Consider the following 56,686-nt stretch of genomic DNA (forward strand, 5'->3'; position numbering starts at 1 on the left):
GGTGACGACAACGCGGCGGGTCATACAGCACCACCGGATGCGTTGGGGTTCATGGCGTTATCTCCCTTCGATCGTGGGGTCAAGCATCGAAGGCGTACCTCGAACCTGACTCGAGCGCCGGAGTCGAGCTGTTCTCTAGCGGGTGCGCGCAGGCTGGGTCGCACCTTCCCCGAGCACAGGAGACAAGCGTGATGAAGTCAGCACACGGCCTGGACAGTGCCGCGGACTGGGTGCTCTGCCCGGCCTGTCTGATTCCGCTGTACGGCAAGCGATTCGCCCGTGACCTCGGTGTCTGCGGTGAATGCGGCAGGCATGCCCCGATCACCGCCGAGCAGCGCCTCACCCAGCTCGCCGACGAGGGCCGGTTCGAGCCGCTCGCCGTCGTCCGCACCGACGACGATCCGCTGACCTTCACCGATACCAAGCCCTATCCGGACCGGCTCGCCGCCGCACGGGCTCGCACCGGCATGCACGATGCCGTGCTGTGCGCGCTCGCGGCGATCGAGGGCAATCCGGTGATCATCGCGGCAATGGATTTCCGGTTCCTCGGTGGCAGTTTGGGTACCGCGGTGGGTGAAATGATCACCCGAGCTGCGGAAACCGCGCTCGCCGAACGGATTCCGCTGCTCATCGTCACCGCCTCGGGTGGTGCACGGATGCAAGAGGGACCGCTGTCGCTGATGCAGATGGCGAAAACCAGTGCGGCGCTGGAACAGCTGGACCGCGCCGGCATCCTCACCATCACGCTGATCACCGACCCGACCTATGGTGGGGTGGCCGCATCGTTCGCCACGCTGTCGGACGTGCTGATCGCCGAACCGGGGGCCCGCCTGGGCTTCGCTGGTCGCCGAGTGATCGAGCAGACGATCCGGCAGGAGCTTCCCCCGAAGTTCCAGACCGCCGAATTCCTGTTGGAGCGAGGCCTGATCGATATGATCGTGCCACGCTCCGGATTGCGACAGGCACTCGGTTCGCTACTGCGAGTGGCCGGTCCGGTCGATCCGACCAGCGATGCGGTGACCGAACTGGACGCGGGGACCATTACCGACCCGGCTCGGGTTCCCGAAAGCGATCCCTGGGTACAGGTTCGGCGGGCGCGCACGCCGAGCAGGCCCACCGCGCTCGACTATTTCGCCCTGGCCTTCGACGGCTTCCGGGAGTTGCGCGGCGACCGCATCTCGGGCGACTGTCCGGCCATCGTCGGCGGTACCGCCTGGCTCGGTGACCAGCCGGTCGTGGTGATCGGACATCAGAAGGGACATGCGCCGAAGGAGCTGATGGCCCGCAACTTCGGCATGCCGACGCCGGCGGGATACCGAAAGTCCGCACGTCTCATGCGTTTCGCGGAAAAGCTCGGGCTGCCCGTCATCACGTTGATCGACACCCCTGGCGCTTATCCCGGCGCGACCGCCGAGGAGCAGGGGCAGGCGGTGGTGATCGCGGAGAATATCCGGCTGATGTCCGCGTTGCGGGTGCCGGTGATCAGTGTGGTGATCGGGGAGGGCGGCAGCGGTGGCGCGTTGGCGCTCGGCGTTGCCAACCGGGTGCTGATGTTCGCCAACGGGACATACTCGGTGATCAGCCCGGAAGGGTGCGCGGCCATCGTGTGGAACGATCCGGCGGCGGCACCGAAAGCCGCTGCCGCGCTGTCACTTACGGCCGCTGACCTGCTGCGGCTCGGTGTCGTCGATGCGGTGCTGCCCGAACCGGGTGACGACGTCGGTACCGCACCGCTGGCGGCGGCGAACCAACTGCGCCGTGCGCTGACCGCGAGCCTGCGCGAGTTGACCGGTCACAGCGGCGAAGACCTCGCCGTCGAGCGGCGTGCCCGGTTCCGCCGGTTCGGTGCGCGGCAGCAGGTTACGGTTCGGTCGGTGGCGTAAGAGAGTGCGGGACACCATGTTCGAGAAGATTCTTATCGCCAATCGTGGCGAGATCGCGCTGCGGGTCGCGCGCACCTGCCGGGAACTCGGGGTGCGCACCGTCGCGGTGCATTCGGTCGCCGACGCGGAGTCGGCCGTCGTGCGGTTCGCCGACGAATCGGTGCAGATCGGGCCTGCCGCGGCCAAACGCAGCTATCTCAATGCTGCTGCCGTCCTTGCCGCGGCCGAGACGACCGGCGCCGATGCGATCCATCCCGGCTACGGATTCCTCTCGGAGTCACCGGATTTCGCGGATGCTTGCCGTGCGGCGGGTATCACCCTGATCGGTCCGCCCGCCGATGTGATGGCCCAACTCGGTGACAAGCAGTCGGCGCGCACTCTGATGGCCAAGGCGGGGCTACCGCTGTTGCCGGGGAGTATGGATCCGCTCGAGCCCGAGGAGGCGCACACGCTTGCCGACTCGATCGGATACCCGGTGATCATCAAGGCCGCCGCGGGTGGCGGCGGGCGCGGGATGCAGGTCGTGCGCGACAGTGCGGCGTTCCCACGCGCCTATCTGGAGACGCGGGCGACCGCGCGAATGTTGTTCGGGGACAGTCGAGTCTATCTGGAGAAATACCTCGAGGGCGCCCGGCATGTCGAGATCCAAGTGCTGTGCGATGGTTACGGCAACGGTGTGCACCTCGGTGAACGCGACTGCTCGGTGCAGCGCAGGCACCAGAAGCTCATCGAGGAGTCGCCCGCGCCGCGGCTGCCGGCGGGGCTCGCGACGCGGATGGGCAAATCCGCGGTGGACGGGGTGCTGGAAGCCGGGTACGTCGGCGCCGGAACCGTGGAATTTCTGGTGGACCGGCTGGGGAATTATTATTTTATGGAGGTGAACTGTCGAATCCAAGTCGAACATCCGGTCACCGAAATGGTCACCGGTATCGATTTGATCGCCGAGCAGATATATATCGCGGCCGGGCAATCGCTCAGCATCGCACAGTGTGATATTTTCCTGCGCGGTGCGGCAATTGAATGCCGCATCAATGCCGAGGACCCGTCTGCTGAATTCGCACCGGCGCCCGGAATCGTGTCCGAATTCACACCGCCCGGTGGTCCGTTCGTGCGCGTCGATACACACGTGCACGCCGGATATTCGATCCCACCGCACTACGATTCGCTACTTGCCAAACTGATCGTCTGGGCGCCGGACCGGGACCAGGCGCTCGCGCGCATGCGACGAGCCCTGGCCGAATTCCGGATTTCGGGTGCGCACGTCGCGACGACCCGGGATTTTCTGCGGGAAGTACTCGACCACCCGGCGATGCGATCGGCGACGCATTCGACCGCGCTGGTGGACGAGATGTTGCGGGCGGATTAGGCCGGTTCTGCGCGAGCCGAGCGGATTTCGGGGGAGTGCCAGCCGATGAGGTATCCCGCGTGGCGGCTGTTGAGCATGGCACTGACCGATACGTCGGAGGCGGCGAGGATATCCTGATGCAATTTCTGCAGCTTCTGGCAGGGATCCAGGCCGAGTTCGCGCTGCATCGACCTGCTGAACTGCTGGTAGGACTCCAATGCGCGGGCGCGCTGGCCCGCCCGGCTGAGAGCGAACATGTAATACGCCTGCAGCCGCTCGTGCAGCGGGTGCTGCATGGTGAGTCGGGCCAGGTCAGGGCATGCTTCTCGATATCGACCGAGTCGCAGCTCGGCCTCGACGCGCAGCTCGGTATTTGTCAGGCGTAGGTGATCCAGATGCGAGATCTCCGCGGCGAGCGGGATGCCGCCCTCCACATCGACCAGTGCCGGACCGCTCCACAGCGCCTCCGCGGCGGTGAACAGATCGACCGCGCGATAGTCGTCGCCGGCCTTGGCGGCGCAACGCGCGGCCTCGGACATGCTCTGATAGTCGCGCAAGTCGAAGACGCAGTCCTTGACGTCGAACGAATACCCTTTACTGCGGGTGCGGAGAAAACGTTCGGCCACCTCGGCCTGTCCGATGCCGAGTTGCTCGGCCATCTTCTTTCGAATTCCCAGCACATAGGTCTGCACGACGGTGACGGCGCTGCGCGGCGGATCGTCGTTCCACAACTCTTCGACGAGTGTGGTTACCGGAACGACGGTGTCGCGTCTGACGAGTAGTAAGGCGAGTAGTTGGCGTTGTTTCTGTGCTGTCGGAGTTGCGTTGTGGTTATTGAGAGCAAGCGTCAACGGACCTAACACGCGAGCGCACACTGGATACTTCACCTGGAGTTCTCCTACGGGCGTTATTCCCCCCGACCGACGTGAGTTCTCGAATCCCACCTCGCTGTAGGCAATATCCACACTATCGAAAACCCAGTATCAAGTCGATGAATCTTGAGTTATATCGGAGTTAACTCGACCCCGGAGGGCATGCTAATTCTCCTCCCCGCCAAGGAGATTCGCGCATCGGGCTGGTTCGTGGGACGGCACTCGCTCGGGTTGCGCGTAGCTGGTTATTCGCTTTCGGATGGCAGTGGGTCATTTTGCGGCCGGTCGGGCCGGAGTCGTCCGGCCTCGCGGCGCTACAGCATGCCCCGAACTTGCAGTTTCTGAAAAATTGCAGTTTGTGCTACTTTGGCGGACATGTCCAAGATCGAGCGCCCGATCGGGTTGCGGGAGCAGAAGAAACGCCAGACCGAGCTCGATCTCTGCCTTGCCGCGCGTCGGCTCGCGGTCGAGCGCGGGCTGGACGCGACGACCGTCGAGGACATCGCGAGAGCGGTCGGGGTCTCGCCTCGCACGTTCTTCAATTACTACGAGACGAAAATGGACGCGGTAGTTGGGCCGGTCGGCGAGATCGGCACACCGGAGTTGCGCGAGCAGTTCATCGCGGGCGGGCCGAGTGGCGTGCTGATGGACGATCTCACCTGGTTGTTCGTGCACGGCTTCGAATCCGAAACCGAGGTGCGCGAGGGCATCGCGCTGGTTACCGAGATCATCAAGACCGAGCCGCGGGTGCTCGCGGCCTTCGTCGCCTCGGGTGCCCGCTTGCAGAGCGTGATGACCGACCTGCTCTCGGCTCGGCTCGGCAGTGTCGTATCGCCCGAATTCGCAGGTCTGGCAGCCGGATTCATGACGAATATCACCACGCGGGCAGCGATGACCACGGTCGGAGATCCGACCGTGTCGCTGGCGGCGGCAGTACGCGAACACTGCGCAATGGCCGCGCGGCTGTTCGAACAGCATGACGGGAAGAAGGAGAGACGCAAGAGATGACCATCACGGCTGAATCGCCACCCGAGCCGATTGTCCTGACCCAGAAGCGGATCTGGCTCATCTTCGGCGCACTGATCGCGGGGATGTTCCTGGCCAGCCTGGACCAGACCATCGTCGGCACCGCGATGCCGACCATCGTCGGCGATCTGGGCGGCATCTCCCATATGGCTTGGACCGCAACGTCATATCTGCTCGCGACCACCATCATGATGCCGATCTACGGCAAATTCGGCGATCTGTTCGGGCGGCGCTGGCCGTTCCTGTTCGCCATCACGATTTTCACCGTGGCCTCCATCGGCGCCGCCGCCTCGACGAGCTTCTGGGAGTTCATCACCTTCCGCGGCCTCCAGGGCGTCGGCGGTGGTGGTCTGATGATTCTGGCGCAGGCCATCATCGCCGATGTGGTGCCCGCCAAGGATCGCGGCAAATACATGGCCCCGATGGGCGCGGTCTTCGGCATCACCTCGGTCGCGGGTCCGCTGCTCGGCGGCTTCTTCGCCGACCATCTCGGCTGGCGCTGGTGCTTCTGGATCAATGTGCCGATCGGAATTGCCGCACTGTTCATCGCCTTCCGCTACCTGAGCATCCCCAGCCACCGGCCCAAGACCCGGCCCGACTATCTCGGTGTGGTGTTGATGTCGGCCGCGACCACGCTGCTGATACTGATCACCGACTGGGGCGGCAAGCAATACGCTTGGGGCTCAACGGTTATGGTCAGCATGATCGCGGCGTTTGTCGTGGTGGTCGCTGCCTTCGTGCTCGTGGAGGCGCGTGCGGAGGAGCCGATGCTGCCGCTGTGGTTGTTCCGCAATCGCACCTTCGTGCTGACCTCCGCGATCGGCTTCGTGGTCGGCCTTGTGATGTTCGCCGCCCTCGCCTTCATCCCGACCTATCTCCAAATGGCAACGGGCGCTTCGGCTTCGGTATCCGGTCTACTGCTGATTCCGATGATGGTCGGTCTGATGATCGCATTGATCGCCTCGATGACGATGATCACCAAAACCGGCCGCTACAAGCTCTATCCGCCCCTCGGCGCGGTTTTGATGTTCGCGGACATGCTCTGGTTGACCCGCCTGGACGCGGACACCGCGATGTGGGTCGTCTCCGCCATGCTGTTCGTCATGGGCGCGGGCCTCGGCCTGATCATGCAGATCATCGTCCTGGTCGTGCAGAACGCCGTGGCCCCCGACCAAATCGGCACCGCCACCAGCGCCAACAACTATTTCCGCGAAATGGGCGGCGCACTGGGCGTGGCGATTTTCGGCTCCATCTTCACCAACCGTTTGACCGAGGGCCTCACCGATGTATTCGTATCGCACGGGCCCGAAGCCGCAGCGGCGAAGCTGGATCCGAGCGCGCTGGTGCCCTCGGTGGTCAAGCATCTACCCGACGGCCTACACGACGCTATCGTCGGCGCCTACGTGGACGCCTTGGTCCCCGGCTTCTGGTACCTGATCCCGGGCGCGGTAATCGCCTTCGTGCTCGCGCTGTTCATTCCCCATATGAAGCTCTCCGATGAAGCGGGCATGGTCGCCCGCGGCGAGGCGGTCATGGAAGAAGACGCGGATCCACAGCTCGTCGGCGAACACTGAGGCAGGCGAGGAGGACATGAGAAGGGCCCGGGCGGAATCCGCCCGGGCCCTTCCATGCGCAAATCCGTTGTCATGGTACGACTTCGACCACGTCGCCGGGGTTGAGATAGCGGTATGTCGCTTCGGCGCCCTCGGGAGTCATCCGGATGCAGCCGTGCGACTGCTCCTCGATGGGGCCGATATGGGTGGCGATATCGCCGTTGAAGAAGACCGCCCACTTCATCGGAGCGTTGTGCATGGTGCTCCAGAAGTCTTCCCGCTTGAACGCGACCTTGAAGACGCCGGGCGGCGTCTCATATCCGGGCCGACCGTGCGAGATCGGCGTCGGACCGTAGGTGACCTTGCCGTTGTCCATCAGCCAGGCCTCGTTCGTCGAGAGCCGCATGCACATGCGTGCGGTGGTGCCACACGGTGCGACGATCGGAACCGGCGGGATGATCGCCGGTGAGCCGATATCCGGTCCACCGGGCCACAACGGTTCGGCCTGTGCCGTCCCCGCCATCAGGAGACCTGCGGAAACGGCACCGACGAGTAAAGCGGATCTGACCGACCATTTTCGAAAACGTTTGCTGTTCTTCACGCTTATGACCCCTCTAACCCTTGCCGGCACCCTGCGCGGGGATCGCCAGGGTGATGATGGGACCAACTCCGTCGCTACAAGCATAGAACCGGCGCGAGGTGAAAGTGATCATTTCCGCATTCGACCTCGGTCTCTGCGGAAGTGGACCGGTGTCGGCATAAGCGACCGATCCGACGACATAGACTCCAGCGGAACGAAAGGATCCGCGCGCGCATTGCCCGGGTCCCAAGTACGCTCGAAGTGTCGAAATGTGACGCGACAGATTGGTTTCCGTATTAAGGGGGAACAGTGGACGCGCTGAAGCTCGACCCGGCGGCGATGGCCGCCTACACCACGATCGCGAATACGGTGTCGCAACAGCTGGCCTCCGCGTCGGCGGTCGCGGGTGGCGCGGTGAATCCCGAGCGACTGGTCGCCGACCTCGGTCAGGTCGGTGCCGGATTCGTGGCCCGGTTCACCGAGAAGGTGAACGAACACGTGCAGGCGCTCTCGACCGCAGGGCAACTGGTCGCCGCCTACGGGCAGGTGCTGCGCGACTACAGCGCGGACATGCAGGGTATCGATGTCGATTCCGCGGGCGCCCTTGCCCGGCAAGGAGAGGCGCTGCCATGAGCGAACCAACTGAATACGGCGTCGCGCAGCGATTCGATGAGGGGCGGTGGTCGGGCCACGGCTGGGCGCGAATCAGGTGCCAGCGTGCACGGCACATGGCGGAGCCGAGCGTCAGCGAGGCGCAGGCATGAGACGACTGCTTCGACGGCGGCCAACGAACAACGCGGCCGATACTCCTGCCAGCACGCCCATCGATCCGAATGTGGATCCGCCGATCGTTGCGGCGCTGGTCGAGCCGCTGCTGCAATTGCGCGCGTCGCTCGGCAGCGGCGTCGCGACTCCGGACCAGTCCGTCGTCAACGCGCTGTCCACCGCGTCCACCCAGGCCGCCGATGCCGAGGGCCCGCACCGCGAGGGCCTGCACGCCCTTGAATCGACATGGACTTCCCGCGCCGCCGACGATGCCGTTCCGGCATTGCGCACCACGCAAACTCAGATCGGTGATATCACCGATCGCGGACCCGAGTACCTGTCGGTGCTCGGCGATGCCCATGCCACCAGCGCCCGTGCCGCGCAGAAGGTGGATCAGATCATCGCGGACTTTCGTCGCGACGCCAAGCAGATCATGAGCACCGCGAGCGCGTCCTCGGATTCCGACGCGGTGATCGCGCGAGCGACCCAGGCGCTGCGCGACGCGGTTACCGCGGTCAGCACGGCGCAGTCGGAAATGGATGATCACACTGCGCGGTTGGATGCGATGGGACCGCTCACGGTGACCACACCGCAGGGTGTCGGTACCACCCAGCAGACGGTCGTGCCGGGTACGACGAACGGCGTGACCACGGCGGGGGTGACCACAACGACGCCACTGGATCCGGTGCAGGCGGCCCAACTCCAGTTGCAGCAGTACCTGATCAACGCGGGCGTTTCGGTCGGCACCGCGGCCATCGATGCCGGGGTCAATATCGGCACCCACCTGATCGATAAGATCGCCGAAGTCGGCACGCACGCCATGGATACCGTGGCCGCGTCCGCGGATAAGGTCATCGATAAGGCGATTCCCGAACTCATCCACCCGGGCAGCACCACGAATTCGCCCACGGGCGGTGACAGCGCGAGCAAGCCAACGAATGTGATCGACTTCGGTGGTGGATCGGGGCAGTCGTCCAAGCCCGCGCCGAATATCGGAACCAACTCGGTGATCCCGCCGAGCCTGGACGGCCCGACCGCGACGAGACCCGCGCCCGCACCCGCGCCGCAGGCACCGGCCGCGAGCGCGGACACGCCGCCGTCGCGCCCGTCCGGGCCGGAGCCGACGAATCAGCCCGGCACCACCGGTGGTCTCGCGATGCCGCCGTCGTCGCAGTCGGATGAGGACCGCCGCCCGCGCGACGGTCAACTCGGCGTCACCGTGCCGACCGTATTGGCGACCGTCCCGCCAGCGGTGATCGGCGAATTCGACGATGACGAGCTCTGATTCCGGCTCCTCGAGCCAGAACCAGGGCAATCCGTTCGACACCGGGCTGCCCATGGTCCGGCCCGCCGCTCCGGCCCCGAAACGGCGCCGCCGTCCGAACGCACGCCGCGGTTCGGGCCAGCCCCGGACACCGCTGGCCGATGCGCTCGATCCACCCGAGCGGCCGCGCCGTCCTCGGCCGGCCGGGGATTGGCAGGAGTGGCTCGAACCCCAGCGCCCCGCGGCGGCCCCACCGGAGGCGGATCGCAGTCGGCCTCCGACGCGCGCGGTCGAAGCCGAGTCCGAGCTACCGGCGGAGACGAGTTCGGTCGTACCGACGATCATCGATCGGTCCGGTGGCAATCCCGGTCCGGCACTGCGTCATCCGCCACGCCGTCGCGATCCGCAACCGACCGGTGGCGGCAACCGAGTCGTCGCGGTGCTGATCGTGCTCGGCGTGGTGTTGGCGGTGGTCTCGGTGCTGATGTTCGTCTTCGGCGGCTCGGGCGATCACAAGCGACCGGCCGCGGCGACAACACGAGCGGCCGCCCAGGGGACTGGTGGGCGCGCCCCAGCGACCACGGCACCCGGTGACCAACCGTCCGCGGTCGCCACCCCGGGCTGCGAACAGCGGCGCACCGGTGATGTCATCTCCGGCACCGATCCCGGCGGCACCAGCGATGGGCCGTCGGCGATCCTCGCGTTCGAACGTGCCTACTATGTGCAGCGTTCCGGATTCGCCGCGCGCGGCGTAGTCGCCAATGATGCGAATGTGCCCGCCGCCGACCAGATTCAGCGCGGAATCAACCAGGTACCGATCGGCACCCTCTACTGTGTGCAGATCACCCGCGCGGGCAGCGATGCGGGGGAGGCGCACTGGGAGGTCCGGCTGACCCAGCAGCGTCCGAGCGAGCAGCCGCAGACCTTCACGCAGATCATCACGACGCGAACGGCGGGCAATCGCACGCTGATCACCGCGATCAACGCGGGCTGACGGTCCGATCCACCAGGCTTCGATGGGCGCTGAGGGCCTGCGCTCCGACGCGTGGAATCAGAGGGTGCGCGTCATGAAGACGCTGTGCGGATCCTCGACGTAATCGGCGAAGGGTGCGCAGATCTCGAATGCGTGGCGGGCGTAGAGCCGCTGTGCGGGGGCGAAGTAGTCGGAGGCTCCGGTCTCCAGGCTGAGTCGCTGGTAGTTGCGTGCGCGGGCCTCGGCGATGAGATGGTGCAGCAGGGCTGAGGCGATGCCGCGGCCGGTGCGATCGGTGGCGGTACGCATCGACTTGATCTCGCCGTGGGTGGGGTCGAGTTGTTTGAGTGCGCCGCAACCAGCGAGTTCGTCGTCCTCCCAGGCGCTCCACAAAGTGACGTCCGGGCGGCGGAGCGCATCCAGGTCCAGTGCGTGCACGCTGTCTTCGGGCGAGTTGTCGTGCATCTCGGCCAGATGCTGGGTGAGCAGGGTAGCGACTTCGGGACCGGACAGATCATCGACGACGATCCGCAGCGCGGCGGCGGGTGCGGTTGGGGTCGGTAGGCGGTCGCCGATATCGCTGGACATCCGTCCATCATGGATTGTGCCTGCATCGGACCTGCTGTCTGGGTCGGTGCTCGACGAATCCGCCGGAGACCCTTTACTGTGAGGGCACTCGCCCTCACCCAGGTGGACCACGATGCCGATACTCGAGAAGTACGCGCCGCGCACGGATAGTGCATCGACTGGGCCGCGCCGACTGCCGGCACCCCTGGGCGCCGTCGTCAGCCGAGCGGGGCGCACCGCCGCGTTCAGACGAATCGGGCCGCACGGCGGCGGTGTCAGAATCGGCTGCGGCCGAAGGGATTCGGGTCGGCGAGCGGTTCGACGAGATTCGCGTCAGGATCGAATCATGAAGTTTGCGAACAAGGTCGGGGCGCTGGCCGCGGCTGCGGCACGTCGGGCCGCCGATGAGACCTATTACGCCGCGTTGACGGTGCGTGCCGGACTCGCGACTCCCGAACGCCCGGATCGACTCGCCCTCATGGGTGCCGCGGTGCTGCGCTCCGGACTGCTCGGCGGGCTGACAACGGTTGCCGCCCTGCGCTATCGCGATCGCGCCGCCATCATCGATGAACTCGGTCGCGTCAGTTTTCGTGAACTCGACGAGCGCAGCACCGCGCTCGCTAATGCCTGGCGGGCGCGCGGACTACGTGACGGCGAGGGTGTCGCCATCCTGGCGCGCAACCACCGCGGCTTCCACTACGCGGTCTTCGCCGCCGCGAAATGCGGTGCGCGAATCATCTTGCTCAATACCGATTTCGCGGCGCCGCAACTGCGCGAGGTGGTGACCCGCGAGGGCGCCGATCTGCTGATCTTCGACGACGAATACGCGAGTATGCTCGGCGATTTCACGCCGCGCCGGGGACGCTACCGCGCCTGGGCCGATAAACCGGGCGTCGACACCATCGACAATCTGATCGCGGGTGCGGCGCGCACACCACCGCGTAGGCCGCGCACCGCCCCGCGCATCATCCTGCTGACCAGCGGGACGACCGGCACCCCGAAAGGTGCGCCGCGCAGCAGCGAGCCGGCCTCACTGTCGCCGCTGGGCGCCATCCTCGGCAAGGTGCCGTTCCGTGCCCGCGAAATCACCGAATGCCCTGCGCCGCTATTCCATACGCTCGGATTCGCGCACGCCGTCCTCGCGGTCGGCTTCGGTTCCACGCTGGTGATCCGGCGGCGCTTCGATCCCCGGGAGGTGCTGGACAGCCTGGACCGCCACGGTGCCACGGCCATGGTCGCGGTGCCGGTAATGCTGCAGCGACTCGTCGACACCGGACCGAAAGCTTTTGCCGGGCGGGATCTTTCGCGGTTGCGGATCATCTTCGTCGCGGGCTCGCAGCTGGGTGCGGACCTGTGCATCCGGGTGACCGACGCATTCGGGCCGGTGGTGTACAACGTTTACGGCTCCACCGAGGTGGCCTACGCGACTATTGCGACACCTGCGGATCTGGCGGTCGAGCCCGGCTGCGTCGGCTCTCCGGTGCCGAGCACGACCGTGAAGATCTTCGACGACGACGACCGAGAGGTGAGCCCCGGCACTACCGGACGCATCTTCGTCGGCAACAACTACCAATTCGAGGGTTACACCGGCGGTGGTGACAAGGCGCGCATCGGACGGTTGATGTCCACCGGGGATGTCGGCCATTTCGACAGTGCTGGAAGACTCTTCATCGATGGACGCGATGACGACATGATCGTCTCCGGCGGCGAGAACGTCTTTCCTGGTGAGGTGGAGGAGCTGCTCGCCGCGCATCCGGCCGTGGCCGAGGTCAGCGCATTCGGCGTATCGGACGATCGATACGGTCAGCGCCTGCGCGCGGTAGTCGTTGTCCGCGAAGGGTATTCGCTCACCGGGGACGAGGTGCGCGAGCACGTGAAGACGCATCTGGCCCGCTTCAAGGTCCCGCGTGACGTGCTGTTCGTCGACGAACTCCCGCGCAACCCCACTGGAAAGGTACTCAAACGGGTCCTGCGGGAGCTCCCGGCCTGACGGCTCACATACTGCCGAGCATCCGCCGCATCGTATGACGCAACTGCGCCGGATCCGGCATCGCGGTACGGAACCACCCGGTCGGCGGCACCACCACCAGTCCGCCGCGCCGGTGTTCGACACAGTCGACGATCGCGTCCGCCACCGCCTCCGGATCGGGTGCGTAACCGGGCGCGATGGTGCTGACCAGTACGCCCTGTTCGGCGAGTCCGCGATGCAGTGCGGTACCGAGTCCGACCACCGCGTGCTTGGTCGCGCAGTACACCGCGGCGCCGAGTGCGGCCGTGACGCCGATGGCGGAACCGATATTGACGATATGTCCGTGGCCCTGTTCGACGAAACGCATTCCGGCGAGCCGGGATCCGGTGATCACCGCACGGAGATTGATATCTATCTGCCGATCCGATTCGTGAACGGATTCGGCTAGAAACGAACCGGTTGGTTCGACATCGGCGGCATTCACCACGACATCGAGACCGCCCAGCCTGCGTTCGGCGGTCGCCAGGAATTCGGCGAAGCTCACGCCGTCGGTGACCTCGACAGGAAGGCCGACGGCGTCGGCAACATGAATCCGGTTGAACTGGGCGGTGATTGCACGCACTTTGCCGATGTCCGCGTCACCGATCGCCACATCGGCACCGACGGCCAGGAAGGCCAGTGCGGCCTCCTTGCCGATACCGTAGGTGCCGCCCGTAATCGCGACGCGCGTGCCGATAAGGGTCTTTCTCGGCATGTTGTTCTCGCCTACCTTGGTCTTCGCTCGACGATAGCTATGACGGTAGGTATGCGATAGTGCCTTTGCCATGCGATATCGGGTCATGAGATTGCGCATACCGGTCAGCTCGAGCCGAACTCGCTTGGTATATACGATGTTCGGCCAAAACCTGGCGAGTATCGGCCAGCAGCGCTCACGATGTATTCGTGGCCTCATGGGAGTGGCGGCGGTCGGTGGCGAATGCGGCGATCCTTGCCGAGCTCGCCGATGATCACAATCTGACGCGCCCGGACCTCCTGTGCGGCACCGGTATCGATCCGGTGGTGTTGAAAACGCCCGGCGCGGAGATCACTGCGGCGCAGGAACTTCTACTCGTCCGCAATCTCGTCACTTTGCTCGACGACCAACCGGGACTTGGCTTCGAGGCGGGTATGCGCACGCGCATCACCACCCACGGCGTACTCGGTATGGCGGTGCTGAGCAGTCCGACCATGCGTTCGGCCATCGATGTCGCGATGCGCTATTTCAGCATGATGACCTCGTTCGCGCGGGCCTGGCACGTTTATCACGGCGACGAGATCTGGCTCTACGGCGACGATCGGGATCTGCCCGAAGATTTGCGCGCCTTCCTGGCCGAACGCGATGTGGCGGCCCTGCTCTATAACTGGTATCTGGTGTTCGGGGTGCCGCCGCCGGTGGTTCGGGCCGAGGTTGCCGGTGGGCTGCTGTCCCGAATGCGGCCGATACTGGAGCAATTCGAGATTCCCAGCATCGAATCCGCGGAGCTCCAGCTCGCGGTTTTCGACGCCACCGATATCGACCGACCGATGCCCAATGCCAGCCCGCTCACCGCGCTGATGTTCGAGGAGCAGTGCGCCGATCTGCTGCAGCGCCGAGGTTTGCGGCAGGGCCTTGCCGGTTCGGTGCGCGAGGTGCTGCTGCATCAGATGAACGGGCGCATCACTCAGGAGAATGTGGCCGAACGTCTGCACATGAGCCTGCGCACAATGCGACGCCGACTAGCCGACGAGGGCACCTCCTACCGGCGACTGTGCGTCGAAACCTACGGCACCCTCGCCGAGGAACTGCTCGCCACCGGTCTCACCGTCGAAGACGTCGCGTACCGCATGGGCTACTCCGGCGCCCCGAGCTTCTCCAACGCTTTCAAACAATGGCGCGGCATTTCACCCGGCCGCTTCGCCCGAGCCGCCAACGAGCGCCTCCGCCCCAGCGTCGCACACTAGCCCGCATTCCTTGGCTGCCACGCCATTTCGTCGCGGGCGACCAAGATCAGGTGGAACTGGTGGCGTAAGGTCCTCGCGTTTTGCCGCCGTGGTTTCCACGTGATCATTCGTCCAGCGGGTGCCTCGGGGCCCGCGTCGTAAGGAGTGTGCAGGGAGAGGAGGGGGTGTGGGAGTGAGGAAATGGCGGTGGGTGGGGTGTTGGGGTGCGAGCATGGAGGGGAGGATCTGGGTCGGGAGGTGGGTGTGGTGGAGTTCGCGCAGGACTATGCGGCATTGCGGTGGTCGGTGGTGGTGGCGTTTCTGTTCGCGGCCGCGGTGGTGCTCGGGCGGTTGACGGCATCGGCCGGCGTCGGTGGGGCCGAACCCGTTCGCCTGCAAGCAGATTCGCTCAGCATGAATGCGGCGGCATGTCATGAGTCCGATGCCGCCCATCTGATCATGTGCATGGTCATGCTTGCGATGCTGGTCTTTCCGATGGGAGCGGATCCGGTCGTGCTGCGCGGTGTGCTGATCGCGCTCATCATTGTCTTCGCGGCCTTGCTGGTAGATCGAATTATGCAGTGGCGCAATATAACTCGTGTGCTGCCCGATGATCGAATGGTCGCCCTCGGATATCACATCGCCGTCGCGGCCGCCATGCTGTACTCGATCGCGGGACACGGTGCGGGCATGCACGCCGACGGGCCGGCACTCGGACCGGCGCTGACACTGACCGTGCTCTTCACCGCCGATGCGCTCGGCCTGATCGTCGCGGCGAGTACCGGCCGTTGCCGGCGCTGGCTCGGCCACCCGATCGGCATCCGAGCCGACCCGCAGCAGTCGACTTCTTTCATCGGCCGGGCATTGACATCGGCACTCGTGCCCCACCTCGTCATGGACCTGGGCACGGCCTACATGTTGATCGCCGCTGCCTCCGGATAAGCCCGCGTTGTTGTCCGATCAGGCTGCTGAGAGACGTGGAAACAGGGCCTCGGCGCTACCGCGATTGATCGCGTCGAGCTGGCCGGGTTCGAAGCCCTCGTAGCTGTCCAGCAGAGAGTCGAGGAGATCGCCGCTTCCCTCCGGGGCGAAGGGAAAGTCGCTGCCGTAGCAGATGTGTCCCGGCGCGGCGAAGGCCAGCAGGGAGGGTAAGGCCGACGGCGTGGTGGACAGTGCGGTGTCGAAGTAGAAGCGCTGCAGGTCCGTCAGAACGCCCATGGGCGTTATGCCGGGGTTGAACTGTGCGCCGCCGGTGAACCGCCAGGCTGCGTAAGGCAGGAAGCCGCCCGCGTGCGAGAGGATCACCTTCATCCGGGTGTGCCGGCTCATCACGCCGTTGAGCGTCATATGCACGGCGGTGCGGGTGGTGTCGAAAGGGAAGTCCAGCAGGGGACTCGGCATACCCTCCAGCATCGGCATCGGCGGGGCGGTGGGGTGGATGAAAACCACCGCGGCGCGAGCGTCGAGCTCGGCCCAGAGCGGCTCGAACTCCTTGTGGCCGAGGTAGCGGCCGTAGTAGTTGGATAGCAGCACCACACCGTCGGCGTGCAGTTCGTTCAGCGCGTAGGAGGTTTCGGCGATCGCGCCCTCGACGTCCGGTAGCGGGAGACTCGCGAAGAAGCCGAAGCGGTCGGGCCGGTCCTTGGTCAGCTCCGCGCTGTACTCGTTGATGTCGCGGGTGATCGCGCGGGCCTCCGCGTCGTCGCCGAAGTGGGTGCCCGGTGAGCTGATCGAGAGGATGCCGGTAGCGATCGACCGGCGGTCCATCATCGCGATCGCACTCTCGGCATCCCAGGCGGGTGTGGGCCAACCCCCGGCCGTCTCTCCATGACGGTCCATTGCTTCCCGGTAGGCAGGCGGGATGAGGTGCTGGTGGACGTCGATCCGGGATGGAGAGGCCATTTTTCACTCGCTTACTAATATTTAGCTTGCTAATTATTGTGATGCTAGGCTAGCAGGCGTGGCAAATACGGGCAATGTCCAGCAGATCTCGATGGATGCCGACGTAACCGGGGAGGAGATCGCGCAGGCGGCCGACGCGTTGTTCGTCGCCATGCGGCGGGCCCGTTCGGCGGGCGCCGAGCAGATCGGTGGACTCTCCCTGGCCCAGGTCGCACTCTTGGAACCGCTGGCCGGGGAGGCGGACATCCCGGTGGGACGGCTGGCGAGCAACGCGGACGTCAGCGTGCCCACCGCCACCCGCATGTTGCAGCAACTGGAGGCGAAGGGTGTCGTCGTGCGCCGCCGATCCGCGGAGGACGCGCGGCGAGTCCTGGTGAGCCTCACCGACGACGGCGCCGAGCGGCTCGCTTTGCTCCGGACCCGACTGCGCGAGCGCCAGCTGCGCGCCTACGAGGCGTTCATGCCCGGCGAGCGGGTCCAGCTCGTCACGCTGCTGCGCCGCCTCGCCGAACTCGTCTCCGATTCCGACCGCCACCCGCGGCCGCCGGATCAGGTCGTTGGATACTCGCGGTCTACAGGTTGACGACCGAGTCGGCGACCACGCGGCCGCCGAGTCGGACCCAACCGTCGGAGTCCCATTCGGTGAAGATCTGCGAGCCCTTGCCCTGGGTGATGATCAGGCCGCGGCGCAGCAGGGCGGTGAGGGCGACGGCGGCGGCTCCGGTGGCTTCGTCCTCGGGTACGCCCATGGCGGGGGCGAACATGCGCGAGCGCAGAGCACCGCGGTGCTCGTCGGTCCAGGTCCAGAGGTAGTGCGAGCCGCTGTCGAAATCGTCGGGGCGCAGATTCGCCAGCTCGTCGAGGTCGTCGAGCTGGTGAAAGGTGAAGTCAGGGGCCCATTCGCCGCGTGCCTTGATCCAGACCATGCCGTCGGAGAGTTCAACGGTGACGGGACCCGCCGACACCTGCAGAATCCGCACCGGCCGGCCCTGCTCGGCGAACCACCAAGCGGTGCCCACCGACGGATGCCCGGCGAAGGGCAGCTCCACCGCGGGGGTGTAGATCCGCACCCTGGCTACCTCGTCGACGGGATCCTCGACAACGACGGTCTCGCTGTACCCGGCCTTCGCCGCCAGCGCCTGGTGGTCGATCTCGGCGACATCGGCGGCGCGAGCGATGCCGAGCTCGTTGCCGCCTCGCCCGGTCGGGTCCGTGAAAACGCGCACGACCTCGACCCGCGTACCGATGGCCTCTGGTTCACCCTGTGTGCCCATGTTCGCGAGCCTACCGGCCTCCAAAAGGTCCAGTGCTGTCAACGCGGGCCGCAGAGCCAGGCGAGATCACGCAGGATCTCCGACACGGTCACCGGGCCGAGGTCGGCGAAGGTGGGGCCATTGCGGCCTGCGAGCGCGGCGTACCTGAGCTCGTGCACGGGCGCGACCGGTTCGAACGGCTCCATGCCCGGATCGATCCCGATACTGAAAACCCGATCGTCGGGGAGCCGCTTGTCGAAGGTATCGATGCGACCGCCGTCGCCGCGTTCGGGTGGATTCCAGCCGCGGTTGGTCAGGCCGTGGATACGGCCGAGGGGAACAGTGGCATTCGCCGGGATCGGTACCCAGGAATCGGCGAGCAGTTCCGGATCCGGCTGGTGCACCTCCCGGCCGATCTGTGGAAATGGTTGCAGGAGTTCGTAATCGGCGAGCACATCGGCCCAGGCGGCGGTCAGTTCGGCGCCCAGGTGGAGGGGATGGGCGATACCGATGACGGCATCCTCGGCGACTTCGAGTGTGGCGTCGTCGGCGTCGGCGAAGGTGTCGTCCTCGGCGATGCGGAACGAGTCGAGCACCTGGCCGTCGCGATAGGTCGCCCAGATCAGGCGGCGGGTCACGTTGATGCGCACCGGATGTGCGATGAACAGGGTGTGTAGTTCATCGAGGGTGAAGCGGCGTTCGGTGACCATGGCGCGTTCGAGCCGCCGAATCTGATCGGCGGCGAACTTCTTGACCGACTTGCGGATCGAGCGATAGGTCGCGGTCGCGTCGGCGGCCGAGTATTCGTCGTCGCGCACTCCGGCCTTGGGCAGTGCCTTGTAGCGGGTGCCGTCGGTACCGGTAATGGTGGGGCGCAGCTGTTCATCGAAGCCGAGCACGAATTGGCGCGGCCCGAAGTCCAGCAGCGCCGTACCGTCGGGGCGCAGCCCGAGATCGGGAACCAGGCGGTCGGCGAGTTGATCCTCGCTCAAACCCAATTCGTCCGCGACATCGGTGACCCGGATCTGCGCCGCATCCCGGACCGCCGCGTTTCGGCCCTTTTCGTTCAAGGTGATCAGCGCCGACAAGGCGTGGTCGGTACCGATGGCGGCGAGGGTGTCGAGCGCATTGTCCTTGGCCCCGCTCCACAGGATATTCGGCAGCAGCTCCTCGACCGTCTCGTCATTTCCGAAGGCAGCCAGCACTTCCCAGACCCAAGTGTCCTTCGACGGCGCACCCGCCCTGGTCCACTGGCTGTGGATCGCACCGGCCGCGGCGGCAAGACTCGCCGCATCGCAATCTTCGCGAACCCGTGCCAGCGCGGCATGCGGCGCTCCGGGGTCCGACAGCATCATCAACGTAACGAGATTGGCGACCGCCTCGGGCGGCAGCGCGTGGGCGCCGGTCAGCCCGATCGTGGGCAGCTCCGAGATCGACAACCATTGCGGGAGAACCGGAATCCGCGCGGGCACGACCTCGGCGGGATCGGTATCGAGCAATTCGCGTACCGCCGCAGTGGCGTCATATGCGGTCGCGGCGGCGATGACGGCATCGGTGTGACCGAGTGTGACGAGGGTGCGCAGAGCCGCCGCATGCGTGCGTCTTGCCTTGCGCGCCTTGCCGATCGCTCCCGGAATGAACGCGGTCGCGGCGTAGGCGGGATGGCGGCGCAACCAGTCCAGCGCGATGCGGCGGCGCGAGCGCATGCGCAGCCAGTCCACGACCAGTCCGGCGACGGCCGGACTTTCGAAAGGGGCGATCGCCGCAGCGTGGTCGCGTGGTCGCTTCGTGACGGTGTCGATGACCAGATCGTGCGTAGCGGCGCCGTGTTTTGCCGTGAGTGCGAGCAGGGGAGTGGCGGACCAGAGTCCCCAGCCCACGGTGCTGGTGCGCAGGTACGGTTCCGCGATCGCGAAATCGACCTGGGCGAGTGCGTGCAGTGTCCAGTCGTTGACAAAGTCATTGCCCGGCGGAATGCGCTCGAGCCGCTCGCGTATCTCGTCCACGGACAGCGTGCCGACGCTGTCGAGCCATTTCTCCCGTTCGCCATCGCGCCACGAAATAGCAACGCCTGCGGGTACTTCGAGAGCTACTGCGGCAGCAGGCCTGCGACGCGGTCGTTGCCATGGCGGTGTGCTCAGGATCGCGGGAACGAGTTGGGCGGGAGTCGTATCGGCCGTCTGCTCTCCGGGCAGACTCTCGGTGATCAACTGCTGTGCGGATTCGGGCAGTTCCTCGCGCATGGCGACGGCGAGTTCGGGATGGCGGCGGACGTGCTGGCAGAAGTCGTCGGCGTTCTCTCGCCGGGTGGTCCGTGCGCCGAGCACACGCATGGCGCGAGACGGAAACCGTTCGGTCGAGGCGAGCAGCGCCGCGGCGGTCACATTGCGCCACGAATGCCTGGCCAGGAAGTCCATAGCTTCGTCAGTGGGGAGGCGGGCTAGCATGCGCGACAGGGTCTCCGGTCCAGGAGCGGAGCTGTTGCCCTGACCGGCCTCCCACAGTCGTGTGAGGACCGAAGTGGCGTCGGGGCCGAGATGTGCTGCGACACTGTAGATCAGCGATTTGTTGTCGCGCAGGAGATGCCAGTGCCAGCCGAGCAGATCGAGTATGCGGTGCGCGTGCGCCGCATCGGTCACCGAGGCGAGCAGGAATATCGATCCGAAGCTGTCGGTGAGTTTCGGGTCGGCGAGATCGGTTGCGACCCAGTCCTGTTCGGTGGGGAACAGGTATGAGGTGAGCAACCGGATCGCGAGCGGCCCGCGGCGCAGCTGCCGCGCCTGGTCGAGGGCATCGGCGTAGTCCATCTCCGCGGTGGCGGCCAGCAGGGTGCGCAGTCGCCGGACCAGGGTGGCGGGCGGATCGCAAGAACTCGACACCAGAACACGATTCGATTGCCCGCCCCAGGTATTGGATGCTTCCGCATGGATGCCGGTCAGTGCGGCCACGGTCGCCACGGCACAGCCGAGACCGTGGGTCGCGACCAGATAATCGGCCAGATCCGCGTGGTCGTCGTAGTAGCGGCCGAGGGCATCGGCATCCCAAAGCTTCGCGTCCATACCGATCGCGGCGCACACGGCCGCGCCGAGCGGGTCGGCACGTCGATCTTCCAGGTATCGCGCACCCCGCTCGGCGAGCACCTTGTGCGAGCCGGAATGGCCCATGATGGCGCGGATCCGATCCGCGGACTGCGCCAACTTGTCGGAGATGGTCTGTGCCGCAGCCGTATTCACGGCAACCTTCCGTGCGGGCCATCGGCCGCGGAACGGATCGGTTTTCGACCACCAGGCAGCGGGTACCACCCAGATGTCCTCATCGGTCGGCGGCGTGCGGACAGCCATCGGCCTGCTCCCTTGTTCACGAGGTGCGTATCGCGGACAGGCTAGCGAGCCGCTCCGACACGTGCCGGTCGGCGCGGAAAAGGCAACGGCCCCGTCCACTCGGACGGGGCCGCTGCGTGTTTCCGGTGAGATATCAGACCGCGGCGGTGGCCAGCGTCTCCGTGGATTGCACCGCCTGGCCGACCCCGGCGACGATCGCGGCGGCGCGCAGCGATTCGAAGATCACCTCACGCGAGACGCCTGCCTCGCGCAGGGTCTTCTCGTGCGCCTCCAGACAGTGCGCACAGCCGTTGATCGAGGAGACCGCGAACGACCACAGCTCGAAATCGGCCTTGTCGACACCCGGGTTGCCGATGATGTTCATCCGCAGACCGGCACGCAGATCGTCGTAGCGGCCCTCCAGAAACGCTTTGCCCCGGTAGAACACATTGTTCATGCCCATGATCGAGGCGGCGCCGAGTGCGGCGTTGTAGGCCTCCGCGGACAGATTGTCCGCGGCTTCCTCGGCGATTTCCCGCAGCGTCGTCGCCGACCGGGTCGCGGCCGCCGACGCGAGCAGCGTGCCCCACAGCTGCTGTTCGTTCAGCACAGTGGTGCGTGCGATGGACGACAGATTGAGCTTGAGGTCCTTTGCGTACTCGGGAAGGGAGTTCTTCAGGGTCTCAATGCTCATTCGGCGAATCCTCTTCTCGTTCGGGGTTTTTCAGGTGGTTCGGATAACGCTCAGACGCTCGCGGCGAGCAGTTCGCCCGCGTTGATGGTCGGATCGCCCTTCTTCCAGTTGCAGGCGCACAGTTCATCGGACTGCAGTGCGTCCAGCACGCGCAGCACCTCGTCGACATTGCGGCCGACCGAACCCGCGGTCACCGAGACGAACTGGATCTCGTTGTTCGGGTCGATGATGAAGGTGGCGCGGTCGGCGACGCCGTCGGCATTGAGAACGCCGGTGGCGGAGGCCAATTCGCGCTTGAGGTCGCTCAGCATCGGGAACGGGAGGGTCTTGAGATCCTCGTGCTGGGCGCGCCACTGGAAGTGCACGAACTCGTTGTCGACCGAGGCGCCGAGCACCTGCGCGTCGCGGTCCTCGAACTCCTCGTTGAGCTTGCCGAAGGCGGCGATCTCGGTCGGGCATACGAAGGTGAAGTCCTTGGGCCAGAAGAAGACGATGCGCCACTTGCCGGCGTGGTCGTCGGAGGTGATGCGGGTGAAGTAGTCGTCAGGCTGCTGAGCGTCGACCTTCGACAGGTCACCGCCGATCACCGCGGTGAGGTTGTATGCCGGGAACTGGTCGCCGATGGTCAGCAAAGCCATGCTTGTCTCCTCGTCAGTCGGTTTGCTAGAGCGAGTGGATCGAAAGCTCACTGGTGATCTTGCCCAAAGGCCGGTGAAAGGTAAACGTGATCAGTCGCACTACACTGATAGGCGTGACTGATCAGACTTATCAGCCGACCCTGTCGCAGCTGCGTGCGTTCGTAGCGGTCGCGGAGTACCGCCACTTCGGCACCGCGGCCGCGCGGCTGAGTGTGAGCCAGCCCACGTTATCGCAGGCACTGGCCGCATTGGAACACGGGCTCGGGCTGCAGCTGATCGAGCGCAGCACCCGGCGGGTGCTCGTCACCGCCGCGGGTATGCGGCTGCTGCCGCAGGCTACGGCGACCCTCGAGGCGGCCGACCGATTCGTCGCCTCGGCGACCGGTGACAGTCTGGGCGGCGCCCTGCGGATCGGCATCATTCCGACGGTTGCCCCGTATGTGCTGCCGGATCTGCTGCCCGAATTGCGCAGGGTATTGCCCGCTTTGAATCCTCAGGTGGTCGAGGACCAAACCGCCCGGCTGCTGGAGGGATTGCGCACCGGCGTCCTGGATGTGGCGTTGCTCGCGCTGCCGACCGAAGCGCCCGGCCTCGTCGAGATCCCGTTGTACACCGAGGAATTCGTCCTGGTGACCCCGCGCGGACACGAGCTGGGCGGTCGCACCGATATCACACCTGCCACCTTGGACGCGCTGCCGCTGCTGCTGCTCGACGAGGGGCACTGCCTGCGCGATCAGACCCTGGAATTCTGCCGCTCCGCCGACGCCCATCCGGGTGCGGTCGGCGATACTCGTGCCGCGTCGCTGGCAACCGTGGTCCAGTGTGTCGCAGGCGGTCTCGGGGTGACGTTGATTCCGGAGATGGCGGTGGCGGCCGAAACCGCGCGCGGCACATTGGAAACCGCGCAATTCGCCGCCCCCGCTCCGGGACGCACGCTCGGTCTGGCGTTTCGCGCATCGACGGCGCGCGCGGATGATTACGAACGGCTGGCGGAGATCATTCGGTCCCAGCGGCCCGGAGTGAGCTGAATCCGCGGGATCAGGGTGCCGCGTCGCCGAGGAGTTCGGTTGCGGTGCGGTGGATTTTGCGCAGCGCGCTCATGAGGTGACGGCGTTCGGTGGGGGTGAGGTCGGCGGTCACCTTGTCCTCCAAGGCTTGTCGCTGTGCCTCGATCGGCTGTTGGAGGGCGCGGCCCTTGTCGGTGAGCCAGAGGCGGACCAAGCGGTTGTCGTGGTCGTCGCGACGGCGCTCGAGCAGGTCCGCGGAGGTCATCCGGGTGGCCATTTTGACCACGGTCGGGGTGGTGACATTCAGCGCGGTCGCGACCTCGCCCGGGGTGCGTCCGTCCTGCTCCCACAGCAGTGCCAGGACGTAATTCTGGCCCAGATGCAATCCATGCGTACGCATTTCGCGGTCCGCGAGTGCGCGTAGCACCTTCGAGCTGCGGCCGTGTAGGTCGAGGAATTCGGGCATCTGTCGGATCTCCTTGGCTATTGACGAATAGATCATTAGCCGTCTAGCGTTCTGATTCGTTAGACGGCTAGTGATATGGAGATCTGATGATAGTGGTCACCGGTGGCACCGGAAATATCGGTCGTGAACTCGTCGGCGAACTCGCCGCAAGAGGTGCGGAATTCCGTGTTCTCGTGCGCGATCCGGCTCGTGTCGCGGATCCGGGCGGGGGTGAGTTGATCGTCGGCGATCTGGACGATCCAGCGACCCTCGCGCCCGCATTCGACGGTGCCGACACGCTGTTCCTGCTGGTGCCCGGCATCGGCCTGGAGCACACCGTCGATGCGGTGAACGCGGCGCGAACGGCCGGAGTGCGGCATATCGTGCAGTTGTCGTCGTTCAATGCGATGGGCGATCCGGTACCCGCGATGGGGCGTTGGCATCTCGAGCGTGAGCGGGTGGTCGCCGAATCCGGCATACCGGTGACCGTGCTGCGACCCGGTGGATTCATGACGAATGCGCTCGCGTGGGCGCAGACGATCCGCTCCGGCAGCGCGGTCCTCGATCCCACTGGGCCCGGTCGTTACGCCCCGATCGACCCCGCCGATATCGCCGCGGTGGCGGTCGAGGTCCTCACCGGCGACGGCCACCATGGCATGACATACACCCTCACCGGCACGGAAACCTATACTGTCACAGAACAAGTCGCGACCATCGCCGGCACGATCGGTCGCGCCATCGAGGTGCACGAGGCGGCCACACCGCAGGAGGCTTTGGCATCCCGCTACCCAGGCGGTGCGCCACCGGCGCTGGCGGCGGCGATCATCGAGGGGTTCGAGTTGATGCGCGCCGATACGGTGGGGTTCCGCACCGACACGGTGCGTGAGCTGCTCGGCAGAAGTCCGCGCACGTTCGCCGACTGGTGCGTACGCAACGCCGATGCGTTCGTGTGAAGACGCTGTCCGGTGAGTTGTTTGTCGGACGAGTAGCTGCCCCCAGTTCCAACGCGGGTCTATCGGATCGTTGGGCGTAATCTCCGCTGGTAGGCAGTTGGAAAGGGTGCACGGTGGATGAGTCGGGTGCCAATGTGTCGACCGAGCCGGGACAGCGGCTCGGTCGCTCGATCGCGAACGGCGATCAGCTGTTCGCCTACGGAACGTTGCAGTTTCCGGAGGTGCTGGTCGAATTGATCGGGAGGTGTCCGGAATCGGTGGCGGCGGAGTTGACCGGGTGGCGGGTGGCGGCACTGCCAGGGCGGGTTTATCCCGGGCTGGTGCCCGCCGTGGGCGGGGTTGCCCGGGGTGTGGTGTTGTCGGGGCTCGACGCGGGGGAGTGGGCGGTGCTGGATGCGTTCGAGGATCACGAGTACGAGTTGCGGCGGGTTCGCCCCGGTTCGGCCATGTCGGCGTGGGCGTACGTGTGGACTTCCGTTGTCGCGCAGGAAGATTGGTATGCTGAACGTTTCGCTGCCGATCATCTGAGTGCCTTCGTGGCTCGGTGCGCCGAGTGGCGACGGTTGCTCTGAATCACGCCGGATTTGCCATTCCAAGACGACCGGTCATATATTAACCTCATGGCACGACCCCGACGCAGTGATGACACTCGGCAGCTTCTGGTGGAGCAGGGCGCTGCCGGGTTCCTGACGAACGGCTATCACGGGACCGGTATCAAGCAGATCCTGGATGCGGTCGGCGTGCCGAAGGGTTCGTTCTACAACTACTTCGATAGCAAGGAGAGTTTCGGGCAGGCCATCATCGACCACCATTCGCTGTGTGTGCAGCGGAATTTGGCCGAGGCGCTCGGGACTTCGCCGGATCCGGTCGCCGGGTTGCGGGCGTTCTTCGGGCGGCTCATGGATGATTTCGTGCGGGCGGAGTTCACCGGTGGATGCCTGATCGCGAACCTCGGCGGGGAACTCGAGGGCAGTGAGGTGCTGCGGGCATCCTTGGCGGGGGCGTGGAATTCCTGGCGTGACGGGGTGGCGGTGGCGCTACGGCGGGCGCAGGAGCTCGGGACGATTCGCGACGATATCGACGCCACGGAATTGGCTGATCTGCTGTTGGAATCGTGGGAGGGCGCGGTGATCAGGATGAAGATCCAGCGCTCGCTCGAACCGCTGCACAAGTGTTTGCGCCGACTGCTGGATGACTACTTTCGGCCCTGACCTGTAGGTATTGCCGCTTTGGGTGGCCATGTATCTATTCCAAGACGACCGGTCGTATCAGTAAGTGTCACGAGAAAGAGAGAAGAATATGGTCAAGACGGTCATCGTCACCGGATCCTCCAGTGGGATCGGGCGCGATATCGCTCGGGCCTTCGTGGAGCGTGGTGACAATGTCGTGCTCAACGGGCGGGATGCGGACAAGCTCGCGGCGGTGGCGGACTCGTTGGGCGCGCCATCGAGGTTGGCGGTATTCGCCGGTGATATCGGTACGCCCACAACGGGTTCCGAGCTCGTGCGCCTTGCGGTGGAACGTTTCGGTCGCGTCGATGTGCTGGTGAACAATGCCGGGATCTTCGGGGCCAAGTCGTTCGTCGATGTCACCGAGGCGGATCTGGACAGCTACCTGAATGGCAACCTGAAAGGGACCTACTTCACCACACAGGCCGTCGTGCGTCAGCTACAAGCGCAGAAAAGCGGTGGCAGCATTGTGAATATCGGGACGGTGCTGATCAACCACGCGCTCGCGGGGCTGCCCGCATCGGCCGCACTGGTCAGCAAGGGCGGCGTCCACGCGTTGACCACGAGCCTTGCCGCGGAACTCGCCGCGGACGGCATCCGGGTCAATGCCGTCGCTCCCGGCATCATTCGCACACCACTGTTCGGTGACGGCGACGAAAGCGCCTCGGGCCGACTGGCTTTGCTCAACCGAATCGGCGAAGTGAGCGAAACCACCGCAGCGGCGCTGTATCTCGCCGACGCCGCCTTCACCACCGGCCACATCTTCCCCGTCGACGGCGGGTTCATCTCGGGAAGGGCCGCATAATGCCTTACGTCAATATCAAGGTCACCAACGAGGGCGTGACGCGGGAGCAGAAGACCCAGCTGATCAAGGGCGTCACCGACCTGCTGCAGGATGTGCTCGGCAAGGACCCGGCGACGACGTTCGTGGTGATCGACGAGGTCGAGCTGACCGACTGGGGCATCGGTGGCATGAACGTCGAAGACTGGCGCAAGCGGTGATAGGTCCGGGCGTTGGCCCGTGCGCCCATTTATGCTCGGATTCAGCGGAATAGGTGCACGCGCCGCATACAGAAATGGCAGACTTGTCGGCCAGCTATTGACCTGAGATCCGATGTATCCGGTGTAGGAGCAGCATGGCTATGCCCGGTGAGGTTCGAGCCGAGATCGGTTGGCGACAGGCGATTGTCAACCGTGACGTTGCGTCCGCACTGATCGCGCGGGCGCAGCGCAACGGCGGGATCATGCGGGTCAGGGTGCCATTGCCGGGCCGGTCTTGGCTGATCACCGACAGCGATCTCATCGACCGTGTGCTGCGTACCGGTGCGGGCGAATTCGACAAAGGTGGTCCGATCTACCGGATCATCCGTAACGCAACCGGCGACGAGGGTTTGTTCGTGGTCAACGATCCGCAACTGTGGCGGACATTGCGTGAACACACGAATCCCGCGTTCGCGGCTGCCGAGCTCGTGCCGCTCGCGCACGAGAGTGTCCAGCGATTGAACGACCGGATCGACAGCTGGCATCCGGACCGAGCCGTCGACGTGTTCACCGAATTCAAACTGCTCAACGTAGAACTGCTGGCACGGCATCTTTTCGGTCAGACCGTCGATTGCGCGACATTGGTGCGGCTGGCCCAGCCGATCTTCGACAGCCAGCGCAAGCAGTGGTTCCGGATCGGTGGCGGCAAGTACCGGCGCGCCATCGCGGCCATGGACGCCGAGGTCCACGCCATCATCGACCGGCGGCGCACAATGGACGATTGCGCCGCCGACCTGCTCGGACACCTACTGCAGGTGCGTCCGGAACTCCCGGGCCAGCGGATACGCGATCAGGTGATAAGCCACTTGATGGCAGGTTTCGACAGCACGGCATGCGCTCAGGCGTGGGCATGTGTGCGGCTGGCCGACCATCCCGCCGAGCTGGTCGAATTGCGGACCGAAGTCGAACAAGTGTTGGCGAGTCGCGTACCGGCCGCAGCCGATCTCGCCCGGTTGCCGCTGCTCACATCGTTTTTCGGCGATGTTGTGGCACAGCGACCGTCGTTCCCGCTCATCTTCCGCCACGTCGCGGTCGATACCGAACTGTCCGGTTGCTCGCTGCATCGGGGCGACCAGCTGTTCATCGCGCTCGGACCCGCCCGCCTGCCGTTCGGCATCGGCAAACGAAAATGCATCGGCGAACCGATGGCGCTACTCACCGGCGCACTGTCCATCGCAGTACTCGTACAGCGGTTCGGCCGATGGCAGCGCACGCGGCCGGGCAACCAGCAGATCCGCTACGCGACCACCGCCCCGCCACGACACAGCGAGATCCATTTCACGCGATAACCATTCAGTTCTCGGCCACGAGCGGACACTCCGGTCGCAACCGTTAAGGATTCCGCAAGCCGAATCGCACCGGCTCCACGGAAACCCTTGGGAGCCGGTGCGATTCGAGAGTGCTGCTAGACGCGCAGCGCGTGCGGTTCGATCGCGCCGCGCACCAGTGCCCGCGCATCGATCGTCTCGGCGTGGTAGGGCAGCGTGCCCAGCCGATCGGTCATCGCCTGCACCGGTTCATCGATTCGCTCGTTCAACCCGAACAGGAATGTCCACTCGTGCTCATCGCTGCCGTACTGCACCACAGTGCCGAACTGCTCGTGGAAGCGCTTCCAGGACCGCTTCAGCGTCTCGTTGCGCCACATGGTCGCGCATCCGGCCTGTGCCGTGAGCACGCCGCCGGGTGCGAGCAGCGCCCGACATCGCGACAGGAACTCCGACTCGTAGAGCCGGTTGTGCTGCGCGTCCTCGACCCGCTCATCGGGCAGATCGATGACGATGACGTCGTAGCGGGTGCCCGCCTCGTTCGCGTTGGCAAGGAAGTCCCAGCCGTCGGCATAGTGCACTTTGACCGGGCCCGCACCCTGCACCGCGGCGGCCAGCTCCTCGCTGGTGTAGCCGTAGGGCAGGTGCTCGGCGCACAACTCGACCTCGCGCTGGTCGATATCGACGTGATCCACCAGCGTCGCGCCCGCGGCGACCGACATCTGGCTGGCCACACCCTCACCCGACCCGATGATCAGCACCTTGTCCAGCTTCGCGGCCAGCGCGAAGGCGGGGACCATCATCGCCTCGTGATAGGTCAGCTGGGAGAACTCCGTGGACTGGCGATCGTCGTCGGAGAACAGGCTGATGCCCTGTTCGGTGCGCGCGATCACCATGTGCTGGAACGGAGTATGGGTGTCGACGATGACCTCGTGCAGATCCCAGATGCGGGTCAGGCCATTGCCCACCGGCTCTTCGATCCGCGTCGAGCCATGCCCGCGCTGAATGACCTGCATGCGAACATCCCTGGGAGACAACTTATCTCGCAGCAGTTCGACGGCCTTCGACGCGCCGGCGCCGATACTTCCGCAGGTGAATACGTCGACAAAGATGTCGCCGGACTCCGGATAAGTGTGAATCGAGGCGTGGGACTCCGACAACAGCGCGAGGACGGTCACCCCCTGCGGATCGAACTTCTTGTGTACGACATCGCAGATGGTGACGCCCGCCGCGATCAGAGACTCACGCAACGCCGATTCGAGTCGTTCGAGATCGTCGCAGAGATCTGCGTCGACACCACCGAACTCGGCCAGCACATGCCAGCCGGTGAATTCCGCCGTCATAGGCAAACTCACTCTCGCTCAGCGCCCGAGACATGAACGGTCAAGGGCGGAAAACCATTGAAGGACACCGACGAATAGCTCGCGGTATAGGCGCCGGTATCGAGGATCTGGATGCGATCACCGGCTCGCAACGAGGTCGGAAGAAGGACCTTCGTGCGTTGATACAGTACATCGTCGCCATCGCAGGTCGGTCCGGCCACCACCGCCTCGTCCACGGGATCTCCGTCACGTTCGGTGACGAAGCGGTATGCGATGTACTCGTTCTCGGTCTCGGCCATGCCGTTGTAGCGGCCGATGTCGAGATACACCCAGCGCCGTCCGTCCGGCGCGATGCGCACGCCGATGACCTCGGCGTGAATGGTGCCCGCCGAACCTACGAGTGCGCGGCCGGGCTCGATGACGAGTCCGGCGGTCTCGGGCAGGAATTCGGCGGTGGCGGCCGCGATGACGGCGCCGATATCGTCGAGTGCGGGCGCCGCCTCGACGTACGAAATGGGCAGGCCGCCACCGATATTCACCGAGCGCACCGGAATATCCTTATCCGCCAGCGCTGCCGCGATGCGGCCCGCCTGTTCGATACCGATGCGCCAGGCCCGCGGGTCGGTCTGCTGGGAGCCGACGTGGAAGTACGGACCCCCCACGATCAGTCCGAGATCGCGGGCGCGCACCAGCAGACGTAGCGCCTCGGTGGGGGAGCAGCCGAATTTGGTGCCGAAGGGCGTCGTCGACTGCGGCGCCGAGGACAGGAACCGGCACTCGACTTCCGAACCCGGCGCGTGCTCGACGATGCGCAGCAGATCGTCCTCGGTGTCGAAGGCGTAGCGGCGCACACCCGCGGCGTAGGCGGCCGCGATGTGGGCGGCCTTCTTGATCGGGTTCCCGTAGCACATGCGTGCCGGGTCGACGCCTTCGTGCAGGCACAGTTCGATCTCACCGACACTGGCGACGTCGAACTCCGCGCCGTGACGGTCGAGCAGACGGATGAGTTCCGGGACCGGACTCGCCTTGACCGCGAAGCGTATTCGGGCTCCGGGTACCGCGGCCTGGAGTGCGCGGTAGTTCTCGCGCACCCGCTCTGGATGGATGGCCAGATAGGGCGATTCGGGCAGGTTTGAACCGGTCAATCTAAGGGAACTCTCCGTCGTTTGGGGGTCGGCCGTCGTTCGGGCACCGCGCGAGAGAGTATCAGCGCGATGCCTCTGGTAACCAACTCGTTGACGACACCTTGATCATGATCACCCTGCGACTACCGTGACCTCGTCGAATACGACCTCGCCCGCGGCATCGGACTCGGCGAGATCGACCACGGCCGCCAGCGCCCAGCCGTGGTCCCCGGCGGGATCGTCGAGCACCTGGCGCACCTGCCAGAAGCCGGGGCGTTGTTCCACCTGGAACAGTTGCGGACCGCGAGCGTCCGGGCCGGTGCCGATGCTTTCGTACTCGTCGAAGTAGGGGGTCAGCTCGGCCGCCCAGTCCGGTCCGGTGCCCAGCTCGGCGAGGGCCGCCCAGCGGCGCAGCGCGGCGAGTTCGACGCGACGGAACATGGCATTGCGGATCATCACCTTGAACGCGCGCTCGTTGGCCGAGATCGGCCGCACCGTTTCCGCGCCGAAGGCGAGCTGATCGGCATCGGTCTCCGCGCCCGGATTTGTGAGCTGCTCCCATTCGTCGAGCAGACTCGAATCCACTTGGCGCACAAGCTCGCCCAGCCATTCGGTCATATCGTCGAGATCCTCGGTGCGCGCGGATTCCGGGACGGTGCGTCGCAGCGCGCGGTAGGCGTCGGCGAGATAGCGCAGCACCACCCCCTCGGAGCGGGCCAGCTCGTAATGCGAGATCAGCTCGGCGAAGGTCATCGAGCGTTCGATCATGTCGCGGACGACCGATTTGGGGGACGGGGCGAATTCCGACATCCAGGGGTGCCCGGCCCGGTAGGTCTCGAAGGCGGGTTCGATCAGCTCGGCCAGCGGTTTGGGCCAGGTGACCTCTTCCAGCAGCTCCATGCGTTCGTCGTATTCGATGCCGTCGGCCTTCATCTCGTTGATCGCCTGGCCGCGGGCCTTGTGCTGCTGGGCCATCAGCAGCTGGCGCGGATCCTCGAGCGTCGACTCGATGAGGGATATGACGTCGAGGGTGTAGCCGGGGGCGTCCTTGTCGAGCAGCTCGAGCGCGGCGAGAGCGAAGGGGGACAGGGGCTGGTCGAGGGCGAAATCGCGCTGCAGGTCGACGGTGAGCCTGGCGCGGCGGCCCTGTGCGTCGGGTTCGGGAAGCTGTTGCACCACACCGGCATCGCGCAGGGCGCGATACAGGCGGATGGCGCGCAGGATGTGGCGGCGTTGCGCGGGGCGGGGCTCGTGATTGTCCTCCAGCAGGTGGCGCATGGCGTCGAAGCAATTGCCCGGGCGGGCGATCACATTGAGCAGCATGGAGTTCGTCACGTTGAAGCGCGACACCATCGGTTCGGGGCTGGCGGCGACGAGCCGGTCGAAGGTCTCCTCGCTCCAGGAGACGAAGCCCTCCGGCGGTTTGCGGCGCACCACCTTACGCTGTTTCTTCGGATCGTCGCCCGCCTTGGCCAGCAGCCGGGTGTTCTCCACTTCGTGGTCGGGCGCCTGCACGACCACGGTGCCCATGGTGTCGTAGCCCGCCCGGCCCGCGCGCCCGGCGATCTGATGGAATTCGCGGGCCTTGAGCCTGCGGGTGCGCACACCGTCGAATTTGGTGAGACCGGTGAGCAGTACCGTGCGGATCGGCACGTTGATCCCGACGCCGAGAGTGTCGGTGCCGCACACCACCTTCAGCAGACCATCCTGGGCCAGGCGCTCCACCAGGCGGCGGTACTTGGGCAGCATGCCCGCGTGATGTACGCCGATACCGTGGCGGATCAGCCGGGACAGGGTCTTGCCGAACCCGGAGGAGAAGCGGAAATCGCCCAGTGCCGTTGCGATGGCGTCCTTTTCGGCGCGCGTGGCGAAGTTGACGCTGGTCAGCGCCTGTGCGCGTTCCAATGCGGCGGCCTGGGTGAAATGCACGACGTACACCGGTGACTGGTTGGTCGTGACGAGATCTTCCAGGGTTTCGGTGATGGGGGTGCGCGCGTAGGAAAAGCTCAGCGGGACAGGACGTTCGGTGCCCGCGACGATAGCGGTCGGATTACCGGTGCGGCGTTTCAGATCGGCGGCGAAGAAGTCGACCTCGCCGAGAGTTGCCGACATGAGCAGGAATTGGGCGCGCGGAAGTTCCAGCAGCGGTACCTGCCAGGCCCAGCCGCGGTCCGGATCGGCGTAGAAGTGGAATTCGTCCATCACGACCTGGCCGACATCGGCGGCCGCGCCCTCGCGCAGCGCCATATTCGCCAGGATCTCGGCGGTGGCGCAGATGATCGGCGCCTCCGGATTCACCGCCGCGTCACCGGTCACCATGCCGACCCGGTCCGCGCCGAAAACCTCGCACAGGGCGAAGAACTTCTCGCTGACCAGCGCTTTGATCGGGGCGGTGTAGTAGGTGCGCAGGCCGCGGGTCAACGCGAACAGATGCGCGCCGACGGCGACAAGGGATTTACCGGATCCGGTGGGGGTGGCCAGGATGACATTGGATCCGGACGCCAATTCCAGTAGCGCCTCGTCCTGCGCCGGGTACAGCGGGGTGCCCTGCTCGGCCGCCCACGACCCGAAGGATTCGTAGAGCGCGTCGGCGTCGGTTCCCGGTATCTCCAGCAGTTCGGTCAGATCCACTCCGACCACCCTACGGGCAACCGTCTACGGCCCCGTCAGGGTGATCGGGTCAGTTGGACTGTTCGTCCTCGTCGCCGTCGTAGCCGCCCTGCTCGGCCAGGAAGCGCTCGAATTCGGCGCCCAATTCGTCGCCGCTGGGCAGTTCACCATCGCCTACCAGCAGGCTCGACTGGCGTTCCTGCGCGGAGACGAAGCTGTCGTACTGGCGCTCGAGCGCGTGCACCACGGTCTCGACCTCGGAATTCCCCGCGATGTGCTCGTTGACCTGCTCGCGCACCCGCGCGGCGGCCTCACCGAGCGCGGCCAGCGGGAATTCCAGGCCCGCGTTGTCGGCGACGTGCTCGAGCAGGGTCTGCGCGGCCTCCGGGTAGGCGGTCTGCGCGAGGTAGTGCGGCACATGCACCGAGAATCCGACGGATTCGTGGCCGTGCTGGGCCATCCGGTACTCCAGCAGCGAGGACGCGCTCCCCGGCACCTGTAGCTCGCCCGGCCAGCGCTGATGATCGGCGATGAGGTCGCGGTCGGAGGAGTGCGCGGTGATGCCGAGCGGGCGGGTATGCGGGATCGCCATCGGGATGGCACTCAGTCCGATGCTGCGCCGCACACCGAGTTGTTCGGCGAGCAGACGCACCGCGGTGGTGAATTTCTCCCAGCGCAGATCCGGTTCCAGGCCGGACAGCAGCAGGAACGGGGTGCCCGCGGTATCGCGCAGCGCCCAGAGATTCAGCTCGGGCTCGGCGTAATCCGAGAAGTGGTCGGTCTTGAACGTCATCAGCGGACGACGCGAGCGGTAGTCCAGCAACTCGTCGACATCGAACGAGGCGACCAGCTCGCTCTCGAGACTCTCGCGCAGGTGCGTCGTGGCCAGCCGCACCGCATGCCCGGCATCGGTGAAGCCCTCCAGTCCGTGTACCAGGACCGGACCCAAGCCATCGTCGTTCGACAGCTGCGGAGCTGGGAACTCCAACTCGTACATTCGCGACTCGTGGTCCATCGCGTCTCCTTCCTGCGCGGTTCACCGACGCGAGCTTCCAGGTTCACAGGCCTGTTCGGCAATTCGCGGCGGTCAACCACTGTCCATTGTCCCCCATGGCCCCGACACCCGTTGCCACGGGCGACACCGACCCATAAGACAGGCCAACATCAGTAGTACCCCGCACATTCCCGGTCACTCGAAGAACCGGCGTGGCATCGTGGGCGGGCACGGGGAGTTTGGCACAGTGGACCGGTGACTGTGCCGAATTCGACGCGCAGGGGGCCACGCGGATTCGGGGTATCGGGTTGGGTGCCCCTCGCCGCGAGTGCGGTGCTGCTCGCCGGCTGCGCGTCAACGGTGACCGGACATCCGGTCGCCTCCGGTCCGAGTGCGGGGACCCGGTATGTGACGGCACAGCTTTCGACGCTGCTGCCCGATCCCGCGCAGTTCCCGGCCGGATATGAGGCGGTCGTGCTGCCACCGGAGGCGGCCGCGCAGGCGGCGGGGGATCTGACCGGGGTCGGGCGCGGTTCGACGGTGCAGCCCGACGGATGTGTCCCGCCCGCTCAGCAATTCGGTCCGAATCAGACGGCCGTCGCGGTGGGCACCGACAACGAGACGCGCGCCACGATGACCGCGGAGTTGACCAGGACCGGACAGCCGTTGTCGGCGTTGCGTGACCAGTTGAAGCGGTGTCAGCAGGTGCATGTGAGCCGAGCGGGTGCGACGACGATTGTGACCACCGAACTGCAGGCGCCGCCGACGATCGATGCCGACGACACGCTCGCGCTGCGCCGCACGGTGGCCCCGCAGGTGAGCGCCGCCGGGCTGACGCAGTCGATGCAGACGCTCACCGGGCAGGTCGCCGATGTGCGAATCACGGTGACGTACATGACGTTCGGCGCTGCGAAGCCGGATACCGCGGCATTGGACGAGCTGTTCACGGCGGCGGTGCGGAAGGTAGAGAAGAGGTGAATACGGAGGGTTTCGCCGCTCGGCAGCTGGAGCGTGCGGCCGGACAGTAACAGGTGGCACCGACATAGTCGCCGCCGTATCGGTGTCCGATTCCCGATTCGTCCACAGTCCGAGCGTTTTCCACAGGGCAATTCCGTCCCGCGATATCCCCAGGTCGCTGTCCCGGGCTTCGAGGTGGGTGAGCGCACCCTCGATGCATGACGACTTCCACGAATCCCGCTCCTGCCCTCGGAGATCCGGGCGACGGCGCATCGTCGCGCACCGGTTTTTGTACAAGCCCCGCCGTTCACCTCCGCAAATCCGCCCACCCGCCGCATGTCGGCGACTCGGGCCACCGTGATGTCGAGGATTCGCGTGACGGCGCGGATACGGGCGGCGGTGTGCGAATCGACCGGCCAATGGAAAGTCCTGATGCCGTATGGCCATGTGACGGCGCCGGGATAGGTACCGACAAGCCAGCAGACGATCTAGCTGCGGGGCATCTAGCGCCGCGGTTCGATGAACCAGCGCGCGATAGCGTTGGGTCGCATACGTATCGCACGTGGCCCGTGGACAAGGTCTCGGCCCGAATCGATTCGGTGTCCTTCTTCGACCCTGATGTCGAGGCCGAATTGTCGGAATGCACACGGGGTTTCGGGAAAGAGCCGCGCCCGGGAATCTGTGCGGAACCGCCGCCGGAATTCGGGGATCGGATCCCAGGGGATTCACTGCATGTCGACGATCCCGGTGAATTGATTGTGGCGGTGCCCGCCATGGTCGGATTCGTGCCGGAGCGGTCGATGGTGGTGGCGGTGCTGCGGGGCGCGACCGATGCGGAGCAGAGTCCGATCATCGATGCGGTGGTGCGGTTCGATTTGGATCAGGAAGGCGGGAGTCGGCGGGGGCTCGCGGCGGCATATGCGGAGTGTGTTTCGCACATCTGTGCCGCAGAGGGGGCGACGGAAGTACTCGCGGTCATCGTCGATGACCGGGTGCGCGAACCGCGGCGCACGCGCCGAAATGGTGCAGGGAGTGCGGGACCGTGGGGCACGCTCATCGCGGCGTTCGCGCGCCGACTGTCGCGGGCCGAGGTGTACCTCGAGGGCGCCTGGGCGGTGCGCGCCATCGAGGCGGATCAGCGGTGGTGGAGTCTGCTCGATGCGAATCACCATGGGACGCTGCCGGATCCGGCCACATCGATGGTGACGGTGGCGCATGTGCTCGAAGGGCGGCCGATCCGGGGAACCCGTTCGGAGCTGACCGCGCTGGTCGCACCGGATGAGGAACTGGCGCACCAGGTCGCGCTACATCTGGACAGCGCTCGCGCGCTCGCGCACGAGCAGTACGCCGCGGCCGTCCGGCGCGGTGATCCCGACGGATACCACCGGCGGGCACTCGAACATGTGCTGTGGCAGATCGCCAATATCGACTCCGGTGTGGCCCTCACCGCCCAGGAATACGCGGAACTGGCCGCGGCACTGCGTGATCGGGCGGTGCGCGACTCGCTGTTCGGGCTGGCCGTCGGAGACCACGCCGCCCCTGCGGAAACCCTCTGGGTGGCGCTGACGCATGCACTGTCGGGCAGCGACCGTGCCGATGCGGCAACACTTCTCGGCTACAGCGCCTACATCCGCGGTGACGGGCCGCTCGCCGGCATCGCACTGCAGGCGGCCTTGGAAGCCGATCCCGCCCATTCCATGGCGAGTTTGCTCGAGATCTCACTGCGCACCGGGATGCGTCCGGATACGCTGCGCCGCCTTGCCTACTGCGGGCTCGGCATTGCCGCGGATCTCGGTATCGACTTGGGGCCGGTTGTCCGGTGAGCCCGTTCGCGTTCTCGGGTGGTCAGAGGTGAGTTGGCGAGTCACATGGTGGTCGTGGCAAATGCGGCACCACCATGTGACCGCGCTCGATGGTGAGCTGGCCTACTTCGCGCTGTGTGCCCGCGGACCGAGGTCACGCAGGAATTCCCAAGCATCGGCGACGATTTCGTCCAGATTGTTGTGCTTGGGCTGCCAGCCGAGATCGGTGATGACGCGGTCGCTGGACGCGATCAGCGTGGCCGGGTCGCCGGCGCGACGCGGTGCGTCCTGGGCGGCGATGGGCAGGCCGGTGACGCGCTCGCAGGCCGAAATCACCTCGCGGACCGAGAAACCGGTGCCGCTGCCGAGATTGAAGATGCGATGTGTGCCGGATTCGGCAGCGCCGAGGGCCAGCAGGTGGGCGTCGGCGAGGTCGCGAATGTGGATGTAATCGCGGACCGCGGTGCCGTCGGGGGTGGGCCAGTCGGTGCCGAAGACCGAGATCGCCTTGCGATGACCGAGGGCGACCTGGAGCACGAGGGGGATGAGATGGGTTTCCACCACCCGGTTTTCGCCGAGGCCGCCGTAGGCGCCCGCGACGTTGAAGTAGCGCAGGCTGGTCGCGGCCAGACCGTGCGCGATCGAATAGGAGGTGATGGCGTGGTCGATGGCCAGCTTGGAGGCGCCGTAGGGGTTGGTCGGCCGGGTCGGCGCATCCTCGGTGATCGGCACCCGTTCGGGTTCGCCGTACACGGCCGCGGTCGAGGAGAAGACCAGCCGCGGCGTCTCGGTGCGGCGCATCGCCTCCAGCAGCTCGAGCGTCTTCACCACATTGCCGTGCCAGTACTTCTCCGGCTGCTGCACCGACTCACCGACCAGCGACTGCGCCGCGAAATGCAGGACACCGTCGAAGGATTCGGCCTCGAGCAAAGCGGGCGCGGCGACCGCGACATCACCCTCGACGAACCGCGCCTCGGTAGGCACGCCCTCGGCATTGCCGGTCGACAGGTCGTCGACCACCACGACCTCGTGCCCCGATTCGAGCAGAACCTGCGCGCAGACGCCACCTACATAGCCCGCGCCACCCGTGATCAGAAGTTTCACGCCTCAGACCAACTTCACCTGGACGGCGTGGGCCATCTCGTCCGAGAGTTCGAAACCCGCGTGGCCGGGCACGGTGATGACCACCGAGCCGGGCTTGGTCTCGACTGTCACGCGCGCGTCGGGCACCACGCCCGCCTCCCGCAGCTGGCCGATGACCTCGGGATCGGTCTGGATGTGCTCGGCGAGGCGGCGTACCACGACCGCGTGCACTTGGCCGTGCGGCAGATCCGACAACCGGACCAAGGTCTCGTCGGCGCCGCTCTGTGGGGCGAGGCCCAGCTCGTCCAGGCCCGGAATCGGGTTGCCGTAGGGGGAGGTGGTCGGGTGGTTGAGCACCTCGACCAGCCGCCGCTCGACGTCCTCGCTCATGACATGTTCCCAGCGGCATGCCTCGGCGTGCACGTTCTGCCAGTCGAGCCCGATGATGTCCACGAGCAGCCGCTCGGCGAGGCGATGCTTGCGCATGACCGCGACCGCCATGCTGCGGCCCTTGTCGGTCAGTTCGAGATGGCGGTCACCGGCGACCAGCAGCAGACCATCGCGTTCCATCCGCGCGACAGTCTGGCTGACCGTCGGGCCACTCTGCTCGAGGCGCTCGGCGATGCGCGCACGCAGGGGCACCACGCCCTCTTCCTCGAGGTCGTAGATGGTACGGAGGTACATCTCCGTGGTGTCGACCAGATCCTTCACCTGTTACCCCTTCGTCGGCACGAATTCTACCCACGCACGTCGGCACCCCCGTGTGCCGCATGGTTTCGCGCTACACCCGTGACTGCGCTGTGGGAATTCTGTCGGCGCACGGCCTGTCACCGTATTCGCTCTTGCTTGTATTTCTACTGCATACGAACGTCCAACGGGGCCGTTACCTTCCCGCGTAGCGTTGCGAGCATGGCCACTGCACCGCACGGCGAACAGTCCGCGCCGCTCGACGAAAGCGATCTCGAGGCGCGATCCGGCACGGTTGTCTGGACCGATCACTTCCTCGACTACGCATGGACGCCGGAGCACCCCATGAAACCGGCGCGCCTGCAGTTCACCATGGCCCTGGCGGAAAGTCTCGGATTACTCGACGGTGTCGAGCGATTGGTGCCCGAGCGGGCCGAAGTGTCCGATTTGCTGCGCATCCATACCGCGGACTACATCGAGGCCGTCGAACATGCCGCACCGCCCGCGGGTGCGCCGCTCGCACCGCCGTACGGTCTCGGCTCACCGGATAATCCGGTGTTCCCGCGGATGCATCAGGCGGCCTCGGTGATCGTCGGCGGCACACTGACCGCGGCACGCGAGATCGCCCAGGGGCGTACCCGGCGCGCAGTGAGCATCGGCGGCGGCATGCACCACGCGATGCCGGATTCGGCGGCCGGATTCTGCATCTACAACGATGCGGCCGTGGCCATCTCCTGGCTGCTGGACAACGGATTCGATCGGATCGCCTACATCGATGTCGACGTGCATCACGGTGATGGTGTGCAGCGCGCCTTTTACGGCGACCCCCGAGTACTGACGATCTCGATTCATCAGCATCCGGCCACGCTGTGGCCCAATACCGGCTGGCCGGAGGAGACCGGCCACGGCGCCGCCGAGGGCACCGCGATCAATCTGGCGGTCCTGCCGGGCACCCGGGATCCGCAGTGGCTGCGCGGCTTTCACGCGATTGTGCCCGGTGCGCTGGCGGCGTTCCGGCCGCAGATCGTGGTCAGTCAATGCGGTGTCGACACCCATCGGGAGGACCCACTCGCCGATATGGAACTGACCGTCGACGGTCAACGCGCCGCCTTCATCGCCATGCGCGATCTGGCCGACGAATACGCCGAAGGCCGTTGGCTCGCCGTCGGCGGCGGTGGCTACGGCCTGGTGCGGGTGGTGCCGCGCGCCTGGACGCATCTGCTCGCGACCGCGCTGGATCGCACCATCGCACCGGAAACCGTGGTGCCGCAGGACTGGATCGATATGATCCAGTCCGCGGCGCCGACCGTCGATCCGCCGCGCACCATGGGTGACGGTGGTGACACCGCCTACCGCCCGTGGGACGGTCCCGGCGGCACGGGGGAAACTGGGGACGCGCGCACCGACCGCGCGCAACGCGCTATCGATACGGCCGTATTGGCTACGCGCCGAGCCACCTTCGGGTTGCTCGGCCTTGATCCGGAGGACCCCCGTGACTGAGAACCCGCCCGTCCCGGATTCCCCGAGTACGCCTGCGGTACCGCCTCCGCCGCCACAGCACTGGTTCGCCGATGTACTCGCCTCGGACGGTGGCGTGGTGCGACTGCGCCCGATCACGCCCGATGACGCCGAGCGGCTGCAGGAGTTCCACAGGGCACTGTCGGATCGCTCCCGGTACCTGCGCTACTTCGGTCCGTATCCGCGTATTTCGCCCAAGGATCTGTACCGCTCCACCCATGTCGACCACCACGACCGGGTCGGACTGCTGCTGGTTCTGGGTGAGGCGATCATCGCGGTCGGCCGCTACGAGTTGCTGACCGACCGCACCGGACCGCGCGCCGCCGAAGTCGCATTCGTGGTGGCCGACGAGCATCAGGGACGCGGGCTCGGTTCCATCCTGCTCGAACATCTGGCGGGTGCGGCCGCGGAGAACAAGATCGAGACGTTCGTAGCGGAAGTGCTCGCCGAGAACACCGTGATGGTCACCGTATTCCGCGACGCGGGCTATCAGGTCGAGCGCGCCAGGGACGGTTCGGTGCTGCATCTGGAGTTCGCCATCGATCCCACCGAAGCCCTGCTGTCGGTGCGGGATTCGCGCGAACGCGCCTCCGAGGCGCGCAGTGTCGGCAATCTGCTCGCGCCGCGTTCGGTCGCGGTGATCGGCGCCACCGTGGGCCCGGCCCGGGTCGGCGGAGTGATCTTGGCCAATCTGCTTTCCGGGGTTTTCCAAGGGCCGGTGTTCCCGGTCAATCCGAACCGGCGGTCGGTGCGGGGTGTGCGTGCCTACCCGACGGTGCGCGATATTCCCGATGAGGTGGATCTGGCGGTGGTTGCCGTGCCTCCCGAGGCGATCAGCTCGGTTCTGGACGACTGTATGGCCAAGGGCGTCAAGGGATTGGTCGTGCTGACCGCGGGCTTCGGGGAGACCGGTGATGGTGGTGTGGTCGCCGAACACGAGTTGGTTGCCGCGGCACGTGGACACGGGATGCGGGTGGTCGGGCCGAGCGCGCTCGGCATCGCCAATACCGATGCCTCGGTTTCGTTGAACGCGACCCTGGCTTCGGTACTGCCTGGGCCCGGGCGCATCGGATTCTTCTGTCAGTCCGGGCCGTTGGGTGCGGCCATCCTCGGTGAGGCCGCCGCGCGAAACCTCGGGTTGTCGACCTTTGTCTCGGCGGGTAATCGCGCGGATGTATCCGGCAACGACCTCCTGCAATACTGGGACTCCGACTCAGCCACCGATGTGATCCTGCTGTATCTGGAGAGCTTCGGTAATCCGCGTAAATTTTCCCGGATCGCGCGTCGGGTCGCGCGGAGTAAACCGATCGTCGCGGTGAGCAGTGGGCGATTGGCCGCGCGGGCCCAGCCGACCGGCGATATGGACCGATCGATCGTGCGGGACCTGTTCGCGCAGTCGGGAATCGTTCAGGTCGACTCGATTTCGGAGCTGTTCGACTGTGCCGCGCTGCTGGGCTATCAGCCGCTGCCCACGGGTCCTCGGGTCGTCGTGATCGGCAACAGCGCGGCGCTGAACTGGCTGGCCGTCGATGCCGCACGCGGTGAGGGGCTCGAGGTCCGACGTCCAGCCGCGGTGCCGTTCGACAATGTACGGCGACCGCGCCCGACCGAGCGTGTGGTGGACGAGCAGTCGATCGGCGATCCGGTGAACTTGGGGCCCGACGCGACGCCCGGTGCCTATCTGGACGCGGTGGTCGCCGCGTTGCGCTCGGACGAGATCGACGCGATTATCGTGGTTTTCGCTCCGCCGGTGCCGCTGCGGATGGCCGGATTCGCCGATGCCATTCGCGAGGCGGCAGCGGCCGTGCCCGATGCGGCGAAACCCATTCTCACCACTTTCGTTGCCGAGCAAGGGATTCCGAACCTACTGGCCATGCGCGGTCCGGGCGGTACGGCGGTGCGCGGCTCGATACCGTCCTATCCGGATCCCGAGCGGGCCGCACGGGCGCTGGCCAGGGCGCACCGATACGCGCAATGGCGCACGAAACCGGTGTCGACCGTGGTTCGTCCGGCGGGCATCGACGCGGAACGGGCCGAGCGGCTGGTCGCGGGCTGGATGCGCGAATCCGACGGGCGTTGGCTCACCGATCTGGAAGCGGTGGACCTGTTGGACTGCTACGGAATTCGCGTCGTCGAATTCCGCGAGGTCCGCAGCGCCGACGAGGCGGTGGCGGCGGCCGAGGAACTCGGCTATCCGGTCGCGGCCAAGGCGACCGGCGAAATGTGGCGGCGCCGACCGGATCTCAGCGGGGTTCGGCTGGACCTGTGGCGGCCGGAAGCCGTGCGCCAGGCCTATTCGCACCTGGTGGAACTATGCGGTGATCCCGCCGTGCACATCCAGAAGATGGCCAGCCCCGGCGTCGGCTGTGTGCTGCGGGTGCAGGACGACCCGTCCTTCGGCTCGGTCATCGAATTCGGCCTCTCCGGCATGATCATCGAACTCCTCGGCGACCGCGCCTACCGCGCCCTCCCACTCACCGCCGACGAAGCGACCGCCCTCATCGACGCCCCTCGCGCCGCCCCACTCCTCTCCGGCACCCCCGCCAGCCCCCGCGTCGACAAACCCGCGCTTGTCGAACTCGTCCAACGCGTCTCGGCTCTATTCGACGACCTCCCCGAAATTCGCGAACTATCTTTCGACCCGGTCCTCGCCTCCGCCAACGCCGCCGCAATCCTCTACGCCCGAGCCCGCTTCGGCCGCCAACCCAGCCGCTTCGACACCGGTCCCCGCCGCCTCGGCTGAGCTCCCGCAACCCGCCGCCGCCCCGGGCCGCACGACCCCCGAGCCGCTCAATGCAGCAATCTGCGGGCACTCGCGGGGGCCGCAGTCCCGCGTCAGGTGCGAATCGCCGCCGCGCAGCGCATGAGCCGGTTCGATCGATCGTGGCCGGTATACGGGCAGCGCCCGAGAGCATCGCGCTAGTCGACGAAATCGCGAAGCTGTGCGAGTTGCTGGTGCCGGCCGGTCAGCGCGGCGGTGAATGGCTGCACTCATCGGCGTCGCGGTCTCGCGTCGGCTGGTGCGAATCGCCGACCGGATAGCGTACGGACGGTTCGATCGGCGGTGCGTGGATCGCGGCTGCGCCGAGACCATCAGCAGCGTCGCGATCGCGGGCGAACCGGTCAGCGGCGGGGTTGAGCAGGTGGTTCGAAGTGCCATTGCATGGCGCATGGACCGGTTCGATCGGAGACCGCGGCCGCTAGGGGAGCATGGGCCGAAGTCGCAATCCGTCAGATCCGAGCCGGTGATTCGATCCGCTACCGTTTGCGCATGGAGCGGATTGCTCGGTGGTGAGCGGTACAGCGGGGCCGTGGCTGCGCCCGGGAGCAGCTCAGCGGCGTCGCGATCGCGGGCAGATGTGTCAGTGGCGGGGTGGGGCGGTGGAGGCGCGGGGGACGAGGGATGGGGGGAGGAGGACCGAGCGGGGGGTGCGGTCGGGTTCGGCGATGGATTCGAGCAGCATGCGGGCGGCTTCGCGGCCGATGTCGTGGTGGGGGATGGCGATGGTGGTCAGTGCGGGACTGAGCTTGTCGAGGTAGGGCATGCCGTTGAAACCGGTCACGCTGATGTCGGTGGGGCAGATGATGTTCCGTTCGGCGAAGACGTCGTAGCAGCCGAGGGCGATGAGGTCGTTTCCGGCGACAATGGCGGTGAAATCGTCGGCGGAATCCAGTGCGGTGCGCAGGGCTCGGGCGCCGGCGTCTTCGGTCCACCTGTCACATACCATGATTCGATCGGAGTCGTCCAGATCGTGTTCGCGAGCGGCGGTGCGGAAGGCGCGCAGGCGCTCGACACCGGTGGAGGTGGTCTGCGGGCCTGCGAGGTGCAGGATTCGGCGGTGGCCCAGCTCGACGAGATGCTTGACGGCGAGCCCGATGCCCGCCGCGTCATCGGCGGCGACGGATCCGACGGCGAGTCCCTCGGTGCGGCGGTTGACCAGCACCATCGGCACGCGCTGCTCGTGCAACTGTTGCAGCAGCGGATGTTTCAGCAGCGCGGTGGCAATGATCAGACCTTCGGCCTGGCGCGAGCGCAGCGAGGTGATCTGCGCTTGCTCGCGATCGGGCCGATCGTCGGTATTGACGATGAGGGTGCTGTAGCCCGCGGGGGCCAACACATCCTCGATGCCGCGCACAATCGGCGGAAACAGAGGGTTGGTGAGATCAGGGATAACCAGCCCGACCGTCCCGGACTTCGCGGTCTTCAGACTCCTGGCAATCGGATTCGGCCGATAACCGAGCGTTTCCGCCGCCCGCAGCACCCGCCGCGCAGTCTCCGGATTCACCAACGCTCGGGCATTCGGGTTCAGAGCGCGCGACGCCGTGGCCGTATGCACACCGGCCGCATCGGCCACATCCCGGAGCGTGGGTCCCTGCATTGCAGAAATACTACGGCGGCGGTGCGATGAACAGCGGTCGCGACGAGCGCGCCTCGGCCGAGGTTGCCGCGCTGCACTCGTTTGCAGTGGATTAGGCAAATATTCGCTTTGACTGATAGTAAGCACCAGGCATATCGTGACTGCAAACGATTGCGTAAGGAGTGCGCGTGAACTCAGAGAAATCACCTCAACAGCAAGCAGTCGGCTGGATCGGTGCGGGAAGAATGGGCGCCGCGATGGCCACCCGCCTGGCTGCTGCGGGCACCCAGGTCACGGTGTGGAACCGAACTAGGGCCAAGGCCGAACCACTGACCGAGCACGGCTGCACAATCGCCGAACAGATCGCGGATCTGCGCACCCTCGATGTGGTGTTCACAATGGTCTCCACCCAAGCCGCCCTTGAACGGGTCCTACTCGGCGCCGACGGCCTGCTCGCCGACGAAAAATCCGCACCCGCGATAGTGGTGGACTGCTCGACCATCTCGACGGAATCCTCCGCGACCATTCGCGCGGCCTGCGAACTGCGTGGTGTCGGCTTCGTAGCCGCACCGGTCAGCGGGAATGCGAAAGTGGTCGCCGCAGGTGGACTTTCGATCGCGGCCTCGGGTCCGCTGGAGGTCTATGAACGCGTCGCACCACTACTGCGCACCATCGGCAAATCCGTCACCTACGTCGGCGCGGGCGATGCGGCGCGGCTGGTCAAGATCTGCCACAACCTGTTCCTCGGTGTGGTCACCCAGTCGATGGCCGAGGTCACCGTCCTCGCGGAGAAGGGCGGAGTATCTCGCGCGGCCTTCCTGGACTTCCTCAACAACAGTGTCATGGGTTCGGTCTTCACTCGCTACAAAACCCTGCCTTCGTAAACCTCGACTACACACCGACTTTCACCCCGATCCTGCTGCGCAAGGATTTCGATCTCGGTCTCGACGCGGCCCGCCGACGCGACGTGCCGATGCCGCTCGCGGAGGCTACCGCGCAACTGGTCCAGGCCAGTGTGGACAGCGGTCGAGTACACGAGGATTTCGCGATCCTGCTCGATCTGCAGGCCGAGAACTCCGCACTCGAACTGAAACCAGAGAACGTCGCGGTCGACGACGGACTCGGCGGGGATTGAATTGGGTTCGCCGACCGGCTCGCGCGAACCCGGAGGGGGCGGGACGCGCGGTCACCGGTCGGCGTTTCGAGGTGACCGTCCAGGGTCACCAAGTCGGACGCCGAACCGGCTTCGGAGTAGTCCGGCGTCATGTGCATGCGCCGGGATCACCGGCACGAGTTATTGCGAGAATCAGCTGGCGTAGGCGCGCAGGCGGTCGGCCCGCTCTCCCTTGCGCAGCTTCGACATGACCTCACGCTCGATCTGACGAACACGCTCGCGGGAGAGCCCGAAGAGCTTGCCGATCTGGTCGAGGGTGCGCGGCTGGCCGTCGTCCAAGCCGAAGCGCAACCGGATGACCTGCTGTTCGCGCTCGTCCAGGGTGGCGAGCACGCTGCGCACATCGTGGTGCAGGAGCCCGGCGATCACGGCGGATTCGGCCGAGGTGGCCTCGGAGTCCTCGATGAAATCGCCCAGCGGGGCCTCTTCGTCATTGCCGACCGGCATATCCAGGCTTACCGGGTCGCGGCTGTGGTCGAGCAGATCGGAGATCTTGTCGACCGGAATGCCGGACTCGTTGGCGAGTTCGGCATCGGTGGCCTCGCGACCGAGCTGCTGATGCAGTTCCCGCTTGATTCTGGCCAGCTTGTTGACCTGCTCGACCAGATGCACGGGGAGGCGGATGGTGCGGCTCTGATCAGCCATACCGCGGGTGATGGCCTGCCGAATCCACCAGGTGGCATAGGTGGAGAACTTGAATCCCTTGGCGTAGTCGAACTTCTCCATTGCCCTGATCAGGCCGAGGTTGCCCTCCTGGATCAGGTCCAGCAGCGGCATACCGCGGCCGGTGTAGCGCTTGGCGAGGGAGACCACGAGCCGGAGGTTGGCTTCGAGTAGATGCGAGCGCGCGGCCTGGCCTTCGCGAACGACGGCGGCCAGATCGCGTTTGCGGGTGGCCGACAGTCGCTTGCCGGTCTCCAGCAGATGCTGCGCATAGAGGCCCGCCTCGATGCGCTTGGCCAGCTCGACCTCGTCGGCTGCCGTGAGCAGTGCGGTACGGCCGATCCCGTTCAGGTACACACGTACCAGGTCGGCGGCAGGGCTCTGGGCGTCGAGGTCCGAATCGCTGGTGCGCACACGAGTGGTGGCGGGGCTTGTCATGACTTGCCTCCTGTCGGTGGTGTCTCACTCCGAACAACGGACCCGACAAGTAGAAAGTTCCCCGCTACTGCTCCGATAAACCGCTCTGAACTGCGGTTTCCATCACTCGCGTCTGAGAAGTTCCTGAGAACCCCACCCTGTCGGACCAGCCCGTGCGCGAAGCATCCGGCGGGATGCGAGCGGTTGCCGCTTCGTTACACGGGCCGCACCAAACCGTGGCGAACCAATCCGGCCACCACGGATAATGCGTCGGCCGCGAACTCCTCGGTCACTTCGCCCGATCCGTCGGCGAGCGCGAGCAGTTCTATCAGCTCTTGTAACGGCAAACCCTCGGCGTGCATTCCCGCGACGAGTGCGATGGTGGACTCGTCGACTTCGTGCTGCCAGCGTGGTCCGTCGCCACGGTGCAGCCGCGCGACCTGCTGTTCCCAACCGAATTCGCTGTGCAGATAGACCCGTTCCAGCGCGGTTGCCGGATCGACCACGAAACGTGTTGACCAGGCGAGATTTTCCTCGGCGGCGGCGCGGCGCAACCAGGCCGAGCGCGCGAAATACGCGGTGGCCTCGGCGCCGAGCGGATCGTCGAAGCCGTGCGTCAGGTCCTCGGCGAGCAGTTCGGTCGGACCGTCGATGGCGTGCAGGTAGACGAAGCCGAAGCCGATGGCCTCGACGCCTGCGGCGGTAAAGGCGTCGAGCCACTGTTCGGCGCGCTCCTGTGCGGCCGGGTCGCGCGGATCCAAACCCGCGTCACGCAGCCATGTTCCGACATAGAGGGCCGGATCGGCGACATCGCGTTGGACCACCCAGGCGTCGACGCCGTGCGCGGGTAGCCAGGACGAGACGCGTTGGCGCCAGTCCTCACCGTCCACATGCACCCACGCCGCCAGCGTCGCGGCGGTGCCACCGGGGGCGAGCAGGCCGGGGGCTTGCGAGATCACCAATTCGCTTGCGCCATCGAGGGCGATGCCGGAGTCGCGGTAGGTGTGTTCGATGCGAGCGGGGCCGACGACGAACGGCGGATTGGCCACCACCTGGTCGAAGCGGCGACCGGCCACCGGCTCGAACCAGGAACCGGCCAGAAGTTCGATATCGAGTCCGTTGAGTGCGGCCGTCGCCTCGGCCAGCCACAGAGCGCGCGGGTTCACGTCGGTCGCGGTCACCCGGTCCGCGTACGCGGCGGCGTGGACGGCCTGGACGCCACAGCCGGTGCCCAGGTCCAGCACCGAACCAACGCGGCGGGTGGGGGTAGCGCGCAACAGCGACAGGGAGGCGTGGCCGACGCCGAGCACGTGATCCTCGGTCAGGGTGCGCCGGAACATCGAATCGTCGAGGTCGGACAGGATCCAGCGGGTGCCCTCGCCCGCGTCGAGCGGACGCAGGTCCAGGGCCGCGCGCACATCGTCACCGTCGCGGGCGAGCAGGCCTGCGGCCACCGCGCGGTCGATCTCCACCGGTGCCAGTGCGGCCGCGACCTCGCGTTCGGGCAGTGCGTCACCGAGCAGCAACAGGCGGATCAGGGTTCCGAGTGCGCCCGCTCGGCGAGCGGCGCGACGCACCGGTACCGGTTCGGACCGGCCCAGCGCGGCGTGCGCGTCGGCGCCGAGCACTTCCAGCAGCGTGTCGGCGTCGTAGCCGACGCGGGTCAGCGCGGCCCGCAGATCGGGGCACAGCGCGGTGAGCAGCGATCCGGTGGTCGTCTGGTTGGTAGGCACACCGGTACTCTGCCACCGCGACACGCCAGCAACCGAAACGTGCTCGTCGTGTCAGCTGGACAGCGTGCGATCTCAGACGCCGTTCGGGTCGCGGCCGGTAATGCAGTAGGGCGCGTCGGCGGGATCGGACATGACGATCCAGTGCTCATGGCGCTCGACCAGCGTCGCGCCGAGGGACTCGTGCCAGGCGGCGGTGGCGTCGATATCCGCGGAGGCGAGGTCGATGTGCGCGCCGGCGGGTCGATCCTCGCCGAGGCGCTGCAGCAGAAGCTGTACGGGCATCGGCTCTTTCGCGCGCAGCCGGGCGAATTCGGGCAGGCGGCCCTGCGTCAGGTCCCAATTGGTGAGGGTGGTCCAGAAGCGGGATTCGGCGGCGTGGTCGGTCGGGCCGATATCGAGGCAGACCTGGTCGAGGCGGGTGAGGGTGCCGTCCGGGGCGCGCACGGCTGGGGCGGGAGTGCCCTTCGCGCGGCCGCTGGGGGTGAAGCAGAAGATCTGACCGCCCGGTGAGCGCAGCACGGCATAGCTCTTGTGGTTGGCGACCAGTTCGGCGTCGAGGTCGAGTGCGACGCGGACCGCGGCGGTGACATCGTCGACGTCGAAATCGAGGTGTACCCGCCCGAGTCCGGTCACCGCCTGCATTTTGACGCCCGCAGCGGCGAAGAGTGCGGGATCCGGTAGGAGCGTGAGGAATTCGTCGTTCTCGCCGCGTCGCGGCGAGAGTTGGGTGTCGGTGATCGTCGACCAGAATGTCGCGCATTCGTCGAAACGTTGCGTCGGGCGGTCGAGGAAGGCCCAGACCCACCGAATCATGCTTTCTCCTGTTTCCTGGCGGGAGTTCCCGCGCCGCAGCCGGGCATGCAGTTGTCGCATCTTCCGGTGATTCGGCGTCGCCCGCGCCCGGTTGGCGCGGATGTGTCGCACATCACTGGCGCTGAGAGAGTTCCCGTCGCTTACCCCCGCCACACAGTAGGTGTCGCCCGCGATGCTGTCGAGCCGGTTTCGGCTCGGCCGTGACTGGCACGATCTTGGCGGTTTATGGCATTCCGGCCACTCGTTCGATGCACGAAATTCCGGCAGGCTCAGCGGGTGACTGAACTGCAGACGCCTCGGGTACCTGTCGATTCCGTGCCGAGGCGGCTGCACCCAGCCTGGATCGTCGCCGGTGTGGGATTCATCGCGCTCTTGGGCGCGGCGGCGTTCCGGTCCGTCCCGAGTGTGCTGCTGGATCCGCTGCACGAGGAGTTCGGCTGGTCCCACGGCACCATCGGGGCCGCTGTCTCGCTGAATCTGCTGCTGTACGGGCTGATTTCGCCGTTCGCGGCGGCGCTGATGGACCGATTCGGTATCCGCCGGGTGGTGGCGTGCGCACTGGTACTCGTCGCGGCGGGCAGCGGCCTCACCGTATTCATGACCCAGCCTTGGCATTTGGTGGCGACCTGGGGGCTCTTGGTCGGAGTCGGTGTCGGATCGATGTCCATGCCGTTCGTGGCGACGATCACCGGTCGCTGGTTCGTGCGCCAGCGCGGACTGGTGACCGGCGTGCTCACCGCGGCGGGCGCGACCGGGCAGCTGATCTTCCTGCCGGTGGTGTCCGCTGTCGCGCATGAGCACGGCTGGCGAGTGCCCTCGCTGATCGTCGCGGGTGTCGCGTTGGCGGTGGTGCCGCTGGTCCTGCTGTTCATCCGCGACTTCCCCAGTGACGCAGGCGTTTCCGCGTACGGCGCCGAACCCGGCAGCACAGTTGGACTGCGCGTGCCGGCGACCGGCGGTGCGACCCGCGCGCTGACGGTCTTGACCACGATCGCGCGCAGTCCCGGATTCTGGCTGCTCGCAGGCGGATTCGCGATCTGCGGCGCATCGACCAACGGCCTGGTCGGCACCCACTTCGTCAGTGCCGCACACGATCACGGCATGCCGCCGACGACCGCCGCCGGTCTGCTGGCCCTGGTCGGCATCTTCGATGTTGCGGGCACTATCTTCTCCGGCTGGCTCACCGACCGCGCCGACCCACGCTACCTGCTGGTCGGCTACTACACGCTGCGCGGACTGTCGCTGCTGATCCTGCCGTCGCTGTTCGCGCCGGATACCCAGCCGAGCATGTGGGTGTTCATCATCTTCTACGGCCTGGACTGGATCGCCACCGTCCCGCCCACGGTCATGCTCTGCCGCGAACTCTTCGGTGCCGACGGCCCCGTCGCCTTCGGCTGGGTCTTCGCCTCCCACCAGATCGGCTCCGCCATAGCCGCAACCGGCGCCGGCGTCATCCGCGACATCCAGGGCTCCTACAACCTCGCCTGGTACATCGCCGGCGCCCTCTGCGCCGCCGCAGCCCTCATGTCCGCCACCATCCGCCGCCACCCCTGACCCCGAGAATGCGCTGGTGGCGGGCCGTGCTCCACGTTTGCCTACACCATTGCATGGTGATCACTCGTCCAGGCTTGATCGTCGGCGTGTCGACACCCGCGTGGTGGCTCGCGGCATCATCCAGCCCCAGCCCCAGCCCGGACCTGCTCGACCTACCCTTCCCTGCCCCTGGACCTCACCCCGACCAGCCTCAGGAATCGATGGCGCGATGCGTCCGGGATTCGATGGCGGTGCGGGGGCGGTCCCAGCGGCTGGGTTCGTCCTTGCGGCGTGGCGGGCGGTCGTTGGCGATGAGGACGGCGATCCAGGGGAGGGGGATCGAAGCGGTGATGATCAGGATCGAGAGCAGGGCGTTGCTGAAGACGCTGTAGGCGATCGCGGCCAGGATCAGGCAGGGGATACGGAACGCCATGATGATGGTGTAGCGGCGAACCCTGGCGCGGTGCTGATCCTCCAGTGACGGCGCGGCCTCGGTGATCAGCACCGGGTGCTTCTCGTCATTTCCGGGGAAGTAGCCGGTGGACTTGCGTGGTGGCGTCGGCATTGCGACGTCCGGGCGATCACCGCTGCCGATGTCGTCGGCGTCGGGGGTGTCGCCGTACTGCTGCATACCCTGAGTCTTCCACTGTCGAGGGCGCACCGCACATGGCCTGGTCAGCTCGACGAACACCGACCGCCATCAGCCGAGCTTGCGAGTATGCGGCATCATGGAATCCGTGAGTACCGACACTCTGGTTCGCCCGGATACGACCACCGACGAGACGACGGGCGACGACACCCCGAAGTTCTTCCACTACGTGAAGAAGGACAAGATCGCCGAGAGCGCCGTCATGGGCACCCACGTGGTCGCCCTCTGCGGTGAGGTCTTCCCGGTGACCCGCTCGGCGAAGCCCGGCTCGCCGGTCTGCCCGGACTGCAAGAAGGTCTACGACGGCTTGCGCAAGGGCGACTGAGCCGACGCCGATGACGGATCGCCGGCTGCGCTGAGTCGTGTCCGGCCGGCATCGGCGCCGTTGTCGTGTGTCCGCTCGATCGGCCCCTGAGCTTCCTGTGGGTTCGGGGGTTTCGCTGTGCCCGGATCATCCTGTTCGGTGTCGGAGTCGTCCCCGCCCAACTGATTGGACAACCATTCCTTCACCTGATCGATGCGGGTGCTGCGAGCGGGCCAGAATTCCTGCACCGCGGCATTGAATTCGGCGCCGAGGATGACCGCGAAGCCGAGGAAGAACGTGAACAGCAGGAATGCGATCGGCGTTGCGAGCGCGCCGTAGCTGACACCTGTCCTGGTGACCCAGGACAGATAGCGGCGCAGTCCCTCGCTGGCGGCCATGAAGAACACGCCCGCGACCAGCGCCCCGCCGAACAAGCGATGCCACGGCAGCGATTTGTGCAGTGCCAGCTTGTACAGCGTGGTGAGCCCGATGATCAGTACCAGGCCGACACCCGGGTAGTAGAACGAGTCGATCAGCCGCAACCCGGGTTCCCGCCAAGAATCCGGCAGCACCCGTCCGATCAATGTCGGCCCCAGCGCGATCAGCGGCAGCAGGAATACCGCGACCACCAGGAACAGCACATACAGCAGCAACGCGAAGATGCGCTGCCACACCGGATGCCGGGCATCCTTCTGGCCGTGCGCCTCGACGATCGAATCCACGAAGGTCGACATGGCCGAGGATCCCGCCCACAGCGACATTACGAAACCCACCGAGACGAAGGCGGCGCGTCCGCGACTGAGCACATCGGTGACGGTCGGTTCGATCAGATCGCTCACCACACTGGTGCTGAACAGGTCCCGGCTGAACGCGATGATCTTCTGCTGGACGATCTCCACGGTATCGGGTCCGAACCATTCCCCGACGTAACCGAGGCTGCCGAGCACCCCGAGCAGCAGCGGCGCCAGCGACATCGTCTGCCAGAACGCCGCAGCCGCGGATTTGGCGAAAATCGAATCGTTCCATGACTTCACCGCCACCCGCACGACGAGTTTGCCACCCTGTCGCGCGGCATGCGCAGCGCGCGTTGCGGCGTTGCGGGCATAGGTCGCCGCCGTGGGTTCCGCGCCGCCTCCGCCGCTGTGGATCGGCTGGTCGCCGACCCCCGGGGTGTGGCGCGGTAGGGCGCTTTCGTCGGTCATGATGCTTAACAGCATCGCGCATCCGAGCATATTGTTCCGGTTTGCCGTGGCATCGAGTCGATGGGGAGCAGATGAACACGGCGTGGCGCAGGGTTCGGCGTGTGACGCCCGTCGCCCACGCCGCGTCGGTTTGGCGACACGCCATGAGGGACAGCTAGGGTCGTCTTCGTGACTGTGTCGGGTGGCGCCGCTGTGGCGGGAGAAGCGGAAACACCGGGCGATTCGCAAAAATCGAGCGCCGCGGGTTCCTCAGGTGGTTCGCTACGTGCTTGGCAGCGCCGGGCCCTGATGAAGTACTTGTCCACCAAGCCCAGGGACTTTCTCGCAGTGGCGACGCCGGGCGCGGGTAAGACCACCTTCGCACTGCGGGTCGCGGCCGAACTGCTGGCCGACCGCACCGTCGACCAGGTCACTGTGGTCGCTCCGACCGAACACCTCAAACATCAGTGGGCCCAATCCGCGGCCCGCGTGGGCATTCAGCTGGATTCGCGCTTCTCCAACGCGACCGGTGCGACCTCCGGCGACTATCACGGCGTCGTGGTCACCTACGCACAGATCGCCTCGCATCCCGCGCGGCACCGTGTCCGCACCGAAAGACGCAGAACGCTGGTGATTCTCGACGAGATCCACCATGCGGGCGATGCGAAGTCCTGGGGTGAGGCGACCGCCGAGGCATTCGGTGACGCCACCCGCCGGCTCGCGCTGACCGGTACCCCGTTCCGCAGCGATGACAGCCAGATCCCGTTCGTGATCTACGAACCCGATGAAGCCGGTTTCCCGCGCTCGCGCGCCGACCACACCTACGGCTATGCGGAGGCATTGGCCGACGGCGTGGTCCGGCCCGTCGTCTTCCTGGCGTACTCCGGTGAGGCGCACTGGCGCGACAGCGCGGGTGAGGAGTATTCGGCCCGCCTCGGTGAGCCGCTGAGCGCCGAGCACACCGCCCGCGCGTGGCGCACCGCCTTGGATCCAGCAGGCGACTGGATGTCCAAGGTGCTCGTGGCCGCGGACACCCGGCTGCGCCAGCTACGTGCGACCGGTATGCCCGATGCCGGTGGTCTGGTGATCGCCACCGATCAGGAGCGGGCCCGCGATTACGCCGAACTGCTGGAACACATCTCCGGCGAGCGGCCCGCGGTGGTGCTCTCGGATGATCCGTCCTCCTCGAACCGGATCGCCGAATTCAGCAAGAACACCCAGCCGTGGATGGTCGCGGTCCGCATGGTGTCCGAGGGCGTCGACGTGCCGCGACTCGCGGTCGGCGTCTATGCGACCAGCGCCTCGACCCCGCTGTACTTCGCCCAGGCCATCGGCCGGTTCGTGCGTGCACGCAAGCCAGGCGAGACCGCCAGCGTGTTCCTGCCGTCGGTGCCGGTGCTGCTCGATCTGGCCGCACAGCTGGAACTGCAGCGCGATCACGTCATCGGCAAGCCGCATCGCGAGCAGAACGGCCTCGAAGACGAACTCCTGATCGACGCGAACAAGCAGAAGGACGAGCCGGGCGAGGACGAGAAGCCCTTCGTCGCACTCGCCGCGGACGCCGAACTCGACCAGGTGATCTACGACGGATCCTCCTTCGGCACAGCCACTTTCGCGGGCAGCGCCGAGGAGGCGGACTACCTCGGGATTCCCGGGCTGTTGGACGCGGAGCAGATGCGGGCGCTGCTGCGTGAACGTCAGTCGAAGCAACTCGCCGAACGCGGTGAGGCCGCGACGCCCGATCCTGGTCCGCAGGTCGCCTCGGCCGCCGAGCGGGTCGCGACCGCGGATAAGCTGGGTGAGCTGCGTCGTGAGCTCAACAGCCTGGTCGCCATGCACCACCATCGCACCGGCAAGCCGCACGGTGTGATCCACGGTGAGTTGCGCCGCGAATGCGGTGGTCCGCCAACGGCATTGGCCACCGCGGACCAACTCGGTGAGCGCATCGCCGCCCTGCGCCGTAAGTAACCGCTGCGGTCAGCGTGCGATGGCCGATGTGGGCCAGACTGCCATGGCACAGTCGATGGATCGGGTGAGTTCGGTGTGCGAAGCGCCGTCGCGGGCGCGGATCGACAGGCCGTACAGGACCGTCGTGTAGAAGCTCGCGAGGGCCGCGGTATCGGTGTCCGGAGGTAGATCACCTTCCGCGACACCGCGATCCAGGCGTTCGCGGATGTCTTCGGTTGTCTCGCGCCGTTTTTCGACCAGGAAGTCGCGGATGGATTCGCTGCGGGTGGTGTAGGTGGAGCCCGCCAGCACGACCATGCAGCCGTGCGGTTTGTCCTCGTGGGTATAGGCAGTAGCGTTGTCGCGCAACATGGCTTCGATGCCGGCGCGTGCGGTGGGTTCCTCGCGCAGGGCGCGTGCGGTGTAGCCGCCTTCGGTCTCGCCGTACAAGCGGACAGCCGCGCGGAACAGCTCTTCCTTGCCGCCGAAGGCGGCGTACAGGCTCGGTGAGTTGATGCCCATCGCCGCGGTGAGATCGCTCATCGACGAGCCCTCGTATCCGTGCTCCCAGAACACCTCCATGGCGTGACGTAGCGCGACCTCGCGGTCGAATGCGCGCGGGCGTCCACGTTCGGCCATGGTCCGTTCCTTTCTGTGTCGATCGTTAAATATACCCCTTGACGCCGTCGTCGCTCATGCGCTTAGCTATTTATGTACTGATCGACACAAAATTAAGAGGAGTTGCGATGTCGGATCTGACGGGCAAAGTTGCGCTGGTGACCGGGGGCAGCCGGGGGATCGGAGCGGCGATCGTGCGACACCTGGCCGCGGCGGGCGCGGATGTGGCACTGACCTACCAGCACAACGAACTGCTGGCGAAATCGGTGGTCGCCGAGGCAGAAGCGTTGGGGCGGCGCGCAATTGCCATTCAAGCCGACAGTGCCGACGCGGGTGCGGTCATTGCAGCGGTGCATCGGGCCGCGAGCGAACTCGGCAGGCTCGATGTGCTGGTCAATAACGCGGGCATCTTCCCGGCCAAGCCGTTCGAGGAGTTCACCGTCGAGGAGATCGACCGCGCGCTCAATATCCACGCGCGGGCGGCGTTCGTCGGTTCGCAGGCGGCGGTCGAGCATATGGCCGAGGCTGGACGGATCATCAGCATCGGCAGCAACCTTTCCGAGCGCGCCGCGTTCGGTGGACTCGCGCTGTACAACCTGAGCAAATCCGCACTCAACGGATTCACGAAAGCCCTTGCGCGCGAACTCGGTCCGCGCAACATCACGGTCAACCTGGTGCAGCCCGGCTCCACCGACA

53 protein-coding genes (2 of these 53 only partly in view) are annotated in these 56,686 nt (G+C 66.2%); 29 read left to right on the forward strand and 24 right to left on the reverse strand.

Annotated elements, in window-relative coordinates; translation table 11 throughout:
* Positions 1–24 carry the start of a beta-ketoacyl-[acyl-carrier-protein] synthase family protein gene (locus ACZ60G_RS30495; RefSeq protein ID WP_465814366.1) on the reverse strand. The gene continues 1,245 nt to the left of window position 1, outside the view, so only the first 24 of its 1,269 coding nucleotides appear in the window; the start codon lies at positions 22–24; the stop codon falls past the left edge of the window.
* A gap of 167 nt (positions 25–191) precedes the next feature.
* Between ACZ60G_RS30495 and accD the strand changes: the two genes are divergently transcribed.
* Both accD and accC read left to right on the forward strand, forming a co-directional pair.
* Positions 192–1,883, forward strand: a complete 1,692-nt coding sequence (gene accD / locus ACZ60G_RS30500) for an acetyl-CoA carboxylase, carboxyltransferase subunit beta (protein ID WP_465814491.1) — start codon at positions 192–194, stop codon at positions 1,881–1,883.
* Between the two features lie 4 nt (positions 1,884–1,887).
* On the forward strand, positions 1,888–3,249 hold the full coding sequence (accC, locus tag ACZ60G_RS30505; protein WP_465814368.1) for an acetyl-CoA carboxylase biotin carboxylase subunit: 1,362 nt from the start codon (positions 1,888–1,890) through the stop codon (positions 3,247–3,249).
* On the opposite strand, the gene ACZ60G_RS30510 is transcribed toward accC, so the two are convergent.
* Complete coding sequence (locus ACZ60G_RS30510; RefSeq protein WP_465814370.1) at positions 3,246–4,115, reverse strand: AfsR/SARP family transcriptional regulator; 870 nt, start codon at positions 4,113–4,115, stop codon at positions 3,246–3,248. The genes accC and ACZ60G_RS30510 overlap by 4 nt on opposite strands.
* Positions 4,116–4,475: 360 nt before the next feature.
* Between ACZ60G_RS30510 and ACZ60G_RS30515 the strand changes: the two genes are divergently transcribed.
* Complete coding sequence (locus tag ACZ60G_RS30515) at positions 4,476–5,108, forward strand: TetR/AcrR family transcriptional regulator (protein ID WP_465814372.1); 633 nt, start codon at positions 4,476–4,478, stop codon at positions 5,106–5,108.
* The gene (locus ACZ60G_RS30520; RefSeq protein ID WP_465814374.1) at positions 5,105–6,700 is read left to right on the forward strand and encodes an MDR family MFS transporter; all 1,596 of its coding nucleotides are present in this window, start codon (positions 5,105–5,107) and stop codon (positions 6,698–6,700) included. Before ACZ60G_RS30515 ends, ACZ60G_RS30520 begins: the two co-directional genes overlap by 4 nt.
* A gap of 70 nt (positions 6,701–6,770) precedes the next feature.
* On the opposite strand, the gene ACZ60G_RS30525 is transcribed toward ACZ60G_RS30520, so the two are convergent.
* Positions 6,771–7,202, reverse strand: coding sequence for a L,D-transpeptidase (locus tag ACZ60G_RS30525; RefSeq protein ID WP_387284936.1), 432 nt, complete (start codon positions 7,200–7,202; stop codon positions 6,771–6,773).
* Between the two features lie 366 nt (positions 7,203–7,568).
* Between ACZ60G_RS30525 and ACZ60G_RS30530 the strand changes: the two genes are divergently transcribed.
* Genes ACZ60G_RS30530 through ACZ60G_RS30545 form a run of 4 tightly spaced genes read left to right on the forward strand, consistent with a single transcriptional unit; the run spans position 7,569 to position 10,282 of the window.
* Positions 7,569–7,892, forward strand: a complete 324-nt coding sequence (locus tag ACZ60G_RS30530) for a hypothetical protein (RefSeq protein WP_063038365.1) — start codon at positions 7,569–7,571, stop codon at positions 7,890–7,892.
* Positions 7,889–8,023 carry a hypothetical protein gene (locus tag ACZ60G_RS30535; RefSeq protein WP_465814375.1) on the forward strand — a complete coding sequence of 45 codons (135 nt, stop codon included), beginning with the start codon at positions 7,889–7,891 and terminating at the stop codon, positions 8,021–8,023. Before ACZ60G_RS30530 ends, ACZ60G_RS30535 begins: the two co-directional genes overlap by 4 nt.
* Complete coding sequence (locus ACZ60G_RS30540; RefSeq protein WP_465814377.1) at positions 8,020–9,309, forward strand: hypothetical protein; 1,290 nt, start codon at positions 8,020–8,022, stop codon at positions 9,307–9,309. The genes ACZ60G_RS30535 and ACZ60G_RS30540 overlap by 4 nt, the downstream gene beginning before the upstream one ends.
* Entirely contained in the window at positions 9,296–10,282 is a 987-nt protein-coding gene (locus tag ACZ60G_RS30545) for a DUF8176 domain-containing protein (protein ID WP_465814379.1), read from the forward strand. The genes ACZ60G_RS30540 and ACZ60G_RS30545 overlap by 14 nt, the downstream gene beginning before the upstream one ends.
* A 57-nt stretch (positions 10,283–10,339) precedes the next feature.
* On the opposite strand, the gene ACZ60G_RS30550 is transcribed toward ACZ60G_RS30545, so the two are convergent.
* Positions 10,340–10,849, reverse strand: coding sequence for a GNAT family N-acetyltransferase (locus ACZ60G_RS30550; RefSeq protein ID WP_465814381.1), 510 nt, complete (start codon positions 10,847–10,849; stop codon positions 10,340–10,342).
* 325 nt (positions 10,850–11,174) lie between these two features.
* On the opposite strand from ACZ60G_RS30550, the gene ACZ60G_RS30555 reads away from it, so the two are divergent.
* On the forward strand, positions 11,175–12,818 hold the full coding sequence (locus tag ACZ60G_RS30555) for an acyl-CoA synthetase (protein WP_465814383.1): 1,644 nt from the start codon (positions 11,175–11,177) through the stop codon (positions 12,816–12,818).
* Between the two features lie 4 nt (positions 12,819–12,822).
* Here the strand turns inward: ACZ60G_RS30555 and ACZ60G_RS30560 are convergent, their stop codons facing one another.
* On the reverse strand, positions 12,823–13,551 hold the full coding sequence (locus ACZ60G_RS30560) for an SDR family NAD(P)-dependent oxidoreductase (protein ID WP_465814385.1): 729 nt from the start codon (positions 13,549–13,551) through the stop codon (positions 12,823–12,825).
* A 188-nt stretch (positions 13,552–13,739) separates the two neighbouring features.
* On the opposite strand from ACZ60G_RS30560, the gene ACZ60G_RS30565 reads away from it, so the two are divergent.
* Positions 13,740–14,777: an AraC family transcriptional regulator gene (locus ACZ60G_RS30565; protein ID WP_465814387.1), complete on the forward strand. Its 1,038-nt coding sequence runs from the start codon at positions 13,740–13,742 to the stop codon at positions 14,775–14,777.
* Between the two features lie 246 nt (positions 14,778–15,023).
* Entirely contained in the window at positions 15,024–15,698 is a 675-nt protein-coding gene (locus tag ACZ60G_RS30570) for a DUF5134 domain-containing protein (RefSeq protein WP_465814389.1), read from the forward strand.
* 18 nt (positions 15,699–15,716) lie between these two features.
* Here ACZ60G_RS30570 and ACZ60G_RS30575 read toward each other — a convergent pair whose 3' ends face one another.
* Positions 15,717–16,658, reverse strand: coding sequence for an amidohydrolase family protein (locus ACZ60G_RS30575; protein WP_465814391.1), 942 nt, complete (start codon positions 16,656–16,658; stop codon positions 15,717–15,719).
* Positions 16,659–16,716: 58 nt separating this feature from the next.
* Between ACZ60G_RS30575 and ACZ60G_RS30580 the strand changes: the two genes are divergently transcribed.
* Positions 16,717–17,241, forward strand: coding sequence for a MarR family winged helix-turn-helix transcriptional regulator (locus tag ACZ60G_RS30580; RefSeq protein ID WP_465814393.1), 525 nt, complete (start codon positions 16,717–16,719; stop codon positions 17,239–17,241).
* Here ACZ60G_RS30580 and ACZ60G_RS30585 read toward each other — a convergent pair.
* From ACZ60G_RS30585 to ACZ60G_RS30600, 4 genes are all read right to left on the reverse strand, one after another.
* Complete coding sequence (locus tag ACZ60G_RS30585) at positions 17,231–17,932, reverse strand: PhzF family phenazine biosynthesis protein (RefSeq protein WP_465814395.1); 702 nt, start codon at positions 17,930–17,932, stop codon at positions 17,231–17,233. The genes ACZ60G_RS30580 and ACZ60G_RS30585 overlap by 11 nt on opposite strands.
* A 38-nt stretch (positions 17,933–17,970) precedes the next feature.
* Positions 17,971–21,252 carry a DUF4132 domain-containing protein gene (locus ACZ60G_RS30590; RefSeq protein ID WP_465814397.1) on the reverse strand — a complete coding sequence of 1,094 codons (3,282 nt, stop codon included), beginning with the start codon at positions 21,250–21,252 and terminating at the stop codon, positions 17,971–17,973.
* A gap of 133 nt (positions 21,253–21,385) precedes the next feature.
* Positions 21,386–21,925: an alkylhydroperoxidase, AhpD family gene (locus ACZ60G_RS30595; protein ID WP_040692625.1), complete on the reverse strand. Its 540-nt coding sequence runs from the start codon at positions 21,923–21,925 to the stop codon at positions 21,386–21,388.
* 50 nt (positions 21,926–21,975) lie between these two features.
* On the reverse strand, positions 21,976–22,563 hold the full coding sequence (locus tag ACZ60G_RS30600) for a peroxiredoxin (RefSeq protein ID WP_040692624.1): 588 nt from the start codon (positions 22,561–22,563) through the stop codon (positions 21,976–21,978).
* A 113-nt stretch (positions 22,564–22,676) separates the two neighbouring features.
* On the opposite strand from ACZ60G_RS30600, the gene ACZ60G_RS30605 reads away from it, so the two are divergent.
* Entirely contained in the window at positions 22,677–23,591 is a 915-nt protein-coding gene (locus tag ACZ60G_RS30605; protein WP_465814400.1) for a hydrogen peroxide-inducible genes activator, read from the forward strand.
* Between the two features lie 10 nt (positions 23,592–23,601).
* Here ACZ60G_RS30605 and ACZ60G_RS30610 read toward each other — a convergent pair whose 3' ends face one another.
* The gene (locus tag ACZ60G_RS30610; RefSeq protein WP_465814402.1) at positions 23,602–24,036 is read right to left on the reverse strand and encodes a MarR family winged helix-turn-helix transcriptional regulator; all 435 of its coding nucleotides are present in this window, start codon (positions 24,034–24,036) and stop codon (positions 23,602–23,604) included.
* Between the two features lie 86 nt (positions 24,037–24,122).
* Between ACZ60G_RS30610 and ACZ60G_RS30615 the strand changes: the two genes are divergently transcribed.
* From ACZ60G_RS30615 to ACZ60G_RS30640, 6 genes are all read left to right on the forward strand, one after another.
* The gene (locus ACZ60G_RS30615; protein ID WP_465814404.1) at positions 24,123–24,968 is read left to right on the forward strand and encodes an SDR family oxidoreductase; all 846 of its coding nucleotides are present in this window, start codon (positions 24,123–24,125) and stop codon (positions 24,966–24,968) included.
* Between the two features lie 113 nt (positions 24,969–25,081).
* A complete protein-coding gene (locus ACZ60G_RS30620; RefSeq protein ID WP_465814406.1) occupies positions 25,082–25,540 on the forward strand; it encodes a gamma-glutamylcyclotransferase family protein in 459 nt (152 codons plus the stop codon).
* A gap of 48 nt (positions 25,541–25,588) precedes the next feature.
* Positions 25,589–26,179 carry a TetR family transcriptional regulator C-terminal domain-containing protein gene (locus ACZ60G_RS30625; protein WP_465814408.1) on the forward strand — a complete coding sequence of 197 codons (591 nt, stop codon included), beginning with the start codon at positions 25,589–25,591 and terminating at the stop codon, positions 26,177–26,179.
* Positions 26,180–26,267: 88 nt separating this feature from the next.
* Positions 26,268–27,002, forward strand: coding sequence for an SDR family NAD(P)-dependent oxidoreductase (locus ACZ60G_RS30630; RefSeq protein WP_465814410.1), 735 nt, complete (start codon positions 26,268–26,270; stop codon positions 27,000–27,002).
* A complete protein-coding gene (locus tag ACZ60G_RS30635) occupies positions 27,002–27,199 on the forward strand; it encodes a tautomerase family protein (RefSeq protein WP_465814412.1) in 198 nt (65 codons plus the stop codon). Before ACZ60G_RS30630 ends, ACZ60G_RS30635 begins: the two co-directional genes overlap by 1 nt.
* 134 nt (positions 27,200–27,333) lie before the next feature.
* Positions 27,334–28,527: a cytochrome P450 gene (locus tag ACZ60G_RS30640; protein ID WP_465814414.1), complete on the forward strand. Its 1,194-nt coding sequence runs from the start codon at positions 27,334–27,336 to the stop codon at positions 28,525–28,527.
* Positions 28,528–28,643: 116 nt separating this feature from the next.
* On the opposite strand, the gene speD is transcribed toward ACZ60G_RS30640, so the two are convergent.
* The 4 genes from speD to ACZ60G_RS30660 all read right to left on the reverse strand — a co-directional run bounded on the left by speD (position 28,644) and on the right by ACZ60G_RS30660 (position 34,574).
* Positions 28,644–29,846 carry an adenosylmethionine decarboxylase gene (speD, locus tag ACZ60G_RS30645; protein WP_465814416.1) on the reverse strand — a complete coding sequence of 401 codons (1,203 nt, stop codon included), beginning with the start codon at positions 29,844–29,846 and terminating at the stop codon, positions 28,644–28,646.
* Between the two features lie 8 nt (positions 29,847–29,854).
* Entirely contained in the window at positions 29,855–30,955 is a 1,101-nt protein-coding gene (locus ACZ60G_RS30650; RefSeq protein WP_465814493.1) for a type III PLP-dependent enzyme, read from the reverse strand.
* A 126-nt stretch (positions 30,956–31,081) separates the two neighbouring features.
* Positions 31,082–33,580, reverse strand: a complete 2,499-nt coding sequence (locus ACZ60G_RS30655; protein WP_465814418.1) for a DEAD/DEAH box helicase — start codon at positions 33,578–33,580, stop codon at positions 31,082–31,084.
* A 49-nt stretch (positions 33,581–33,629) separates the two neighbouring features.
* Positions 33,630–34,574, reverse strand: a complete 945-nt coding sequence (locus tag ACZ60G_RS30660; protein WP_063038328.1) for a PAC2 family protein — start codon at positions 34,572–34,574, stop codon at positions 33,630–33,632.
* A gap of 234 nt (positions 34,575–34,808) precedes the next feature.
* Between ACZ60G_RS30660 and ACZ60G_RS30665 the strand changes: the two genes are divergently transcribed.
* Positions 34,809–35,531, forward strand: a complete 723-nt coding sequence (locus ACZ60G_RS30665) for a DUF5642 family protein (RefSeq protein WP_465814420.1) — start codon at positions 34,809–34,811, stop codon at positions 35,529–35,531.
* A 548-nt stretch (positions 35,532–36,079) separates the two neighbouring features.
* On the forward strand, positions 36,080–37,333 hold the full coding sequence (locus tag ACZ60G_RS30670) for a DUF4192 domain-containing protein (protein WP_465814422.1): 1,254 nt from the start codon (positions 36,080–36,082) through the stop codon (positions 37,331–37,333).
* Positions 37,334–37,435: 102 nt separating this feature from the next.
* Here ACZ60G_RS30670 and galE read toward each other — a convergent pair whose 3' ends face one another.
* Both galE and ACZ60G_RS30680 read right to left on the reverse strand, forming a co-directional pair.
* Positions 37,436–38,416 (reverse strand): UDP-glucose 4-epimerase GalE, encoded by a 981-nt coding sequence (gene galE / locus ACZ60G_RS30675; RefSeq protein WP_465814424.1) that lies wholly within the window; start codon positions 38,414–38,416, stop codon positions 37,436–37,438.
* Between the two features lie 3 nt (positions 38,417–38,419).
* Positions 38,420–39,106, reverse strand: a complete 687-nt coding sequence (locus tag ACZ60G_RS30680; RefSeq protein WP_040692605.1) for a metal-dependent transcriptional regulator — start codon at positions 39,104–39,106, stop codon at positions 38,420–38,422.
* A 198-nt stretch (positions 39,107–39,304) separates the two neighbouring features.
* Here ACZ60G_RS30680 and ACZ60G_RS30685 point away from each other — a divergent pair, with 198 nt between their 5' ends.
* Positions 39,305–40,582, forward strand: a complete 1,278-nt coding sequence (locus ACZ60G_RS30685; protein ID WP_465814426.1) for an acetoin utilization protein AcuC — start codon at positions 39,305–39,307, stop codon at positions 40,580–40,582.
* Positions 40,575–43,343: a bifunctional acetate--CoA ligase family protein/GNAT family N-acetyltransferase gene (locus ACZ60G_RS30690; RefSeq protein WP_465814428.1), complete on the forward strand. Its 2,769-nt coding sequence runs from the start codon at positions 40,575–40,577 to the stop codon at positions 43,341–43,343. The genes ACZ60G_RS30685 and ACZ60G_RS30690 overlap by 8 nt, the downstream gene beginning before the upstream one ends.
* Positions 43,344–43,962: 619 nt before the next feature.
* Here ACZ60G_RS30690 and ACZ60G_RS30695 read toward each other — a convergent pair.
* Positions 43,963–44,979: a LacI family DNA-binding transcriptional regulator gene (locus tag ACZ60G_RS30695; protein ID WP_465814430.1), complete on the reverse strand. Its 1,017-nt coding sequence runs from the start codon at positions 44,977–44,979 to the stop codon at positions 43,963–43,965.
* Positions 44,980–45,146: 167 nt separating this feature from the next.
* Here ACZ60G_RS30695 and ACZ60G_RS30700 point away from each other — a divergent pair, with 167 nt between their 5' ends.
* Positions 45,147–45,842, forward strand: coding sequence for an NAD(P)-dependent oxidoreductase (locus ACZ60G_RS30700; protein ID WP_465814432.1), 696 nt, complete (start codon positions 45,147–45,149; stop codon positions 45,840–45,842).
* A 35-nt stretch (positions 45,843–45,877) separates the two neighbouring features.
* Positions 45,878–46,093: a hypothetical protein gene (locus ACZ60G_RS30705; RefSeq protein WP_465814495.1), complete on the forward strand. Its 216-nt coding sequence runs from the start codon at positions 45,878–45,880 to the stop codon at positions 46,091–46,093.
* Positions 46,094–46,264: 171 nt separating this feature from the next.
* On the opposite strand, the gene ACZ60G_RS30710 is transcribed toward ACZ60G_RS30705, so the two are convergent.
* The 3 genes from ACZ60G_RS30710 to ACZ60G_RS30720 form a co-directional block, all read right to left on the reverse strand.
* The gene (locus tag ACZ60G_RS30710; RefSeq protein WP_063043586.1) at positions 46,265–47,233 is read right to left on the reverse strand and encodes a sigma-70 family RNA polymerase sigma factor; all 969 of its coding nucleotides are present in this window, start codon (positions 47,231–47,233) and stop codon (positions 46,265–46,267) included.
* A 194-nt stretch (positions 47,234–47,427) separates the two neighbouring features.
* Positions 47,428–48,945, reverse strand: coding sequence for a DUF7782 domain-containing protein (locus tag ACZ60G_RS30715; protein ID WP_465814434.1), 1,518 nt, complete (start codon positions 48,943–48,945; stop codon positions 47,428–47,430).
* Positions 48,946–49,017: 72 nt separating this feature from the next.
* Positions 49,018–49,758 (reverse strand): VOC family protein, encoded by a 741-nt coding sequence (locus ACZ60G_RS30720; RefSeq protein ID WP_465814436.1) that lies wholly within the window; start codon positions 49,756–49,758, stop codon positions 49,018–49,020.
* Positions 49,759–50,034: 276 nt separating this feature from the next.
* Here ACZ60G_RS30720 and ACZ60G_RS30725 point away from each other — a divergent pair, with 276 nt between their 5' ends.
* Complete coding sequence (locus ACZ60G_RS30725) at positions 50,035–51,312, forward strand: MFS transporter (RefSeq protein ID WP_465814438.1); 1,278 nt, start codon at positions 50,035–50,037, stop codon at positions 51,310–51,312.
* 190 nt (positions 51,313–51,502) lie between these two features.
* Here ACZ60G_RS30725 and ACZ60G_RS30730 read toward each other — a convergent pair whose 3' ends face one another.
* Positions 51,503–51,856: a DUF3099 domain-containing protein gene (locus tag ACZ60G_RS30730; RefSeq protein ID WP_465814497.1), complete on the reverse strand. Its 354-nt coding sequence runs from the start codon at positions 51,854–51,856 to the stop codon at positions 51,503–51,505.
* 172 nt (positions 51,857–52,028) lie between these two features.
* On the opposite strand from ACZ60G_RS30730, the gene ACZ60G_RS30735 reads away from it, so the two are divergent.
* Positions 52,029–52,265, forward strand: a complete 237-nt coding sequence (locus ACZ60G_RS30735; RefSeq protein WP_433597995.1) for a DUF3039 domain-containing protein — start codon at positions 52,029–52,031, stop codon at positions 52,263–52,265.
* On the opposite strand, the gene ACZ60G_RS30740 is transcribed toward ACZ60G_RS30735, so the two are convergent.
* Complete coding sequence (locus tag ACZ60G_RS30740; RefSeq protein WP_465814440.1) at positions 52,238–53,446, reverse strand: YihY/virulence factor BrkB family protein; 1,209 nt, start codon at positions 53,444–53,446, stop codon at positions 52,238–52,240. The two genes, ACZ60G_RS30735 and ACZ60G_RS30740, sit on opposite strands and share 28 nt — an antisense overlap.
* A gap of 288 nt (positions 53,447–53,734) precedes the next feature.
* Between ACZ60G_RS30740 and ACZ60G_RS30745 the strand changes: the two genes are divergently transcribed.
* Positions 53,735–55,393, forward strand: a complete 1,659-nt coding sequence (locus tag ACZ60G_RS30745) for a DEAD/DEAH box helicase (RefSeq protein WP_433527440.1) — start codon at positions 53,735–53,737, stop codon at positions 55,391–55,393.
* A 9-nt stretch (positions 55,394–55,402) separates the two neighbouring features.
* Here the strand turns inward: ACZ60G_RS30745 and ACZ60G_RS30750 are convergent, their stop codons facing one another.
* Positions 55,403–56,011 carry a TetR/AcrR family transcriptional regulator gene (locus ACZ60G_RS30750; RefSeq protein WP_465814442.1) on the reverse strand — a complete coding sequence of 203 codons (609 nt, stop codon included), beginning with the start codon at positions 56,009–56,011 and terminating at the stop codon, positions 55,403–55,405.
* Between the two features lie 107 nt (positions 56,012–56,118).
* Between ACZ60G_RS30750 and ACZ60G_RS30755 the strand changes: the two genes are divergently transcribed.
* Positions 56,119–56,686, forward strand: partial view of an SDR family NAD(P)-dependent oxidoreductase gene (locus ACZ60G_RS30755; RefSeq protein WP_465814499.1) — the 5' portion only. Its footprint extends 173 nt past the window's final position; the window shows 568 of its 741 coding nt (coding positions 1–568); it begins with the start codon at positions 56,119–56,121; its stop codon lies off the right edge, out of view.

It is taken from the genome of Nocardia sp. NPDC102475, from assembly GCF_055584605.1.

Bases quoted from the DNA above. Each gene is read 5' to 3' on its own strand.
- ACZ60G_RS30525 (WP_387284936.1), bottom strand. From the start codon at position 7,202: ATGGCGGGGACGGCACAGGCCGAACCGTTGTGGCCCGGTGGACCGGAT.
- ACZ60G_RS30740 (WP_465814440.1), bottom strand. From the start codon at position 53,446: ATGACCGACGAAAGCGCCCTACCGCGCCACACCCCGGGGGTCGGCGAC.
- ACZ60G_RS30550 (WP_465814381.1), bottom strand. From the start codon at position 10,849: ATGTCCAGCGATATCGGCGACCGCCTACCGACCCCAACCGCACCCGCC.
- ACZ60G_RS30635 (WP_465814412.1), top strand. From the start codon at position 27,002: ATGCCTTACGTCAATATCAAGGTCACCAACGAGGGCGTGACGCGGGAG.
- ACZ60G_RS30630 (WP_465814410.1), top strand. From the start codon at position 26,268: ATGGTCAAGACGGTCATCGTCACCGGATCCTCCAGTGGGATCGGGCGC.
- speD (WP_465814416.1), bottom strand. From the start codon at position 29,846: ATGACGGCGGAATTCACCGGCTGGCATGTGCTGGCCGAGTTCGGTGGT.
- ACZ60G_RS30750 (WP_465814442.1), bottom strand. From the start codon at position 56,011: ATGGCCGAACGTGGACGCCCGCGCGCATTCGACCGCGAGGTCGCGCTA.
- ACZ60G_RS30730 (WP_465814497.1), bottom strand. From the start codon at position 51,856: ATGCCGACGCCACCACGCAAGTCCACCGGCTACTTCCCCGGAAATGAC.
- ACZ60G_RS30640 (WP_465814414.1), top strand. From the start codon at position 27,334: ATGGCTATGCCCGGTGAGGTTCGAGCCGAGATCGGTTGGCGACAGGCG.
- ACZ60G_RS30720 (WP_465814436.1), bottom strand. From the start codon at position 49,758: ATGATTCGGTGGGTCTGGGCCTTCCTCGACCGCCCGACGCAACGTTTC.
- ACZ60G_RS30695 (WP_465814430.1), bottom strand. From the start codon at position 44,979: ATGCAGGGACCCACGCTCCGGGATGTGGCCGATGCGGCCGGTGTGCAT.
- ACZ60G_RS30660 (WP_063038328.1), bottom strand. From the start codon at position 34,574: ATGGACCACGAGTCGCGAATGTACGAGTTGGAGTTCCCAGCTCCGCAG.
- ACZ60G_RS30560 (WP_465814385.1), bottom strand. From the start codon at position 13,551: ATGCCGAGAAAGACCCTTATCGGCACGCGCGTCGCGATTACGGGCGGC.
- ACZ60G_RS30625 (WP_465814408.1), top strand. From the start codon at position 25,589: ATGGCACGACCCCGACGCAGTGATGACACTCGGCAGCTTCTGGTGGAG.
- ACZ60G_RS30540 (WP_465814377.1), top strand. From the start codon at position 8,020: ATGAGACGACTGCTTCGACGGCGGCCAACGAACAACGCGGCCGATACT.
- ACZ60G_RS30710 (WP_063043586.1), bottom strand. From the start codon at position 47,233: ATGACAAGCCCCGCCACCACTCGTGTGCGCACCAGCGATTCGGACCTC.
- accD (WP_465814491.1), top strand. From the start codon at position 192: ATGAAGTCAGCACACGGCCTGGACAGTGCCGCGGACTGGGTGCTCTGC.
- ACZ60G_RS30600 (WP_040692624.1), bottom strand. From the start codon at position 22,563: ATGGCTTTGCTGACCATCGGCGACCAGTTCCCGGCATACAACCTCACC.
- ACZ60G_RS30590 (WP_465814397.1), bottom strand. From the start codon at position 21,252: ATGGCTGTCCGCACGCCGCCGACCGATGAGGACATCTGGGTGGTACCC.
- ACZ60G_RS30520 (WP_465814374.1), top strand. From the start codon at position 5,105: ATGACCATCACGGCTGAATCGCCACCCGAGCCGATTGTCCTGACCCAG.
- ACZ60G_RS30585 (WP_465814395.1), bottom strand. From the start codon at position 17,932: ATGGGCACACAGGGTGAACCAGAGGCCATCGGTACGCGGGTCGAGGTC.
- ACZ60G_RS30545 (WP_465814379.1), top strand. From the start codon at position 9,296: ATGACGAGCTCTGATTCCGGCTCCTCGAGCCAGAACCAGGGCAATCCG.
- ACZ60G_RS30610 (WP_465814402.1), bottom strand. From the start codon at position 24,036: ATGCCCGAATTCCTCGACCTACACGGCCGCAGCTCGAAGGTGCTACGC.
- ACZ60G_RS30685 (WP_465814426.1), top strand. From the start codon at position 39,305: ATGGCCACTGCACCGCACGGCGAACAGTCCGCGCCGCTCGACGAAAGC.
- ACZ60G_RS30515 (WP_465814372.1), top strand. From the start codon at position 4,476: ATGTCCAAGATCGAGCGCCCGATCGGGTTGCGGGAGCAGAAGAAACGC.
- ACZ60G_RS30615 (WP_465814404.1), top strand. From the start codon at position 24,123: ATGATAGTGGTCACCGGTGGCACCGGAAATATCGGTCGTGAACTCGTC.
- ACZ60G_RS30575 (WP_465814391.1), bottom strand. From the start codon at position 16,658: ATGGCCTCTCCATCCCGGATCGACGTCCACCAGCACCTCATCCCGCCT.
- ACZ60G_RS30535 (WP_465814375.1), top strand. From the start codon at position 7,889: ATGAGCGAACCAACTGAATACGGCGTCGCGCAGCGATTCGATGAGGGG.
- ACZ60G_RS30555 (WP_465814383.1), top strand. From the start codon at position 11,175: ATGAAGTTTGCGAACAAGGTCGGGGCGCTGGCCGCGGCTGCGGCACGT.
- ACZ60G_RS30595 (WP_040692625.1), bottom strand. From the start codon at position 21,925: ATGAGCATTGAGACCCTGAAGAACTCCCTTCCCGAGTACGCAAAGGAC.
- ACZ60G_RS30745 (WP_433527440.1), top strand. From the start codon at position 53,735: ATGAAGTACTTGTCCACCAAGCCCAGGGACTTTCTCGCAGTGGCGACG.